We start from the raw sequence: 57,671 nt of genomic DNA, 5'->3' as shown, positions 1-57,671 counted from the left end.
TAACGCTCAGCGACACGTACCGCTGTACTGGTAGGCGCAGACATGCCAACCAGCCAAGGTATGCGACCACGGATAGATTTCTGTACCAGTTCAATTGATAGGCGTGAAGTCATTAGCACACAGTCGACATCGACCTTTTGACGCAGTTGCCAACCGATTAGTTTATCGAGGGCGTTATGACGTCCTACATCCTCAAATAGATATAACTGCTGCTGATGCATCGTTGCCGCAGCGTGTACGGCACCTGTCAGTTGGTGCGTGTGCTGTGTGGCATCGACTTGTTGTCGCATTTTTAATAAGTCGTCTAGACTCGGTGTTGCGGATTTTTTATTTGAGCCGTTTGATACATTATCTTGGGCGTAACTACTCAAATCAGGCAGAGCTTGTGCCAACCCAGTGATACCACACATACCGCAACCTGTGCGCCCTGCGAGCTGACGTTTTTGTGCTTGGATACGTTGATGGCAGCGTTGGTTTAAGACCAGTTCCACGATATAAATATCATAGTCCTGTAGCTGTTGTAAGGTTTGCTCAAGGCTTTCTGCTTCAACACCTTCTGATTCCAGATCAGCTGATTCTTGAGTAAGGGGTTGATAGCTTGCGGTATCGGTCAGCTGAGTAACCTCCCAATCAAGCAATTCATGGCTGTGTTGGATCAAGCCTTCGCTAAATAAAAACCCAACAGCTAAATACTCTAACTGATGCGGGCTTGCCATCAATACCGCATAGTGAATACCATTGATAATTATAGCAACAGCAGCCTCTACAGCGAGACTGGCGGGTTGGCGATCAATATGTACTTGAGCAGTGTTGTCATCGTTGTTGTTAGCGGATGAATAATAATACTTTTCTGATAAATGAGTACGTACCAGTGGCGTCATCGATGTATTTACGCTTTCAAACACATTGCTTTCATGCGGCTGTTCACTGGTGCGCTCATGCTCTTTAACATAGGTTTCAGTTGTCATCATTTTACGATCTACTTCCCACTTACTATACTGGCTCAGCGATGCTTGCATTGACCCGTTGTAAGACAACCGTCGTTGATTTATACGCTGGTATGTGTGAATCGGGCGCATGCGTGTCTAAGTCAAATAAGTCATTACATTCAGGGTAATAGGCAGCAACGGCATTAGACGCAATATCCATCTCAGTCAATACCAGTGGCCCTAGTGTACGCGGCTGGCTAGTACCATTTGGGTTACCTTGTCGAGATACCATGACACTATCACCTGCGTGCCAGCCCAAGCGGCTGATTTCATCAGGATGCATCAATAAAACATCACGGCGATTGGTTTGACGATAGCGATCTTTATAGCCAAAAATCATCGTATTAAATTGGTCATGACTACGAACACTGGTCAATTGCCAAATCTTTTGTCCATCGTTTTGATCGTCATCAACGCTGCCATTTTTTCTCGCATTGTCTTCAAAAGCTGATGTTGTTTCTGCCATTTGTGCGGCGACATAAGTAATTGGATATTTGGGTACTTCAAACTGTGCTTTACCGCTGTCAGTATTCCATACGCGATGGCGAGCAGCATGATACAAATGAAAGCCACGTTCAGTAGTGCGAATACGATGATTAAAATCTTCGAAGCCATTGATAGCTTGGGCAACATAGTCACGAATGATGTCAAAATCCTCGCTCATGGCTTGCCAAGGAATAGTAGAGTCAGGGCCAAGCACATGAGTGGCTATGTCTGCCACAATCTGTGATTCAGACTTTAAGGTATCACTGACAGGCTTGAGCGTGCCTTGAGTGGGTACTACTTGACACATCGAATCTTCGATGGTTGCAAATTGCTCGCCTTTAGCCGTAACGATGCGTTCAGTACGGCCTAAACATGGCAAGATTAGATTGTTTGTACCCGGGTACAGCATAGTCTCATTTAGCTTGGTACCTACGAATATATTAAGCTGAGTTGTCGTCAAAGCTTGTTCAATGGCACTGGTATCAGGTGCTGCCACAGCATAGTTGCCACCCATGCCCATAAATATTTTTAGTTTACCAGCGATAAGCGCTTTGGCCCCAGTAACCACGTCATAGCCATGCTCTTGTGGCATAGGATGCTCAAAAACACGCTCCAGACTGTCTAGTAAGCTTTTGCTAGGGCGTTCATGGATACCCATGGTGCGATCACCCTGTACATTAGAGTGCCCACGAACAGGAGACGCGCCTGCGCCATCAATACCAATCATTCCCATTAATAATAGTAGATTGGTAATCATCGCGACATTGTCATCACCTTGCACATGCTGAGTGATGCCCATACCCCATGTGCAAATCGTTGCAGGACTAGCAGCAACCAGTTCGGCGAGATTTATAATATCTGTTTCTAGAATACCGCAACCAAGCTCGATATCTGCCCATGACTGCTCTGCCAACCACTGTTTTATTGGCTCAAAACCTGATGTATGAGTGCTAATGAAATCGTGGTTGATTTTATCGTTTTCAATCAGCCATTTGGCGATACCTGTCAATAACGCCGCATCGCCACCGATCTGAAGTTGAACTACTTCATCGACCATGTCATTGCTTTGGCCTGCTGCCATATGTGTGGGTTTTTGCGGGTTTCTAAATTTACTTAGACCTTGTTCTCGCATGGGATTGATAGAAATAATTCGACACCCTTGCTCGTGAGCATGGGCGAGCATCTCAAGCATTCGTGGATGATTGGTTGCTGGATTTTGTCCAAACATCAAGATAAGTTTGGCTTGCTCAAAATCTTCTAACTTGACCGTTGCTTTACCAATACCTAACTGCCTTCCTAGCATGACCGAGGTTGGCTCGTGACACATGTTTGAGCAGTCAGGTAGGTTATTAGTACCGAAACAGCGTACGAACAACTGATACATAAAGGCTGGCTCGTTGGTGACACGGCCTGAGGTATAAAAGAGCGCCTCATCTGGCGAGCTCAGTTGTTTGAATTGTTCAGCGATACGTTGGTAAGCCGTCTCCCAAGATATCGCTACATAGCGGTCTTGTGTGGCATCATAATATAGTGGCTCCGATAAGCGGCCACTGTGCTCTAGCTCATAGCCAGACCATCCTTGTAGTTCAGTGACGGTGTGTCGTGCAAAGAACTGGGCATCTGCTTTTTTTGTCATGGTTTCACTAGCGATGACCTTGATACCATTTTCGCAGACGTCGATGGCTTTGTGGGACTTGTGGTCAGGCCAAGCACAACCTGGGCAATCAAATCCGCCTTGAGGTTGGTTGCTTTTGAATACGCTGACACTGCCACGCAAAAAAGTTTGATAGTCCATCAGTTTACGAGTAGAGGAAAACAGCGCAGGCCAACCAGCAGCAGGGTGGGAGTAGACAGGAATTTTGCGCATGACAAACCTCATAGATAAATGGTGATGGATAAGTTGTAGTTATAGACGACAACTATATAATGATGAGCGAGAAATTTGTAGAATCAGTAACTATAGATAACAAAAAACCTTTGAGAAGATTGAGTGTTCTCAAAGGTTGATAAGTGACCTATGCTGTCAAATCTGTAGACATTCACTTGGGAGATTTTAGTTACGTAGCCTGACAATAAAAGTCAAACCACATCTGTCTTGGCGTTCTATAGCCTAAATCCATAAAGTGAGTAATACCGAGCACCTTTTCGAAGAGGGTTGAATCTCATATAGTCAATTTTCTCGGAATATTAAGTCTCCGATAAAGTTGGGGCGGTTCATCTTACTCAATATATTTTTTTACTTATAACAAAATGCAAGTATTGTCGAAATGTCGGGATATAATTTCTATACGCATTGCAAAGTTTCCATAAACTGCATTTTGCTATTCAGCATCTCTTTTTTCAGCCAATTTTTAAACACCACCTTTCTCTCATCTTCGTAAAAAGGGTGATAAGACAATAAATGATAAGACGAGCTGTCTGCCATTGGAGGATGGATTAATTCTAAAAAGTGATGCGAAAGTTCTTTTTCCACCATAAATATTGAAACAATAGCGGTTCCCAAACCAGCTAAGCATCCCTCAATACATAAGTAAAAGTGCTCTAACACCATGGTCTCGTACGATAAAATCTCGCTACTCACTAACTTGGATTTATTTATGTGATGCCAAAAATTTGGTCGAGAAGAAGTCAGTAATAGGGTATTCGTTGGTTCAGTTCTAGGGTTGCGGACAGCGACTATGTATTCTTCAATAATTTTCTCATGAAATATATTTTGTTCCCATTCAAAATCATTTCTGCGCAAAGCAATATCAATAGATTTCCCTTGAAAGTCTACTGTTCCACCATCCGTTAGCAATACAATTTCAAACCCATAATTTAATGAATTAAATTCAGCCAAACGCGGTATCAACCATTTCATTGAAATAGTGGGTTCACAGGAGAGTACCAGTTGCTTTTTTCGATGATCTTGTCTCGTTAGATCTACAAGACAGTCATCTAATTTTGCAAAAACTTGCTGGCAACAAGAAAAAAGTAGATTGCCATTGGCTGTGAGCACCAGTTTCTTATTGACTCGGTTAAACAAAGATACACCTAAAGCATCTTCCAAATTCTTAATCTGTTTACTTACTGCACTTTGTGTCACAAACAGTTTCTGAGAAGCAAGCGTCACACTATTATGCTCTGCAACGTAGTAAAAGAACCTTAATGAATTCAACGATATTTTTTCTATCATGCCAAAATCTCATAGATGATGATGTAATAAACTCAATTTTAGTTTATCTGTAAATGTAGGAGAATGCACTTAAATTAATAATATGAAAAGACTAATATAAAGATAAAACTCTTTATATATTGGTATTTTCTTTATAGAGTTCATTACATGACAGAATTTTTTACCGTTATCATGATTACCATTCTTGCTGTGATTAGTCCTGGGGCTGATTTCGCTATTGTTACTAAGAATAGCTACCTATACGGGCGTTCAGTCGGTGTGCTAACGTCTATTGGTATAGCGCTAGGTGTCTTAGTACACGTGACTTATACGTTAGTAGCTGTTGCGATTGTCATGAAGCTTGCGCCAAATTTTTTGACAATCATAAAATATCTTGGTGCACTTTATCTTATTTATATTGGTTATAAGACATTCACACAAAAGCCTGTACATGACGTCGGCGCTTCTGCGCGCATCAGTTCCGGACAAGCATTGCGCTATGGTTTTTTTACCAATGCTTTGAATCCCAAAACTACATTGTTTGTCATTAGTACGTATACACAGATTGTTAGTGCTAGTACCTCAAAATCTATTTTAATCGGTTATGGATTGTTTATGTCTGTGGCTCACTTCATATGGTTCGCCTTGGTGGCTTTATTGTTCTCTCAACGGATGCTACGAGAAAAAATGCTACAGCAGCAAGTCGCAATCAATCGTGTCATTGGTTTTATACTAGGGCTATTAGGTGTGTTCTTACTCTTTGCAAACTTAAACTAGAGGAATTAAACATGTATAAAGTTGCTTTTATCGATATGGAAGGAGTTTTAGTTCCGGAGATATGGAAATTAATGTAAGCATTGCGGCTGATAGGTATTAAAAGCTTTTGCGCAAAGTAGAGAAGTGTCTCTATTATGCTTATTTATTCTTAAATCACCTAGGGTGTGTCATCGATTAGATTATGAGGCTTAAAATAAGAAAAATTGTAGATAAATAATGTATTAATGTGCTAATTGATAACACACCCTAACACTCTAATAACTTTAAGGTTGAACTTTCATTACGCTACAAATTGATCATATCTCACTATCGGTTGCCAACTTAAATAATGCTGAAAAATTTTACGATGCTATTATGCCTCTGTTAGGTGCTAAGAAAGTAGAGGGTTCAGCCGAGGCTTTAAAATACGGCGTTCGGAACACGCCAGCTGCTCATCATAATAGCTATCTGACTATCTTTGAGGCACAAGACTTCACTCGTAACCATGCTAACCATTGGTGTTTTCAAGTCGATAAGAGAGATAGAGTTGATTCCTTTCATGTTCAAGGCATTGCTAATGGTGGATATGACGCTGGGCAGCCAGGACTTCGAGCTGAGTATCATGAGGGTTATTATGCCGCTTTTCTAATCGATCCTTCAGGGAACAAGATTGAAGTCGTTTGTCATTCTTTATAAAATTTATATAATGACTATGATGATTAAAAATGAGGAGGGTAGATCACGCCAAGGATAGCCGACACGCATACGATACAGTACGCCTTCGACCGTTTGTCTAAGATTCCCTGTGACATAGATATTAAGCTCTAGTAATATAGACCTTAGTCTTGTCCAGTGTTGCTCTTTGAGCAAGGCATAGCAAACGACGTCCTTTTTGTGTAAGAACTTAAAGGTTACTCGTTTGCTATTTTTTTGTTCCTAATGTTCAACACGCCCATTTAACAGGCGTTTTTTATTTAGCATTCAAATGCAGCTGTTTTGCGGATTAGCTTAAAATCAAGCTGTCATCTTCGACTTTTTCGCCACGAGTTTGCTCAAACATATCGAGCAAGTCATGTACAGTCATGCCTTGGCGTTTGTCGCCTGACACGTCTAGTACGACTTGGCCTTGATGCAACATAACAGTACGTGTGCCATGCGCCAATGCTTGTTGCATCGAGTGCGTGACCATCATAGTTGTCAGCTTATTGTCCGTTACAATCTTATCGGTCAACTCTAAGACAAAAGCCGCTGTCTTTGGATCAAGTGCCGCTGTATGCTCATCTAGTAATAGAATTTTAGACGGTTGCAATGATGCCATAAGCAGACTGACAGCTTGTCGTTGACCACCAGACAACAGTCCCATACGGTCAGTTAGGCGATTCTCTAGTCCAAGCTTTAGGACTGAGAGTTTCTCTCTAAACAAGTCTCGGTTATTTGGGTTTAGCGCAAAGCTTAAACCACGTTTGCCGCCGCGCTTATAGGCAAGCGCCATATTTTCTTCAATAGTGAGCGCTTCACAAGTCCCCGCCATTGGGTCTTGAAACACACGAGCAACCCAATGAGCACGTTGGTGCGCAGTCTTTTTGGTGACATCAATACCGTTTAACAGGATTGAGCCACTATCGACGCGCGTGGTGCCACTGACGGCATTTAGAAAGGTCGACTTACCAGCACCATTGGTACCGATGACCGTTACAAACTCACCATCTGCAATGTTTAAATTGATACCGCGTAGTGCAGGGTTTTCAATGGGCGTTCCAGGATTAAAGGTCAACCGCAAATCTGTAGCTTGCATCATAATAATTATTCCTTATGGTTGCACATTGACATTAAGCTCGAACTTTACGACTTAAAAATTTATTTTTAGCTTTTGGCAATACCAAGGCAAATACGACGAGTAACGCTGTAATCAAGTTCAAATCCTGTGGGCCAAAGCCAATACTACGCAGTGTATCACTCGATAGCGCAACCTGAATAAATAGCTTGTACAGCACAGCACCGACGACCACAGCAAAAGTAATCAGCCAAATACGCTTGGCCGGAATGATGGTTTCACCGATGATGACTGCTGCTAGACCAATGACAATCGTACCGATACCGATCGAGATATCTGCACCGCCTTGAGTCTGAACGAACAATGCACCCGCTAAAGCGATTAAGCCGTTAGACACTGCCATACCAACGATGGTCATCCAAGAGGTGTTAATGCCTTGCGCCTGTGCCATTCTTAGGTTTGAGCCAGTCGCACGCATCGAAAGACCAGTCTCGGTACTATAGAACCAGTTTAAAAACAGCATGGCAAGTAGTACGACCATACCAATAATCAAACAGCGCATCCAATAGCCATTACCATCGGTCACCAAGGTGCTAAACACCGTAGTTTCGCCCAATAGCGGTAAGTTTGGCGCTCCCATAATACGTAAATTGATAGAATATAGGGCAACCATCACTAAGATACTGGCAAGTAATTGCAGTATGCCAAGTTTGACATGCAACCATGCAGTAACGATACCAGCGACGGAGCCTGCTAACATACCAAAGGCACAGGCCAACCATGGGTTGATACCAGCGATGATGGATATACCAGCGACTGCGCCACCTAGCGGAAAGCTGCCGTCAGCGGTCAAGTCGGGAAAGTCGAGCGTACGAAATGAAATCAGCACGCCAAGTGCAACAAGGCCATAAATTAGACCGCTTTCAAGCGCACCAAAAAAAGCAATTAAGGACATAAGATATTAGTCGGTTATCATCAAGCGTTTAGCGATTATTATCACAAGCAAAAAGTAGCAAAGGTATGAAGCATGCTGCCTATAAGCCCATATAACCCAAACGGCTAAGCGGTGAATTTAACAGATTAAGCAATCTGCGGTTAGGGTAAACCAAAACATCTTCCTATGAGGAATGAGCATAAAATACCTTGGTTCGAAATTCGGTTTTAATGCTTATATCACATTAAAAATAACCCAGCTCATATACCAGTAGCTGGGTCATTTTTATACTGAAATAATAGCAGTAAATATAAGCAACAATCTATGATTAAACCATCAATATAATCGTTTAACGTGATGCTTACATTCAGAGGGCGCTATTCTACCACTTCTTTTGCTTTATCGATAACTGCTTGTGGCAATGTGATGCCTTCAGCTGTGGCATTTTTTGGACTGACATACAAATCAAGTGCTTGTGGTGTATAAACAGGGATATCGCCTGCTTTTTCACCGTTCAAAATACGCACTACAATTTTACCTGTTTCGCGGCCAAGTGCATAATAGTCAACACCCAATGCAGCAATGGCACCGCGTGCAACAGAACTGGTGTCTGAAGCAATCAGCGGGATTTTACTTTCTTTAGCGACTTGGAACAGTGACTCGTAAGCAGATACCACATTGTTATCGGTTGATGTGTAAATCATATCGACTTTACCTTCGAGGCTACGTGCCGCCATCGCGATGTCGGTACTGCGCTGGGCAGGGGCTTCATGTACAGTGATACCCATTGGTGTCAGCTTTTCTTTTAGATTTTTTAGGATGATGGTAGAGTTCACCTCACCTGGGCTATAAACATAACCTACGTTTTTTAAGCTTGGAATAATTTGGCGCATTAAGGCAATTTGTGGCTCATAAGGAAGCGCATCAGAACCGCCAGTTACATTGGTGCCAGAGCCATCAAGCTTTGATACCAATTTGGCTTCTACTGGGTCGGTCACCGCAGAGAATACCAAAGGAATAGTGCTGGTAGCAGCCGCAACCGATTGTGCTGATGGCGTACCAATGGCAACGATAACATCTGAGTTGTCTGCAACAAATTGCTTGGCAATCTGTCCTGCAGTAGCAGTGTTACCCTGTGCGCTTTGGAAATTAACGGTTAAGTTTTCACCGTCTTTAAAGCCGGCCTCATTTAGCTCATCGATGACACCTTTGCGTACGTCATCAAGCGCTGGATGCTCGACAATAGCCGTAATAGCGACGTTTTTCATCTCTGTTGCGGCATCGCCAGTGGCGCTGTCAGTACTACCAGTATCTTGTGCTGATTGATTACAACCAGTCAATAGAGCGGTACAAACACCGCATAATAATAGCGCCTTACTAAAATTGAAATGACCAAAACGATTTTGATACAACATGGGTCTCACTCCTGAAAATAATAATGTGTCCGTACATTATTTAATAAATAAAAATGATTGCTAGCGATTCTTATATTGATAAAACGCCTTAGATAGGTAACGATTACTTATTTAGCACTCTTTGCTTCTTTGTCGACATTGATGGCATTTTTTAGCAGCTCATCGGTCAAGCTCACGCCTTGTTCAGCCGCATGTTTTGGGCTGGCATATAAAGTTAACGTATTCATGACTTCAGGCTTGATCGTATTGACGGCTTCGCCACTTAATACTCGATATACCATTTTTCCTGTGGTACGACCAAAGTCATAGTCATTGACCCCAAGCGCCGCAGTAGCACCGCGTCTCACACTAAACTCGTCTGAGGCAATGACGGGAATATCAAGCTCATTGGCGGCACCTGCCATCGCTTCAAAGGCAGAAACGACATTGTTGTCTAAAGAGGTATAAATAATATCAGCACGACCAGATAAGCTACGCGTTGCCATAGCAACGTCCGTTGGGCGATTGGCAGTGACTTCTAATATTTTAAGGCCACGCGCGGGTGCGGCTTTTTTCAGTTGGTTGAGTACTGATACAGAGTTGACCTCACCTGGGCTATAGACGTAACCAATGGTCTTAGCATTAGGCGCAATTTTCTGAATGTTGTCTAATTGCGGCTCGATAGGCAACTCGCTAGATAAGCCTGTCACATTAGATTGGATAGGCACCGCATTTGCATCGATAAGCTTTGCCGCGACAGGATCTGAGATAGCGGTATAGATAACAGGAACCGTTTTGGTTGAAGCCACGATTGATTGGGCAGAGGGCGTTGAGATGGCCACGATGGCATCTGGGTTGTCTCCTGCGAACTGCTTGGCAATCTGACCCGCTGTCGCTGTGTTTCCTTGAGCGCTCTGGAAGTTAATGGTTAGGTTTTGGCCTTCGACATAACCGTTGTCAGCCAGCTCATCTATGATACCGCGGCGCATCTCATCTAACGAAGGGTGTTCGACAATTTGCGTGATGGCCAAAGTTTTGGCGGGCTTGCTAGCATCAGCAGTGGCGCTGTCATCAGTTGTAGCAGTGTCTGTAGCGTTTGAGCAGCCGATCAGTCCGAGAGTGGCGCTGATAGCAGCGCCGTATAGGCTTAAGCGTAAGGTAGAAGCAATAGTCATTATTAGGTTAACTCATAGGTTATATCAATCGTAAAAACCAAGTACATATCGTTAGATGTGTTCAGTCTATTTATAAGAGACCTTACTCATCTTTGTTATGCTTGGGTTTTGAAAATGATATTGGAAAATGCAGGTTAGCCGAGTCAATGCTATGTTGATGCCAAAATAGCAGGCTAACAATAAAGTAATCGTTCCATCGATCATTATATTTATATTATGACAGTAATGTAAGTTATCGCAATAAAAAATTCAGTCGCATTCGTCATAGATGCTAATAAAGAGTAGGTTGGCTATCTTATTGAGTAAAATCACCATCAAAAAGCTTACAAGCTAGCAACGCATCTATTACGGACTGCCTTCATAATTAACGTAAGCTGATTTTTATAAGAGAATTTTCTAATACGAGAATGATAGTAAGTCCAAAATTCACATTACTATTGCGCTGATGTGGCGAATATAGAACTCACGCTAGTCTCTACTTGATATTGTTCAAACGAATATTCTGCAAGCAACATTATGAAAGCACTATTATGAAGGCAACATTATGAACACTGCTAATCTCAAACTATTCACCATCGCTGGCATCACTGCTACCTCATTGATTTGCTTACCTGCTATGGCAAAAAATGGACATGGAAACGGGCACGGAAATGGACACGGAAATGGACACGGAAATGGCAAATCTGCTTATGTCCATAAAGATAATAACCATCACAATAAAGCCCGACCTAATATTAACGCTTATCGCAATGCTAGCCCTAATGCCTCATTCAAGCGTGATCTCGATAGATACGGTTACAGAGTAGTCGGCAAGATTGATAGAAGAGATTACGATCGTTCGGTCGTCTTAGACCGTTATGATAACCGCTACACTCGTATTCGCACGCCAGAAAATAATATTGTGACGGTGATTAGTGACACGTTGCAGATCATTAATATTTTAAATAGGTAAAGCTTGGTTTTTATTCATTTAATAAATCAACCATAAAAAAAGATGCCATTAGGGCATCTTTTTTATTTTTTACTACTAAGCCGTGTCTTCAATTCACTCGATAGTTATCTAAATGGGCTAAAAACAGCTAAATTTTGCCAAACATCGTCAAATAGCTGGTTAATATCCCGATATTATCTGCACTATTTTCCTCTTTTGACGGCAATTTATCTCATTTTTATCACCATTTTTGAAATGAAGACACGCCCTAAAAATAACCGTTAAGCTAAAACATCACCAACGACACAAGCATCCGGTAAGGTAACGACTGTTAAGCCCGTCTTTGGCTCACCAGTTGATAGTACCATGCCTTCTGAGATACCAAATTTCATCTTACGCGGTGCAAGGTTGGTCACACAAACGACCTTTTTATCAACCAATTGCTCTGGCTCATAAAACTTACGGATACCGCTGAACACGTTGCGTGGCTTGTCTTCGCCAACATCTAGCGTAAACTGTAAAAGCTTGTCAGCGCCTTCGACGTGGTTACAGGCTAAAACGTGTGCCACTTTCATCTCAACTTTGGCAAAGTCGTCAATACCAATGTAGTCAGTTTGCTCAGCGTCTGCATTGGCTTCTGGTGCTGCATTTTTTGCTGCTGGCTTGCTGTTTGTGATAGAAGCTGGCGCATCTACTTGTGAGAGAGAAGCTTTTGAGTCTTCAACCATGGCTTCAATATCTTTTTCTTCGATACGCTGCATCAGTGGTTTGAACCTATTGATTTTATGTCCAAGTAACCACTGGTTACGGCTAGCGAAATCTAAGCTGTCAATGTTTAAGAATTCTTTGGCATTATTGGTCAGCTCAGGTAGTACAGGCGCAAGGTATACCATCAATTGACGGAAGATATTAATCGCGACCGAGCAGACGTCTTGAACTTCTTGTTCAGTGCCTTCTTGCTTAGCAAGCGACCATGGTTTTTTCTCGTCAATATACTCATTGGCTTTATCTGCACACTGCATGATTAAGCGCATGGCACGTGAGAATTCGCGGTTTTCATAGGCAGCAGCAATCTCATCACCCGTTTTGGTGATGTCTTCTAACAGTTCTGGCTCTGCACAAACTTCTGACAGCATGCCGTCGTATTTCTTAATCAAGAACCCAGCACTACGACTGGCGATATTGACCACTTTACCAACCAGATCAGAGTTGACCTTTTGCATAAAGTCTTCTAAATCTAGATTGATATCTTCGACTTTGTCAGACAGTTTACTGGCGAAGTAATAGCGCAGGTACTCAGGGTGCAAATGCTCAGCGTACGTTTCGGCCTTGATAAAGGTACCGCGTGACTTACTCATCTTCTCGCCATTGACCATCAAGAAGCCGTGGGCAAAGACGCCTGTTGGTGTACGATACTCACTACCTGCAAGCATCGCCGGCCAAAATAAAGCATGGAAGTAAACGATATCTTTACCGATGAAGTGATAGACCTCGGTTTTGTGCTCGTTTTCTTGTGCCCAGTAATGGTCAAAATCAAGCGCTTGGTCTGTACCTGCACGCTTATCGCATAGGTTTTTAAAGCTTGCCATATAGCCGACAGGCGCATCTAGCCATACATAAAAATACTTGTCTGGCTCATCGCTTGGGGTATCTGGAATTTGAAAGCCAAAATAAGGCGCATCACGTGAGATGTCCCAAGTCGCTAGGCCTGCCTCAAACCACTCTTGCAATTTATTAGCCACTGACGTTTGCAAACGGTTGTCACTGCGTGTCCAGTCTTTTAAGAATTGCTCAAACTCTGGCAAATTGAAGAAATAATGCTTAGAGGTTTTGAGTACAGGCGTTGAACCAGACAGCGTAGACTGTGGATTTTTAAGTTCGGTGGCATTGTATGTGGTGCCGCATACTTCACAGTTATCACCATATTGGTCTGGACTATCACATTCAGGACAGGTGCCTTTGACAAAGCGATCGGCTAAAAATAACTGCTTTTCAGGATCGAATAACTGCTCAACGTCTTTAGTGCTGATGTGTCCAGCGCTACTAAGACGACGATAAATAAGCTCAGAAAACTCTTTATTCTCTTCTGAATGAGTAGAGTGGTAATTATCAAAATTAATCAAAAACTTAGAAAAATCAGCTTCATGTGATGCTTTCACTGACGCAATCTGTTCTTCTGGTGTAACGCCATTGGCTTCTGCTTTTAGCATGATGGCGGTACCGTGTGCATCATCTGCACAGACATAAGTGACCTGATGGCCTTGCGCTTTCATCGCACGTACCCAAATGTCTGTCTGAATATATTCTACAAGATGCCCCAAATGGATATAGCCATTGGCGTAGGGCAGCGCACTGGTTACTAGAATCTCACGCACTTTCATCACCTATATTTTTATATAAACGGGTTAGTTATCAAACGTCTTAAGCAGCTAATGGCTATTGGACGCGATGTTATCAATGCTAAAAACTTCCAAAAATAATGAAAATTTAAAAAGTGTGCCTATGATACCGTAATTCGGCTAAATTTGTGATATTCCTTGGTAATTACTTCTCATTCGTTAGGTATCCACTAACCATAAACAATAGGCTTGCATTGAATTTAGACGTTATCAGCTGGCCATAAAAAACCCACTGAGCAATCGCTAAGTGGGTTTTTGGTTAGGTACTGTTGTTTAGACTTTATTATTAAAAATTAAAATGAACCAAACATAGTACCTAAAGTGATAACAGTGACGACCGCTACCAGTGGAATAGCCATTGTGACCATGGCAACGTTTAGATATGACTGCTTATGGGTCAGACCACAAATCGCTAGCAAGGTGATAACCGCACCACTGTGTGGCAAGGTATCTAAACCACCAGCTGCCATGACAGCGACTCGATGCATCAGCTCTGGATCGATGCCAGCATTTACAGCCATTCTGAGATAGTCTTCACCCAAAGTGGATAGAGCAATACTCAAACCACCAGACGATGAACCGGTAATACCCGCCAGCGTGGTCATTGCGACCGCTTCTGAGATGAGTGGGTTTTCAGGGCTTAGGTTCAAGATGCTATCACGAATGATAAGGAAGCCTGCCAACGAGGCGATGACAGCACCATAACCGACTTCCGATGCCGTGTTGAAAATCGGCAACATAGAGTCGTAAGTACCACGGTTAATGGTTTTTTGTAGATTGTTCCAATGTCCGATACGTAGCAAGATTAATACCACACAAGCCACAACCAATGAGAGAATAATTGACCATAATCCGAGTGAGCCTGCGATATTCAAGTCAGGAAACTGTGTCTGTAGAGCGCTAAAGTCTATCGATGGAAAGATAGCGTACGTTAATACAGCGTTTAAACCGATGACCAATATTAGCGGAATCATCGCAACGGTAAATGAGGTGTGATGCGTGTTTAATGCTTCAGTTTCTTTTGCAGTTGAACTGATACCGCCCACATCCTCTTCATCATGCTGACCATAGCCTTCACCTGCTGCATTGGCTTTTCTGGCTCGTGACTGCAACCACAACCAACCACCAATAAACATCACTAGACCGCCGATAATACCCAAAATAGGCGCGGCAAATACGTTGGTATTGTAATAAGGAATTGGAATGGCATTCTGAATGGCAGGCGTACCTGGCAATGCTGTCATGGTAAAGGTAAATGAGCCCAAAGCAATCGCTGCTGGTATCAAGCGCTTAGGAATATCGGCAGCTTTGAACAAGTCTTTGGCGATTGGATAAATAGCAAATGCCACGACGAATAATGACACACCGCCATAGGTCAAAATAGCACAGACTAAGATAACGGCTAAAATGGCTTTGCTAGCACCAAGCTTTTCGACCACAGTATTGGCAATCGCTGTCGCTGCACCAGAATCTGCCATCAAACGCCCAAAGAGCGCGCCCAATAAGAAAATAGGGAAGAATTTCAGTAGAAATCCACTCAAAGCACCCATGAAGACATCGGTATAGGCGGGAATACTGCTTAAAAAGTCACCTGAAAGAAATACGGCTAATGTCGCCATAATCGGTGCTAAGATCAGCACAGAATAACCGCGATAAGCAAAAAACATGAGTAACAATAAGGTAATGACAATAGCAAGCGTACTAAACATGATGGCCCTCCTTGGCAAAAAAATAAGGCAGCGAGTATGCCGTGCTTATCCATATAGGTCAATAAAATTAATCAAAACAGGTCTATTTCGTCTGTTTTATCAAACATAAATCTAGACTCATGTGCTATCCATCATTAATATCTTACCGATCTATATACTGCACAGCGTTGACTCACATGCGCTGACTGTTATTTTATAGTCGCTACGAAAATAATATGTTAAGTTAGCACAAGTGTTTCACGCATGATATAGCGATATAAAATGTATTGTTATGGATGACAATATAAAATACAATGTTTTCCATTTATTAGGTGCAGTAAACAGTAATTGCTCTCAAATATGATAATCGTTCAACATAGCTCTAACTATAATTTTTACAACCAAACATTAAATTTACAAGGAATGTGAATATGTTTAGTGCCATCACCAATATGAGCGTGCAGCTAGTCAATCGCTATCTACCATCCCCATTCGTATTTTCGATCGTTTTGACCCTCATCGCGTTTGCGGTGGGACTGGCTATTACTGGCCAAGATATGATTGCTATGGCAGGGCACTGGGGCAATGGATTATGGTCATTACATAGCTTTGCCATGCAAATGGCATTGGTCCTAGTGACAGGCTACGCATTTGCCAGCGCACCATTCATTCAGCGTTTGTTAGACAACCTTGCCAGTAGAGTGCATTCTCCTACGACCGCTATTATCGTATCGACCTTGGTTGGTCTGGTCGGTTCATGGATAAACTGGGGGTTTGGTCTTATCATCGGGGCTATCTTTGCGAAAGCCTTGGCAAAGAAAGTCGCTAATGTCGATTATCCGCTATTGGTCGCTGCTGCTTACTCAGGTTTCGTGATTTGGCATGGCGGTTTTTCAGGTTCGATACCGCTGACACTTAGCTCTGGCGGTGATACGCTGCTGACGCTATCAGGCAATACCATGACCGAAGCGGTACCTCTGTCACAGACGGTATTTGCAGGCTATAACTTGTTGCTAGTAGGTTTGCTCATCATTATTTTGCCACTCGTCAATCGCTTTATGCATCCCAAAAACCCTACGGTTATCGATCCTAAGTTGATAAAACAAGAAGTATATGTCGCGCCTCAGAGAGACACGCCGGCACAAAAACTAGATGACAGCCGTATTATTGCTGTTATCCTATTGGCCTTGGCGCTGATGTACTATATCAGCGAGTTTGGTAGTAACGGTTTTAACCTCGGGCTCAACATCGTCATTGGGCTGTTTTTGTTTATAGGGTTGCTATCGCATGGCACGTTAGAGCGTTATTATCGTGCCGTACACTCAGGGATAGGTGGCATCACAGGTATTGTGCTACTGTTCCCGTTCTATGGCGGTATCATGGGCATCATGACTGGTGCGAATGCTGATGGGATTTCTATCAGTACGCAAGTGACCGAATTTTTCGTCAATTCAGCTTCTGCAGATAGCTTCCCAATCTTTGCCTTTTTAAGTGCAGGTCTGGTCAATGTCTTTGTGCCGTCAGGTGGTGGACAGTTTGCCGTACAGGGTCCTGTTATGATTCCTGCTGGCATTGAGCTAGGTGTGAATCCAGCAATCACTGCGATGGCGATAGCATGGGGTGATGCATGGACCAACATGATTCAGCCGTTTTGGGCCTTGCCATTGCTAGGTATCGCAGGTTTAGATGCTCGTGCCATTATGGGCTACTGCCTGATCGTACTGGCGGTATCTGGTGCCATTATCATGAGCGTGTTTTGGCTACTGGTATAGTTATTCCACTATAAAAATATTAGATATAAATCTACACGCGGCAGCCTTGTAATATTTTTAAATTGAATCGAATCGACTATACAAGGCTATAACGCGCAAAAAAATAAGCATGATGAGTTTTCGCTGTTAGGTCTTATTAAAAGCAACAATCAAACGGATAATTGAAATACTTAATTCAGCATTAGTTTATGCACGGATTAAAAATATAAATGACAATCATAGGAGACAAGCATGAGTCAATCAAAAATATATAGCAGTGCCGAAGAAGCGCTAAAAGGCGTCGTAACTGACGGGCAAACACTTGCTATCGGCGGTTTTGGTCTATGCGGTATTCCAGAATCGTTAATCGAAGCATTGCGTGATAGCAAGGTTAAAGGCTTGACCTGTATCAGTAATAACGCAGGCGTGGATGACTTCGGTCTTGGGCTGTTACTACAGACTCGCCAAATCAAAAAAATGATTTCATCATACGTTGGTGAAAACAAAGAATTTGAGCGTCAATATTTGGCTGGCGAGCTAGAAGTTGAGCTGACCCCACAAGGCACATTGGCTGAAAAATTGCGTTCAGGCGGCGCTGGTATCCCTGCATTTTATACCGCAACAGGCGTAGGTACACTGGTCGCCGAAGGTAAAGAGACGCGTGATTTTGATGGTCGAACTTATGTATTAGAGCGCTCATTACGTGCGGATGTGGCATTGATCAAAGCGCAAAAGGCTGATAAAGCAGGTAATCTAATCTTTAACAAAACTGCTCGTAACTTTAACCCAGACTGTGCAATGGCGGGTAAAATTACGATTGTCGAAGTCGAAGAGATTGTAGAGACAGGCACCTTTGATCCAGATGAAGTGCATCTACCGGGTATTTTTGTTCAACGTATTGTATTGAATAATAGCCCTGAAAAACGCATCGAAAAAACGACAATTAAAGCAGTGTAAGGTGCTTAAATAAAGATGTGGTCGAAGCTTGATCGTATGTGAAATTAATAGTCAGTTCTTATGTTTATGACAGTTTAGATAGCTCATCGTCTAGATGAAGAACCGTTTAAGTAAAGAGCTGCTTAGATAAATAAAAATAGAATATCGTAAAAAAATAAGGAATTTACCATGGCATGGACAAGAGAACAAATGGCGCAGCGTGCTGCACAGGAACTACAAGACGGCTATTACGTAAATTTAGGCATTGGTCTACCAACGTTGGTCGCTAACTATATTCCTGAAGGCGTGGACGTGTGGTTACAATCAGAGAACGGCTTACTAGGTATTGGCGAGTTCCCAACAGCAGATAACGTTGATGCTGACTTGATTAATGCTGGCAAGCAAACGGTCACAGCAGCGCCAGGCTCCAGCTATTTTAGCAGCTCAGAGTCTTTTGCGATGATTCGCGGTGGCCATGTCAATTTGGCGATATTGGGTGCGATGGAAGTATCAGAAAATGGCGATTTGGCCAACTGGATGATTCCAAAAAAGATGGTCAAAGGCATGGGCGGTGCGATGGATTTGGTCGCAGGTGTGCAGCGTGTGATTGTCCTAATGGAGCAAGTTAATAAACACGGCGACCCAAAAATTCTGGCCAATTGCGAGCTACCATTGACAGGCAAGGGCGTGGTTGATCGTATCATCACCGAGCTTGCAGTGTTGGATGTTACTGATAACGGGTTAAAATTGGTTGAGTTAGCAGACGGTGTTAGCTTTAAAGAGTTACAAGAAAAAACGCCAGTAAACATTATCCAGTAAACTTTGTACAGTAAGCTCTTTACTGTAATGTGATTGTCTTAACATTAATGAGCTCCATCCCTCAGATAAATACGCCACTATAATTATAGTGGCGTATTCATTCAGTTCTATTTTTATAAAAACTAACAATATTTTAGACCATTATAAGGAATATGTATGGCGACCCAATTACAACAAGATTTGACAGGCAAAGTAGCATTAGTCACTGGCTCTGCAAGTGGTATCGGACGTGACATCGCTGAGACTTATGCAAAAGCAGGTGCAGCGGTTGGTATTGCAGATATTAATCTGGAAGCGGCACAAAAAACCGTTGATGCTATTGAAGCGGCTGGCGGACGTGCTCTCGCGATTGCCATGGATGTTACGTCAGAAGATGCAGTCAACGAAGGTGTACAGCAGCTAGTAGATACCTTTGGTGGTATTGATATTCTAGTCTCTAATGCTGGTATTCAGATCATTGACCCTATTGATAAAATGGCTTTCAGCGATTGGAAAAAAATGCTCAATATCCATTTGGACGGTGCATTTTTAACGACCAAAGCAGCGATTAAGCATATGTATAAAGGCGATAAAGGCGGCACGGTCATTTATATGGGCTCTGCTCATTCGCATGAGGCCTCATTATATAAAGCCCCTTATGTGACTGCCAAGCATGGATTATTAGGTCTGTGTCGTGTATTGGCTAAAGAAGGTGCCGAGCATAAAGTACGTTCGCATGTGATTTGTCCAGGCTTTGTTAAAACACCTTTGGTAGAAAAACAAATCCCAGAGCAAGCAGCTGAAAAGGGCATCAGTGAAGAGTCGGTTATTAACGATATCATGCTGGTAAACACGGTAGACAAAGAATTTACGACGGTAGAAGACATTGCGCAATTGGCGCTATTTTTAGCAGCATTCCCAACCAATGTATTTACGGGCCAGTCTATCGTGGCCAGTCATGGCTGGTTTATGAACTAACGACTATTCTACTGACGGAATAGCCACTAGTATTCTTCTAGATTCTTATCAGATCAGCATCTTTTTTTATGTCCATTAGAGCTAATTAGATTGGCTCTTTTTTATTGCTTTTTCCTGTCTGTTTTTTGACTAATGGTTGAGATAGTTTAAGAAATAGCAGGCAGCAAACTTGGCTCACAGTAGAACATATGTAGCAAAGCTCAGTCCTACTGGCGTTGTGGTTTTTTTATGCTTGTAATTCAGCTACACTATCAAGATAAAAGGTCTGGCTAAACGCTCATATATTATATAGTCAATCCTCTATAAATTGGATACGGTGTCAGGCTCGCTTAGTCTACTACTTGTAGCACTTTCACTCGCCTTCCTTGTATTCAAATTATATTGAACCGACTATGTGGTTTATCATATCTACTATGGTGTTGAACGAGCTGTTTTAGCATACCAACCCACTTGTATAGGCAGTAATGGTCGCTATGTTTAACTTTATGAAGAAAACTCCCACTAATAAACCAGAAACGCCAGAGCAGCGCGCAGCTCGAGATAGTGCTGTGGACAAGGTATTACTTGGTTATGAAGTCGGTACGGTTAGTATCGCGACTATGGTAACGGGTCTTAATCGCGATGGTGACCAGCTCACTTTAGACTTGCGTCTACCGCAAGAGAGTAAGCCTGAAGCCATTCAGCAAGAGCTGGGTCAATTACTGCATCCGCATGGTATTACGACGATTCATATGAATGTACGTCTACCAGCGCCAGAAAAAGGCTCAGGTTCAAGTTTACCAAAGAAAATGCCAAAGACGACCAATGCTATGGACAGTCAGAGCAAGCCTGCAGCCAATCCTGATGACAATAGTAATAATGATAACAATGCTGAACCACCGATTACTAAAGCGGCACCGACACAAGCATCGTTAGCAGCACATCCGCGTATTCGCCATATTATCGTGGTGGCATCGGGTAAGGGCGGCGTCGGCAAATCGACAACGACAGTTAATATCGCGTTGGCATTACAAAAGCTTGGTAATCGTGTTGGTGTGCTGGATGCTGACATTTATGGTCCTAGTATGCCTACGATGTTGGGCGTTGCCGATGTGAAGCCACAACTAGAGAACGAGCAATTCGTGCCTGTTGATGCACATGGCATAGCGATGCTGTCAATTGGTAGCTTACTCGATGGCGATAATACGCCTGTCGCATGGCGTGGACCGAAAGCGACTGGTGCTTTGATGCAGCTTTATAATCAAACCAACTGGCCACAGCTAGATTATTTGGTGATTGATATGCCACCCGGTACTGGCGATATACAGCTAACATTGGCACAGCGCATTCCAGTCACCGGAGCCGTGATTGTGACGACACCGCAGCATGTTGCACTACTTGATGCGCAAAAAGGTATCGAGATGTTCAATAAAACTCATATTCCTGTGCTTGGTGTGGTTGAAAACATGGCGCTACACACTTGTAGTAATTGTAATCATACCGAAGCTATCTTTGGTACCGGTGGCGGCGAAAAAATCGCTGAACAATATCATGTACCATTATTAGGACAGTTACCTTTAGCCAGCGGTATTCGTGCTCAAGTGGATAAAGGCGAACCAAGTGTATTGGCCGATGATGAGTTTGCGCCATATTATTTGAGCATTGCTAAAAATATCGAAACCAATATTAATAAATTCGCAAAGCCTGTCGATGATAAGCGAATTTTCTGATAGTTATTCAGTGTAGATGTCTCAATCTCAACGCTTAACATTTGGTATATATGGAATGAGGGTATTGAGAGTTGTCTAATCATCGATTTGATTTATCCACCTAATAGTGTGGTGGATTTTAAAGTCGTCGCTACCCTATAAATTGAGTCATCAATTCCGTATAATCGTCGCTATTAAATATTTGCTAAGGAATAACAATGTCTATCAAATCTGATCGCTGGATTCGTAAAATGGCCGAAGAGCATGGCATGATTGAGCCATTTGAAGCGGGTCAAGTACGCTTTAACGATGCTGGCGAGCGTTTGGTGAGCTATGGTACGTCAAGCTATGGTTATGACGTGCGCTGTGCCCCTGAGTTTAAAGTATTCACCAACGTACATTCAGTCGTCGTTGATCCTAAGAACTTCGATGAAAAAAGTTTTATTGATATCGTTGGTGACGAATGTATCATTCCGCCAAATTCATTTGCATTGGCTCGTACCATGGAATATTTCCGTATTCCACGTGATGTATTGACTATTTGCCTAGGTAAATCAACGTATGCGCGTTGCGGTATTATCGTCAACGTGACGCCGCTTGAGCCAGAGTGGGAAGGGCACGTCACTTTAGAGTTTAGTAATACCACCAATCTACCAGCACGTATCTATGCCGGAGAAGGTGTGGCACAAATGCTTTTTTTCCAAAGTGATGCTGATGACGTTTGTGAGACCAGTTACAAAGATCGCGGCGGTAAATACCAAGGTCAGCGTGGTGTGACACTACCAAGAACCTAGATTAGGTCTTAGGCGATACGCAGCACAAAAAAAGCCAGTCATATTTTATATGACTGGCTTTTTTATATAGAAAAATCGACTACTTTAAGACTTTTAAACCTGCTTTATTATCACGTTTTGGCTTGGGCGCAGCAGTAGAGACTGTCTTAACCGTCACGTCTGAGTCGTCTTCAGGTACGTAATTATCATATTCGTTAGGATCAAAGAACATACCCTGTGAGTTCTCTTTTGCATAGATACCCAATACGGCAGTCAATGGCACCCAAATTTCTTGCGATACACCACCGAAGCGGGCACTGAAGTTAATATAGTCATTTCCCATACTCATATTACCAGTTGCACGGCTAGCAATATTGAGCACGATACGACCATCTTGCACATGCTCTCTTGGAATCTGTACTTCTTCAGCAGTGGCATCAACCATTAGATACGGGGTAAGTGCGTTGTCTTCTATCCACTGATATAGTGCGCGCACCATATAGGGACGTGTTGGAGTAATAGAGGTGGTTTCGCTCATTTGATGATTTCCTATACGAATTATTTTTAATAGTGAACAGATACTTCTTGGAGTAGCTTGTTCATTGAAAAAACCTAAATAAATATTACTTAACTTCTATTCTAATAATTTTCTATTCTAAGCCAGCTGTCTAATCAACGCACACTTTTTTGAAAGCTATCACGTTCAAAGACACGCTTTTGATAATCAAATAATGGACGACTAATGGCACGAGGCAGTTCGATATTCATCTCTTCAAGTCGCCACAATAACGGTGCTAATAGTATGTCACACCAGCCAAATTCATCTGCCATAAAATAGGGCTTATGGGCAAACAAAGGCGATAAGGTAATCAGCGAGTCACTCAGCTGTTTCTTGGCAACCACTGCTTGTGCTTTATTAAAGCTATCTGGATGTACGAGTAGGCGCTTACCAAGTGAGAGCCAATCACGCTGAATACGCCACGCTAACTGTCTGAACTGTGCACGCTCTTGCGGGGTATCAGGCAGGAGCTTGTTTGTATGATAGCGTTCTTCGAGATACTCAAAGATGACATTGATCTCATAGAGTGCAATTTCTCGCTGCTGTAATACAGGCAAGGTATGATAGGGGTTTAGCTCAGTCAAATCTTCAGGGCGCTCAGAATGTAAGCGAGACAAATAGTAAGCGAGCTTTTTTTCTTCAAGTAATAGGCGTACCACATGACTGTCGTAGCCATCATCAGCATACAAAATCAGCTGACTACTTGGAATGTCGTTCGCATCAATCATGAAAGCCTAATGTTAATAGTAAAGACTATCATCGTAAACAAAGTTGACCTGATTATCAAGGCAACGTACGTAAACATTGCTTGTGAGCGCTTTATTTGTCTACTTCTTTGGCGATAGCGCTACTATTTAATGGTTTATCAGAATAGAAAAAGGCATTACCGAAGTAGTGCCTAATGTCATGCTCGTTTTTTATGTTTCTACTACTATCTTATTTTACGTCTTTCCAGAATTCTTTGTTCAGTAAGTAAACTGGGATGAGGAGTACTAGTAAGAATAGAATCACAAAGAAACCAATCACTTGACGGTCATGGCGAGCAGGTTCACCCATCCATGCCATGAAGTTAACCAAGTCACCAACTTCGCTCTCAAACTCTTCTGCACTCAATTTTTCTTGCATATTATGCAAGACGTGAGGCATAGCAGCGTTTTTAAGCACTAGGTTATTAGCGCCCCAAGGACGGTTTGGATCTTCATAAAACGACAGTAGGTAAGTATATACCCAATCATCGCCGCGTAGTCTTGTCTCAAGCGACAAATCCGGAGGCGCAGCACCAAACCAAGATGCTTGAATATCAGGATCAATCTCAGCAGTGATATGGTCACCGATTTGATCGGTGGTGACCATCAGATACTTTTCAACCAACTCAGGCGGTATTTCTAAATCTTTGGCAATGCGCGAATGACGAACATACTTGGCTGAGTGACACCCAGCACAGTAGTTCATAAAGATTTTAGCACCGTTTTGTAGTGAACCCTTATTGGTAAAATCAATAGGAGCTGTACTACAAGCCAGATGTTCATCAACGCCATCGGCATTAGTGAACGTACCACAGCCACTACCTTCGGCCATTGCGGTACCAGCAGTCAAGGTTAATGCCGCGCCCAAGCCTAGAGCAGCTAGGGATTTAATTAGCGTGTTCATTAGTGACCTCCGGTAACGCGTTCTGGTGGCTGTTTACACTTCTCAATAGCAGTGTAGAACGGCATCAATAAGAAGAATAAGAAATACAAGACCGTAAATATACGAGCCATTAAAGTTGCTGTTGGGGTCGTTGGTGTTGCACCCAAGTAGCCTAGTACGACAAAGCTAATAGCGAATACTGTTAAAGCAATCTTAGACAATATGCCTTTATAGCGTATAGAACGTACTGGTGATCTATCCAACCATGGTATCAAGAATAGTACGGCAATTGCAGCACCCATCGCGACCACACCACCTAGCTTATCAGGAACTGCACGTAAAATAGCGTAGAACGGCGTGTAGTACCATACTGGTGCAATATGTGCTGGTGTTTTCAGTGAGTTCGCTGTCTCAAAGTTTGGTGGCTCAAGGAAGAAACCGCCGCCTTCTGGGAAGAAGAATACCACTGCAAAGAAGCAGATGAAGAACACAACAATACCAACCATGTCATGCACAGTGTAGTACGGATGGAATTCGATACCGTCTAATGGCACACCATTTTTATCTTTTAGCTTTTTAATGTCAATGCCATCAGGGTTGTTCGAACCCACGTGATGCAGTGCCACCAAATGCATAAATACTAAGCCTACCAGTACTAATGGAATAGCAACAACGTGTAGAGCAAAGAAACGGTTTAGCGTAATGCCAGAGATAATATAATCACCACGTACCCATTCAGCAAGACCATCGCCGATCACAGGTAGGGCAGCAGGAAGGTTCAAAATAACCTGTGCACCCCAGAATGACATGTTACCCCAAGGTAATAGATAACCAAAGAAGCCTTCTGCCATTAGCGCTAGGTAAATACCCATACCGATGAGCCAAATAAGCTCACGCGGTTTTTGGTATGAACCATATAGTAATGCGCGGAACATATGCAAATATACCACGACGAAGAACGCTGATGCGCCAGTCGAGTGCATATAACGAATGAGCCAACCGCCTTTTACATCACGCATGATGTATTCAACAGAGGCAAACGCCCCTTCGGCACTTGGGTTATACATCATCGTCAGCCAAATACCAGTCACCAATTGGTTAACCAGTACAATCATTGACAATACGCCAAAGAAGTACCAAAAGTTAAAGTTCTTTGGTGCATAGTACTTTGACATATGGTATTCATAGGTTTCGGTCGCTGGGAAGCGAGCGTCCACCCAATGCATTAACTTTTTACCCATACTCATATTAAGCCTCCCCAACCGTCAAGATGGTACCATCCATGTTGTACTCTGGAATAGGTAAATTAAGCGGTGCTGGAACGCCACTAAAGACGCGACCGGCTAAGTCATATTTAGACCCATGACACGGGCAGAAAAATCCACCAAACCAGTCATTACCACCCAAATCAGCTGCACCAACATCAGGACGATAGTTCGGTGCACAGCCTAGATGCGTACAAACGCCTTCGACGACCAACACAGTTGGTTCTAAAGAGCGAGTAGGATTGGTACAGTATTCAGGCTGTAACGATGCTGCAGACTCAGGATCAGACAATAATGGCTTGACTGATTCTAGTCCTGCAATCATCTCTTCGGTACGTTTAACCACATAGATAGGTTTACCACGGTATTTGACAACAATCATCTGTCCTGCTTCGATAGAACCAATGTCTTGGGTCACTGCAGCCCCTGCAGCCTCAGCTTTAGCGCTTGGATACCAAGAACGGACAAAAGGTGTTGCCACAGCAGCGACTCCAACTGCACCAATCGCGGCAGTTGAGGCAATAAGAACTCTACGGCGTTGTACATTAACGCCTTCGGCTTGGCTCATTAATACTTCCTCCAGGTGAATGAAATGGGATTATCCCACACTGGGTTTGTGACTTATAAAATATATAATATCAAGCCACTTTGGCTATGCCTAATTTTGCTAATTGTTGCTATTCTAAGCTATTTCGGTGATAAAATAAATTATTGCGTTAAAAATAAAGCAACCTTAATAGGATATATTATAAGGTTGAAAGTGATAACCTAAGTAAAGTAGATGGTTTATCACTATCTGGACTCTGTTTTCTAGCAAGGATTATAAATGCGGATGACCTTATAATTAATAAGGATATTTAGCAATAGCGAATGATACTTGAAATTAAGGTAACTTTCACTATCTAACTGCTTTGTAAGTCGCTATAAACGAATAATCACCACTTTGTACAATCAAGTGGTGATTATTTTTTAATATTTAACTGCTTACCACTATAAATGCTCATCAAATAAGCACTTATCAAAGAATCTAAAACGAATACTTAACCCTCTAGCGTACTCCAGCGTTCAAGCTTGTTCATCATCTCGTCTTCGATAGTCAATAGACGCTCACTAGCAGCAGTCGCCGCATCAAAGTCGGTATTGAACCAAGAGCCATCAGCTAACTTTTCTTGTAGATCATTTTGTTCAGTTTCTAATGCCGCGATTTCTTTTGGCAAATTGTCTAGTTCGCGCTGGTCATTAAAGTTAAGCTTCTTGGCTGCTTTATTGGGTTTTGCGGCTGTTGGTTTACTGGCTACTTTACTTGCTGCATTATTGGCCGGTGCTCTAGCAGCGTGTGCAGCTTCCGCACGGGTTTTTTGTACCAGATACTCTTGATAACCGCCAACGTATTCACTAACAGTGCCTTTGCCATCTTCATCTTCGCCGAAGACCCATGTTGAGGTAACGACGTTGTCCATAAATGAACGATCATGACTGATGAGCAAAATCGTACCACCAAAGCTGGCAACTGACTCTTCTAATAGCTCAAGTGTTGCCATATCCAAATCGTTGGTTGGCTCATCAAGTACCAGAATGTTTGCAGGCTTCAATAATTGCTTGGCAAGTAGGACGCGGTTACGCTCACCACCTGATAATGCTTTGACAGGTGTACGTGCACGCTCTGGGGCAAACAAGAAGTCTTGCAAATAGCTCATGATGTGTGTCTTACGACCACCCACTTCTACAAAATCCGAGCCTTCTGAGACGTTTTGCGCCACACTGGCTTCAAGGTCTAACTGATCACGCAACTGATCGAAGAATGCGATTTTTAGATTAGTTCCTAATTCAACGCTACCAGACTTGGTGACTTCGTCATCAGACATATCCAGTAGGGCTTTAATAAGGGTGGTTTTACCAGCACCGTTAGGTCCAACAATACCGATTTTATCGCCGCGCATGATAGTCGTCGTAAAGTTTTCAACCAATACATTACCGTCATACTCAAGATGTAAGTTTTTAACTTTACAGACGAGCTTACCGCTTTTCTCGCCTTGACCCATCGTGATGTTGACATTACCAACTTGCTCACGGCGATCGCTACGCTCTTCACGTAAAGCTTTTAGCTCACGGACACGGCCTTCATTACGGGTACGACGGGCTTTAATACCTTGACGAATCCAAACTTCTTCTTGTGCCAGTTTTTTATCAAAGTTAGCGTTATTTTTTTCTTCAGCCAGTAACTGTAGCTCTTTTAGCTCTTGATAGCGTGCATAACCACCTTCACCTTGAGTGACGTCATAGCTGGTCAATTGACCACGATCCAGCTCGATGATGCGCGTCGATAGTTTGTTAACGAATGCTCTATCATGGGTGACGAATAACAATGTCAGACCTTGCCAATCTAATAAAAAGCGCTCTAACCATTCAATACTATCAACATCTAAATGGTTGGTTGGTTCATCGAGAAGCAGTACATCAGGTTTGGTTACCAACGAGCGTGCCAGTAGTACACGGCGCTTACGGCCACCTGATAATGAAGACAAATCATCGTCTGGGTTAAGCCCCATGGTTTTGATAAGGCGGGTTGCTTCGCGCTCTAGATCCCAGCCATGTACGGCATCGATATCATGTTGCAAATCAGCCATACGCTCGCAAGCATCCATATCGCCATTCGCACATAAGTCAGTTTGGGCGTTATAGTTGATAAGCAGATCGGCCGTGCGGCGGCTGCCACCCATAACGATATCCAAAATACGTCCGCTGGTTTCAGGAACGTCTTGTTCTAGCATCGCAACACGTACGCTACTATTGATAATGACTTCGCCACTATCAGGTTGTAAGGTGCCGCTAATCAGCTTAAATAGAGTGGATTTGCCTTCGCCATTACGGCCAATTAGACAGACGCGCTCGCCTGCTTCGATAGCAAAATCAATGCCATCAAGTACAGGAGCGACGCCAAATGCAAGGTGAATATCTTTTAAATGTATCAGTGCCATAGAATATCTTAAGCTTATATAATAGTGAGGTAGGGGTTGTTGCAGAATTGCTAGCAGTATAACATGCCACTACGTGACTGTAGTGCGTGTAAATAGTTTTATACACACTATTTATAGCCACCATTTTAAAAGTCTTGTTTTTTAATAGCGGTAATATATCGGTTACCCATTTGCTTGTGTAACCAATCCTACTAGCTTTATATTTACGATAACTCAGAGAAAGACATGAATCAATCTAACACTCAAGACAACGCTAAAAAAGACGACGCAGCTATGCAGGTTGATTTACAAACGCAACAAATTATGGACCTGCAAATGAGCATGGCGCATCTTGAGATGACAGTAGAGAGACTCGATGCAGTGATTGCACGTCAAGATAAGGATCTTCAGACATTACAGCGACAGTTGCAGCTGATTTATAAGCAAGTGGATAGTCAAGATACAGAAACTGGCATTGCACCATTTGATGTGATGGCAGACAGACCGCCTCATTATTGATATATATATAAATGTTGAACCGTTAATAAAATTATATTCACGTATTTATATAAAGGTGATATATGATGACTATCTGGTCATAATGAAGAAATAATGTATTCTTATAGTTGTTTTAATGTTCGAAAATCATTACTATTCTCCATCTCGGATGCTGCTTACTCGTCAAAAATGGGTAAAGCAGTAAAACAATGTGGACGTTTGGAGACATATATGCGCAACACCTTTCATTTAAAAACTCTTACAGTAGCTGTTGCTGCACTTTCTATTACTAGCATTGCTAGTGCTGCCGGTCTTGATCGCTCAGGTCAGGATGTCACCGCATTTCTACAAGACGGCACCTATGCCGAAGCCGTCTATACTTATATCGATGCTGATGTGACAGGTAATGACGTCTCAGGTAATAAAATTGGTGATATCGCTGAGTCTTATGATTTCTTTCGTTATGGCGTAAAAGCAGACGTTAATGATACTTTTAGTGTTGGTATCTTATATGATGAGCCTTTTGGTGCTGCGGCTGACTATAGTGGTGACAATAACTTCGTCGACCAAAATACCGCTTCACCTAGAAATGGTGAAGGTACAAATGTAGAAGTACGTACTGAAAGCATTACGGGTATCATTGGTGCAAAGTTCGGCGAAAATAAGAACTACCAAGTATATGGTGGTCCAGTGGCGCAGCGCGTAGAAGCTGATGTAAAGCTGCGCGGTCCAGCTTATAGTGCTGCTAATGGCTATACGACTCATATTGGTACAGATCAAGAGTATGGCTATATTGCTGGTATTGCATACAGCAAACCTGAAATTGCATTGAAAGCTGCTTTAACCTATCGCTCAGAAATCGAGCATACAGCTGATGCTGCTGAAAGTTATCCTGCAGTAGCAAGCTTCCCTGGATATGGCCCAAGATCAGGTGATATTGATATTACTACCCCTGAGTCAGTAAACTTTGATTTCCAGACTGGTATTAATCCTACGACTTTAGTCACAGCAAAAGTACGTTGGGTACCATGGAGTGATTTTTCAATTGTACCGTCATTATATAATGACGTTAGCAAGTTGAACCCTGCCTATCAACCAGATGGCCTACCATTGGTAAGCTATGATGAAGATCAGTGGCAAGTAGAACTGGGTATGGCTAAACGTTTAGCACCAGCTTTAGCAGTAAGTGGTACCGTTGGGTGGGATAGTGGTGCTGGTAATCCTGTGACCTCTTTAGGCCCTACAGAAGGTTATTATAGTGCTGGTTTAGGTGCTAAGTATAATGTCACTGAAAACTGGGCAATCTCGGCTGGTGGTAAATATTTGTGGCTTGGTGATGCTGATGGTCAAGTGCCAACTGGTGATACTGTTGCTACCTTTGAAGACAATGATGGCTTTGTACTTGGTGTAAAGGTTTCTTACCAAGCGCTATAAATCATATGTCCATTATACTGTTAAAGGTATAATTTAGCGGCGAAAAAAAACGACTCATAATGGGTCGTTTTTTTGTGCGTGCATTACTATTTTTAAGGAAAGTAATTGCTATCTTTGTGTGCTTAACTACTGCTGATTCCGTATCTAGCTGCCGTATACAAGCAATTCTAATATTATTTAAATGACAATCATATCTTAAAAACATATACCAGTATTATATTTATATGCTATTTGTACTGTCCAGTCATAATGGGGAAATAAAGCACTTTAATTGTTGTTTTAGTGTCAAAAAGGCATTAGTATTCAACTTAGGACACGACTTTGATAACTTCAATGTTAAGCGCAATAATGCTATATGTTGATTGTTAAAGTAGTAATACAACAAGGACCGTTGGAGATACACAATGCGCAATCACTTTCATTTGAAAACCCTCGCAGTAGCAATTGCTACTCTTTCTATAGCCAGCGTCACAAATGCAGCTGGACTCGATCGTTCAGGTCAAGATGTCACCGCCTTTTTTCAAGATGGCACCTATGCTGAAGCCGTTTATACCTACATCGATGCTGATGTGAGTGGTTACGACAGTGCTAATACTAATCCTTCTCAAAATGCTTATGAACGTGGTGACAAGACTGGTGATATTGCTGAAGCCTATGACTTTTTCCGCTATGGTGTAAAAGCCGATATCAATGATACTTTTAGTGTTGGTGTCTTATATGACGAACCTTTTGGCGCGGCGGCTGAATACACTCAAAGCAACTTCGTATCGCAAGGGGATATAGACGCTTCTATTTCTTCTATTACTAATGGCGCAGCTCCGAGTCTAGCAGCAGCACAGGCTGGGATCGGTGCACTTGCTGCAGGAGAGGCAGCTGGTGCACTAACTCCAGCACAGCAAGCTCAATTAGATGGGTTGCGTGGAGCAGTGGCAGTAGCACAAGCTGAGGCTGGTAATGCTGGCGAAAATACCAATGTTGAAGTTCGTAGCCAAAGCCTAACAGGCATGCTTGGCATGAAGTTTGGTGCTAACAAAAACTTCCAAGTATATGGTGGTCCAGTTGCACAGCGTATTCAAGCAGAAACTAAATTGCGTGGATTGGCTTATGGTCCTGCTAGTGGCTACACCTCAACCAGTAATCCTGATATGGACTATGGTTACATAGCAGGTATTGCCTATAGTAAGCCCGAAATTGCACTAAAAGCAGCACTGACGTACCGTTCTGAGATTGAACACAATGTAGATATCGCTGAGAGTTACCCATTAGTAGCTATCAGAGCCGTAGCAGCAGGAGCGACTGCAGAACAGGCCACGGCATTATCAAATAGAGCAAGTAACTATGAGATTACCACACCTAAATCAGTCAACTTTGATTTTCAAACTGGTATCAATCCTACGACATTAGCGACGGCAAAAGTACGTTGGGTACCGTGGAGCGATTTCGTGATTACACCACCACTTTATAATGATACTAGTAAAATAAGTTATGGCCCTGATGGTCTAAACTTGGTTGAGTATACTGACGATCAGTGGCAAGTAGAGCTTGGTTTAGCTAAACGTGTAGCACCAGCACTAGCAATCAGTGGAACGGTTGGTTGGGACAGTGGCGCTGGTGATCCAACGACATCGTTAGGCCCTGTTGAAGGTTACTATAGCGTTGGTCTTGGTGCTAAGTACAATTTCACTGAGAACTGGGCCGTATCAGCTGGTGGTAAATATCTGTGGTTCGGTGATGCAAAAGGACAGTTACCTAGTGATAAATTGGTTGCTGACTTCCAAGACAATGATGGTTTCATCGCTGGTCTAAAAGTTTCCTATCAAGCAAAATAGTATTAACTGTTGTGTAGTAAAAAAAGCGACCATCTAAAGGTCGCTTTTTTATGGCGTGTTTTATATGGACTTTCTTATAAAGAGTTTAATAACGAATAATAGGACATGCTGTTCAGTGAAAAAATGCTGATTGCTGCAATCGTTATGAGTAAATATAGGGTAAGTGATAAATTACTGTGGTTAGGTAGACTGAAGCTATAGAGGGGGTTTAAGGTAAGCTATCGAGTTTCAGCTTGTATGCTATGCGGGGTTATCTGAGAACTATAGCGCTACGATTGGATACTATACGAGTTATTGATGGAATCTTTACATGACAGTCTGCAAGATCAGTTACCCATTGCTTTTATTCTCTCACAAAGAAAATAGAGGTATTGGCACTGTCGTTATAGTAATTTGGCATTGCCAACATACGGCAGGTTCCGAGGGATAAGCTCAAAAGGAGTTGATTTAGGTTCTAGTTACTTTTCACTTTTGCATTAATTGTAGTCAACAAAAAACCTCGCCATGATTGGCGAGGTTTTTTTATTGCAGTAAGCTAAAAGTGCTAAACAAGTTTACTTGTTTAGGTTCAGCTCCATCTCTTCGAACTTAGCAGATACTGAAGGTCTTGGACCACCAGTCATAATACTAACAGCAAAGATTGCGATGGTACTTAATACAAAGCCTGGAACGATAGCATATAACCAGCTATTCAATGCCATACCATTCATCTGGAATGGACCATATATCCATAGGATGACGGTCAAAGCACCAATGACCATACCGGCAACCGCACCATTGCGGTTCATACCACGCCAGATCAAGCTAAATATAACCAATGGTCCAAATGCGGCACCAAATCCAGCCCATGCATTAGATACAAGGCTTAGTACAGAGCTTTCAGGATTAGAGGCAAGTAAGATTGATACTAAAGCAACAGCGACTACAGAAATACGTCCAACCAATACTTGGCGAGCTTCTGGTGCATCTTGATCAAAGAACAATTTGTACACATCTTTGGTTAGTGAGCTTGATACCACCAATAGCTGTGAAGAAATCGTACTCATAATAGCGGCTAAAATAGCGGCTAATAGGAAACCTGATACCAGTGGATGGAATAAAAACTGAGTGAATACTAAAAAGATAGTTTCAGGATCGTCTAGTGTCATCGCAGTTTTTTGTACATAAGCGCGACCAGCAAAACCAGTCATCAATGAACCTACAAGACTAACTACCATCCAGCTCATACCGATATTACGCGCAGTAGGAACGTCTTTTACTGAGCGAATCGCCATAAAACGAACAATAATATGTGGCTGACCAAAATAACCTAAGCCCCATGCCATCAATGAAACGATACCAATAACCGTCATACCACTGGTAATGTCTAGCAAACTAGGGTCAATATTTCTAACAGCTGTTGTGGTGGCAGAAATACCACCTAAGTCTGTAAAAGCAACAACCGGTACGATAACCATGGCAAAAAGCATGATAACGCCCTGCACAAAGTCGGTCATTGATACAGCTAAGAAACCACCAAACAAGGTGTATGCGACAACCACGCCTGCAGTGACCCATAGGCCTGTGCTGTAAGAAAGGTTGAGTGAGCTTTCGAATAGTTTACCACCACCTACTAAGCTGGCTGCGGTGTAAACAGTGAAGAACAAGATGATAACCACGGCTGAAATAACCCGTAGCATATGTGATTTATCTTCGAAGCGGTTGGCGAAATAATCAGGTAGGGTAATAGCATTATCAGCTACTTCGGTATAAACACGAAGACGCGGTGCCACGATGAGATAGTTCAAGAATGCGCCTAATGTCAAACCAAGGGCAATCCAAATACTAACCACACCATCGGCGAACATATAACCAGGTAGGCCAAGTAATAACCAACCTGACATATCTGATGCACCTGCCGAAAGTGCTGTTACTGCTGGACCTAAGTTACGACCCCCTAACATATAGCCTTCAGTATCATTGGCTTGCTTAAAATAAGCGTAAATGCCAATCCCAATCATCACTAAGAAATAGGCGCCGAGTGATATCAGCACGCCACTAGAAACTCCGTTCATATAAATGATCCTTAACCAACCATGTTGGCTGTAATTATTTTTAACTATAAATATTAAGTGTTACAAGACGATGTCCAAAACAATATCTAAAGACAAAAAAAGCCATTAAGTAGGACATAATGGCTTTTATTTAATATCTGTTGTTAGTTTTATATGATTGATGCTGTTTTAGGGGGAATACTAATTAAGCAGTCATTTGAGAGCAATAGAAATATTACGCTCTTTCTATCTGTCTTAATTGCTTGCATCTGCTCGTTATATATCAATATAAGCCGCCTGTATAACCAATCATTTAAAACCATCAAACCTACTACTAACCATCATATCTTACTAGAAGTCTTCAATATATGACTATCAGTGTTCATATGGTAAGTTTTTGTTATGTAGACAATGCCGAGTGTATTATAACGTATGACTGACGCAAATGCGAATAGCGTGCTTTTTTGACCCAATAAATTGACCCAATTGTAACTATAGAAATTTATCTTTAGAGAGCAGTTTTTATTCGATAGGAGCAAGCAAGTCTAGCAAAGCAGTAACACTACTAGATTGTGTTAGTTTTGGATTGATTACAACACCTAAATGACGCTGTAGCTCAACGTTATCAGCCATATCGATACGTTCGAGATCCTGACTAATCATGGTCTGTGGCAACACTGACCAACCAAGCCCAACAGAAACCAACATGCGAATAGACTCAAGTGGATTAGTGCTCATCGTGGCATAAGGCTTGAGATTGTGCTTGGCGAATTCAGCCAAGGTAATCTGACTGGTAAAGGTATTGGCAGATGGCAAAATAGCAGGATAACGGGCCAATTGCTCTAAAGTGACATTAGACTTAGTCGCTAAAGGCGATAGAGTGCCTGTCATAAAGTAGAGAGGATCTGACCATAGCGTGTGATAGGTCAAGCGCTTATCATAAACAGGTGGCAGCGTGACGAAAGCCAACGATAAATCACCGTCTAACACGGCCTTGTGTGCTTTTTCTGAATCAACGAAATGTACTTCTAACTGTACGGCAGGATAAGCTTGAATAAAGTGTTTAAGCACAGGGGCTAGATGATGCAAGCCTATATGATGACTGGTGCCGATGACCAGTTTGCCAGATACGATATGTTGAGAGTGTTGTAGGTTGATTTTGAAATTTTCATAATCTTCTAACCAACGTTTGGCATGTGGTAGCATCTCATTGGCTGCTTGTGTCGGTACAATCCCGCGTCCTACTGTGTCAAACAACGTAATATTAAATTCATCTTCTAGATTTTTGATGCGTTTACTGACAGCAGGCTGAGTAATAAACAGCTTTTCTGCCGCGCCCGAAATACTGCCTGTGTGCATAACAGTGACGAAAGTCGTTAAGTTTGTGGTGTTCAAGCGGATGTCCTTAGCTACTTATCGAGCTATAAATAAAAGTTGGCTGGCCTAATCACAATGTATTAGAAATAAAAGTTTGCGTCTGGTCAAAAATCATCAATTATTATTATAGGATTAGCCTGCTATAATCACAAGACATCAGGACGTATTGTGACATATTTATTAGATTAACTTGATAAATGACGCTATAAAACTTGTTTTGAGCCTCAGTTGCAGCAATAAATATAAAGAAATAGATAGTTGTTATTTTGTATTTATAGAGTAGAGATGTCCTGATAGATCTATTTTGATGAAAGTATTGATTAAAAAATGTCAGTTTTAAGCCAATAGGCATTGATAAGAAAATATCATCAAGCTGTTATGCATAAGTTTTAAATAGAATCCTCGTTTATTATGGTGTAAGCCATCGAGTAATTAAGTAGCTAGCAACCAATAAAGGATAGCAATATGGCCAGTCAAACGTTATATGACAAGCTTTGGAACGCTCACGAAGTCACTAAACGTGATGATGGTTCGAGCCTCATTTATATCGATCGTCATCTACTGCATGAAGTGACAAGTCCACAAGCATTTGAAGGTTTGGAATTGGCCAATCGAGCGCCATGGCGTTTGTCTGCCAATATCGCAAGTCCCGATCACAACGTGCCAACAGTGTCTAAAGAGCGCTTAGAAGGTGTATCTGGTATCAAAGACAAAGTATCACGCTTGCAAGTGGTCACCTTGGATGACAACTGTACCAAGTTTGATATCGCTGAATTTACGATCAACGATGCTCGTCAAGGAATTTTGCATGTTGTTGGTCCTGAGCAAGGCCTCGTATTACCAGGCATGACAGTCGTTTGTGGTGATTCACATACAGCGACCCATGGTGCGCTTGGCTGCTTGGCACATGGTATCGGTACGTCTGAAGTTGAACATGTATTGGCAACTCAATGCCTGATTCAGAAAAAATCAAAAAATATGCAAATTCGTGTGACTGGTCAGCTAGGTGCTGGCGTGACCTCGAAAGATGTTGTACTGGCCATCATCGCAAAAATTGGTACAGCGGGTGGCACAGGCTACGCGATTGAGTTTGCTGGGCAAGTATTTGAAGAGATGAGTATGGAAGGTCGTATGACCGTCTGTAACATGGCAATTGAAGCCGGTGCTCGCGTGGGTATGGTTGCGGTCGATGACATCACTATCAATTATGTAAAAGGTCGTCCTTATGCGCCAACAGAATCACAATGGCAACAAGCTGAAGAATACTGGCGTACATTGTATTCAGATGATGATGCAGTATTTGACAGCGTGGTCGAGATTGATGGTAGCCAAATAGCGCCGCAAGTGTCTTGGGGTACGTCACCTGAAATGGTCGTCGATATCACTCAGTCAGTGCCAACACCTGACCAAGCTGTGGATGAAGCACAAGAAGAAGGTTGGCTACGTGCCTATACCTATATGGGTCTAGAAGCGGGTCAAAAAATTACCGATATCCAACTAGATCGTATCTTTATTGGGTCGTGCACCAACTCACGTATCGAAGATTTACGTGATGCAGCAGCGGTAATTAAAGGCCGTAAAGTAGCTAACAATATTAAAGAAGCTATTGTCGTTGCTGGTTCTGGTCAAGTGAAGTTACAAGCAGAAGCAGAAGGTTTGAATACCCTGTTTACGGACGCTGGTTTTGAATGGCGCGAGCCGGGCTGCTCTATGTGCTTAGCCATGAATGCCGATAAGCTTGAGCCACAAGAGCATTGTGCCTCTACGTCTAACCGTAATTTTGAGGGTCGTCAGGGTAATGGCGGTCGTACGCATTTGGTTAGTCCTGCGATGGCAGCAGCAGCAGCATTGGCCGGTCACTTTGTAGATGTACGCACATTCTAAGACGGATACACATCAATAAAAACATCATTGATAGGAAATTTTATGCAAGCTTATAACACCCAAACCGGTATCGTTTGCCCTTTAGATCGCGCAAACGTTGATACCGATCAAATTATCGCAAAACAGTTTTTGAAATCTATTAAACGCACAGGATTTGGTGTCAATTTGTTTGATGATTGGCGCTATCTCGACGAAGGCTATCCAGGTCAGGACAATAGTACACGCATTATTAACCCAGACTTTATTCTCAATCAACCACGTTATCAAGGTGCTAATATTTTGCTGGCACGCAGAAACTTTGGCTGTGGCTCTAGCCGTGAGCATGCACCGTGGGCGCTTTCAGAATATGGCTTTCGTACCGTTATTGCACCAAGCTTCGCTGATATTTTTTATAACAACTGCTTTAAAAATGGCATGCTCCCAATTGTATTGGCGGAAGACATCGTCGATACGTTGATGAAAGCGACCGTCGCCAATGAAGGCTATGAGTTGACTGCTGATCTTGAGCGTCAGGTCGTTATTACGCCAACAGGTGAAGAGTACGCCTTTGAAGTAGATGATTTCCGCAAACACTGCTTGCTAAATGGTCTTGATGATATCGGTCTCACTTTACAGCAAAGTGATGCTATCAAAGAGTATGAACAACAAATGAAGCAAAAAACGCCTTGGATATTTAACGAAGTGCGAGCCTAGACAATCAATTGATAGTTATTGCCCATAAAACTGCTGAACAACCGTAATGTAGCGTTGAGTTATGGCGGCGAACTGGCTAAAATGAAGTATGTTTTTGTAAAGTATTTTATTATTTCTCTTATGAATAGTAGCCGTCATTATGAATAAAAAACGTTATGTTTTATGGACAAGTACAATGGTTGCTGCCAGCTTATGGTTGTCAGGCTGTCAGCTCATGAATGGCTATCAGAAAATAGATGAGGCTGAAAACGCAACAGCGTGGGCAGGTAAAATTCAACCTGTTGCTGGTGAAGTAAATATTGCCTGTATAGGCACTTATCACTGTGAAATTGCACGAATAGACAAAGTGCCAGTGATAGGGACGGATACCCATGAGCCTATTAATGCTGCGATGGTCGTTGCGATGACAGCAGACAGTAGCAATAACCGTTCGAAAGTCACCATGAAAATGGACATGACACCGATTGCTCATACAAATGAGATAAAAATTGTACCTTTATCGGCTTCAGGCATCGCTGGTCTAACCAATTACTATGCACGGGTAAAGCCAGCTAAACGAGAAGTACAAGTGAATTTTTATCCAGAAAATAACTTGGGCTATGTTGAGCGTTTTGCGATGATTCATGATTTTGTCGAGGCGGATACTTATCAGCTTCGAGCTTATCAAAAGAAATCTAGTGATAACTCAGGCAGTTTGTTAGACACCGCCTCGCCAGAGCCTTTGTGTGTCGATCTATATAAAGGAAACAGTGTACAGCGCCGTTTCTGCAAAGAACTGGGTGCTGAGCATCAAGGCGAGTTTGTAGAAACGCGTCTCAGCAATACTATGCCTACACCATCAAAAACAAAAGCTTAATAGTCAGTGAAGTCAGTGAAGTCAGTGAAGTCAGTGAAGTCAGTGCATTAGTCTCTTAATATTAATGCGGATAATCATTCAAGCAGATATATCGCAATTTTTGCGTAGCTCATTGCATGAGTGGTTGATTTTAGAAAATATCATTAGCTTATAGCAATATAATAAATAAAACTTACTTACCCCCAAGGATCAGTATGGCAACGATTTTAACATTAGCAGGCGATGGTATTGGCCCTGAAATCATGACCCAAGCCATTGATGTGCTTAATGCTGTCAACGATAAGTTTGCATTAGGTTTGACACTTGAGTCTGGATTGATTGGTGGCGTAGCTATTGACGCAACTGGCGAGCCTTTACCTGATGAGACTTTAGCGCGCGCACGTGCAGCAGATGCCGTATTACTAGGCGCTGTTGGCGGCCCTAAGTGGGATGGTATTGAGCGTAGCAAACGTCCTGAACGTGGTCTATTGAAAATTCGTGGTGAGCTTGGTTTGTTTGCCAATCTACGTGTGGCAAAGCTTTATCCGCAGCTTGCTAATGCATCTAGTATCAAGCCTGAAATTATCTCAGGTTTAGACTTGCTTATCGTTCGTGAGCTGACAGGTGGTATTTATTTTGGTGAGCCGCGTGGTATTCGCACATTAGAGAATGGCGAGCAGCAAGGCTATAACACCATGGTGTATAGTACGAGCGAGATTCAGCGTATCGGTAAAGTTGCTTTTGAATTGGCGAAAACACGTGCGCAAGCAGCAGGTACAGCGCCGAAAGTTTGCTCAGTGGACAAAGCAAACGTACTAGAAGTCACAGAGCTGTGGAAGCAGACAATGACCCAGATGCAGCAAGCGGACTATAGCGATGTGGCGTTATCGCACATGTACGCTGACAATGCTTGTATGCAGCTGATCAAAGATCCTAAGCAGTTCGATGTGATGGTAACGGGCAATATGTTCGGTGATATCTTATCTGATGAAGCGGCGATGCTAACCGGCTCTATCGGTATGTTGCCATCAGCCAGTCTAGATGTGGCAGGTAAAGGGATGTATGAGCCGTGCCATGGTTCAGCACCTGATATCGCAGGGCAAGATAAAGCCAATCCATTGGCAACCATCTTATCTGTTGCGATGATGCTGCGTTATACCTTTAAGCAAGAAGAGGCCGCTAAAGCCATTGAGCAAGCGGTCAGTGATGTGCTTGATGATGGTCTACGTACGCTTGATATTTTAGACAGCAGTGAAGCTGGACTTAAACAAGTAGGCTGTATAGAAATGGGTCAAGCAGTATTGGCTAAACTGGTTTAATCAGCATTTTTTGATATAGCTTGAAATTTTCTCCGTCTTATTTTTAGACTGATTTATTTAATCTTCATAAATTCTTGTAGTTGCAAACCCATAATTTGCTAAGCAGATTATGGGTTTTTTCGTGCTTATTTGAGTGTTTTATCATCCGTAACATACTCACTCACCTCGTTGTAAAAAAGCACTTGTTTTAACACAGCTACTGTCGGGTAAGGCGCTGATTAACACAAAGCTGTTATATGCTCACAGAGGAATATGGCAATATTGATTAATAATAAATGGATAGATGTATTTATCATTTTATAAGGAAATTAATAGAAAAAGCTTTATAACCATTAAAAGTTTGAACGTCTAAAAATAAGAATTTATGCATAATAAAAACTGAAAAAAAACAAAAAATTTTATCAAAAACTAGGAGTATTACATGTATCAATTAAAAAAATTAAGCACAGCGATAGCAATGATTGGATTCTCTACAGTATTCTTTATAGGGCAAAGTATTGCAGCAGAACCAACTAATAGTATGATTATAGATAATAGCGCCACGGTTCCAACAGAAGTGAGTCCAGTGACAAATGGAATAAGCCAAAAATTAACAGGGAATAGTAAAGCTGCGACATCATTAAATAAGCTATTGCCTACCATAAAATACACAATTGAAAACCTATCAGACACGGCAAAAGAAGTGAACAATATCAATTGGACTACGGATGCTGATATAGATCGTAATATGGGAACGAAACTGCAAGCCTTATTGAACTGGCATCATAACGGGGTAGGGCCTGTCGATGGATATTGGGGGAAAAATACCCGCAAAGCCATGCAAGCATTTCAAAATGCGAATGGTCTGACTGTAACTGACACGTTGAACAATGAAACGTGGCAAGCACTGATTAAAAATGAAAAGCTTATCGCTCAACCAGTGTTAGTTAGTTATCAGCTAACTGATGCAGATGTAAACGTCAAAACCACGAGTATACCTGCTGATTCTGTGGCCAAATCTAAGCTCGAAGGAATGTATTATGAAAGTCTCACTGAAGCACTCGCAGAAAAATTTCATATTAGTGAGAAATATCTAAAATCTCTTAATCCTAAGGCCAGCTTTACTGCTGGTGAAATTATTACGGTATATAACCCTGGCAACCCTAACACCAAGCCTGTCAGCCGAGTAGTCGCTGATAAAGACACTGAGACACTTTATGCTTATGACGAAAACAATAAGTTAGTTGCTAGTTATCCAACGACAGTGGGTAGTACAGCGACACCGTCGCCGACAGGCACGCATACCGTAAAGGTGAAAGTAAACGAGCCTAATTATACCTATACAGGCAATGACGGTCGCAAGTCCATTATTCCGCCAGGCCCTAACAATCCAGTTGGTTCGGTATGGATTGGACTGAGTAAACCAACTTATGGCATTCATGGTTCACCAGATCCTGCTCGTATCAGTCGTCAGGCATCAGCTGGTTGTGTGCGTCTGACCAACTGGGATGCACTTAGTCTTTTAGGTGTGATTAAAAACGGTGCAACCGTAGAATTTAGCTAAACATAAATAAGCTAAATCATAAAAAATAGACAAAAAAATACCGCTGATATTGAGCGGTATTTTTTATGGTAAAAACGGAATTCAAACAACTAAAATATTGATAGGAAATAATGAGTAGCTTAGCATTTTCATTATTATTATCAGTCAAACCACTCAAACATTTATACCAGTGATAAAAGTGTCATTCGACAACTGGCTGTGTTTATATAAATGCTTTTATAACCATTTTAGTCAATAAAAAATTAGTTCTTACCACGATAAGTAATGCGACCTTTAGACAGGTCATAAGGCGTCATTTCGACCTTAACTTTATCACCAGTCAAGATACGGATATAATGCTTACGCATTTTACCAGAGATGTGCGCAATGATTTCATGTCCGTTTTCTAAACGAACTTTAAATAAAGTATTAGGAAGGGTATCAATGACTTCGCCTTCAAATTCGATAATATCGTCTTTTGCCATAATTTGTATCAATCAATTAAAAATAAGCCCATATTATACGTAAGTTAGCAGGTTAAAGCAATAAGGAACCGGGTTTTGGCTTGACAGTCTGTCAGTGATATGTATGCCAGCCCAAATTAATTTAGTCAGGTAGATTTAGCCAAATAGGGGTTAAAGGTGCCTGTGGTAATATCTGCTGAAAACGTTCAGGGTAATAAGCATTAATGAAGTACAAACCATCACCAGATGCGGTCGGCGGTGCAATCGTACGGTCTTTTTTATGCAAAATATTCAAAAAATCGTCTGGTACTAATTCATGTCGACCAATGGCATATAAGGTGCCCATTAAGTTGCGAACCATATGATGTAAGAATCCATCCGCTTGAATATCAAACACAATAAACTGACCATGTTCAAAAAGCCTAGCGTGGCTGATGGTACGCACTGGCTGATTGGATTGGCAGGCCGCCGCACGGTAGCTGCTAAAATCATGAGTGCCAACGATATCAGCTGCTGCCAATTGCATTGCTGCTAAGTCGAGTGGTTCGTAGATATGGGTGACTTGATGATTAAGTATCGCGGGGCGCTGTGGTTGGTTGAGGGTAATATATCGGTAACGACGGGCAATGGCGCCAAAGCGCGCATGGAAGTCAGCAGGCATCGGTTGAATCCAGCGTAGAGCAATGTCATCAGGTAGCAAGCTGTTTACGCCGCGCAACCAATTATGGGTAGGGCGATAAGCGTGAGTCGTAAAGTGAGCAATCATATTACTGGCATGAACGCTTGCATCAGTACGCCCAGCTGCGATGACTTCTACGAATTCGTTGGCAACTTTGCTAATAGCCGTTTCGAGTGCTTCTTGTACACCCATCACTTCTCGTTGTCGCTGCCAACCATGATAATGTGTGCCCAAAAATTCAATAGCAATCGCTAAGGTATAAATTGGCGAACGTTCAGACTCGATGATTTCAGTTTCAGACATGGTGATTTTTAAACTTATAAAGTTAAGAGGATTAAGAGTAGTTTATCGTTTTTTGATGCTTGTGCCAGTCTGACTGACATTATTCAACCAACGCTGTTTGCGTCTTGCCGGAGTGTCGTAACGTAATAGCAGCCATAATAATCGCGCATAAATTGCCGGAATCGTTAGACGTCCACCTGCAATGACATGATGGTCATATTGCCAACTACCCGCCGCGTAGCTATCACTAACACCGCCAAATGGGCACTGACTAGCACATATTACCATGTGTCCTTTTTTATGAATCAGCTCTAATGTTTCTGCCAATGCTGCGGAATAAGGAACATTACCAGCCCCAAATCCCAGTAGAATAATGCCAGAGGGTGGGTGTGATAAGAGCGCTTGCAGCTGAGTATTGATGACGTCGGTATCATTAGGCAAGCAATATAGTGCATGAATACGGCTGGATTCAGCACGCGCTTGAATGCTGGCAAGTAAGGATTGTTGATCATCAATCCAATGCTGGCGTCGGGTATCTGGTAAGTTTTTAATGTAGCTATTTGCTGGATAGGCTGCTCGAGAATGCCCAGTAAATGCCATCAAATCATGACTATGAATCTTTTGTACCGTTTGTGCAGGCCAAGATTCACCACCAAAACTGATTTTGACACCTGACTCACCTGCCGCTGCCAGTTTCAACGAATGATTGAGGTTGTCCCAAGCATCACTGTGAGTGTCGATAGTGTAGGACTGTAGTACTTCACTGTCTAACAATGGGCGCATACTGCCAGTGACGATGATACAAATATCGCTACCTGCAAAGGCTTCTGCCAAAAAGGCTCCTAAGTAGCTCAAGGTGTCTGTACCAGTAATTAACACAAATCGCCTATCACCTTGAGCATAAGCAGTCAGTAACAGCTGATAAAAATGGACAAAGTCACTTGGGGTAAGTTGGCTGCTGTCTTTAATCAATGCATTATCTAGCCAAGAGATATTTGGGTGCTTGGTTGCACTATCCTGATTAAGCATCAGTGCCTGCAATGTTGGCAAAAACACATCTGCGGCTAAGGGTGCTAATGGTCTTCCGTAGCTCCCAAAAGTACCGCCAGCGTAAATCAGTTGAATAGGGTTAGATATGGTCGTTGTCATAGCAGAAGATGGCATAGTATTGGCGTAATAATTAAGTATGAAAGAAAAGGACGTCTAGAATGTACTCAATAAGCTCTATTAATAATAGATAGTATCAAGGTTAAATGCAAAAAAAATCAGCAAGTATTCTATGATTATAGAGTACTTGCTGATAAGAAAACGGGTTGTTTACTATGCAGTGCGCTCAAGTAGTGTTTGCGCTTGGCTTTGCTGTTCACTATCGCCATGGGCAATAACTTCATTGAGTAAGCGTTTGGCGCTGTCGTATTCACCCAGTTGCAGATATTGGCCAGCCAAGTCTAGAGTCACTTGATTGCTGTCTAATGATTTTACAAAATCAAAATCTGCTGCAAAACGCGATGAGAAGTCCTCTGCAGTTTCAGGAGTTTCGACCACTTCGTCAGTTGCAATTTCAGTCTCGATATCGACCGGACTGGCTGCAGTTAAAGAATCTACAGCAAATTCATTATCTATTATGTTGTTGTCATTGAACAGTGGCTTATCAGTTGGTGTGGCATCAAACCCGTTGATAAACATTTCTTGTAAGTTGGTGTCATTCAACAGCTGATCTTCAGCATTATCTTTTTCAAGATGGCCCATTTCAGAGTCACTGCTTTCAGACTTAAGCTCTTCAGAGACAGCTTCTTCAAGGACAGTCTCTTCAAAACTGCTGTCTTGAAGAACAAAATTATCGCTATTACCTTCAAAGACAGCTTCTTCGATTTCTAATGATGCTTCTATATTTTTTGGCGTATCGATACTGTCTAAAGATAAGGCGAAATCTTCTTCTGTATCCTGTTCGAGCGCATCGACGACCATTTCTTCAACAAGGGTTTCTTCAGTGTTTTGATCAACATCAGACGCTAAATCATCGAAATCCAGGACAAACGCTTCATTGTCTAAAGACATCTCTTCAGTGCTATTATCAGATGTAGCGGAAACGATAGAGGGTTCTGTTGAGGCGTTTGATTCTTCGGGTGAATCAAAGTTAAAGTCGAAATCAATTAACTCACTATCTTCGGTAGCAGTATGAGTAGTAGGTGCTGTACTGGTTACCGCAGTTTCGTTGAAGCCACTTTCTAAGTCATTTAATGTAAGATCAAAGCTATCTTCTACACTGCTGTTAGTAGCAGTTGCCTCTTTGAAATCATCTGAAAGTGTTGGACTAACAATAGACTCATTACTTAGCGTATCGTTGTTGCTATCGCTCTGACTGGTCGGTAAGTCAAAATCTATGCTTCCAAAACTGCTATTGTCTTTTACTGGTGTCTCTTGTGCTAGAACTTGATTCTGCTCTTCAAAAAATAAGTTTTTTAACTCATCCGCTAGCACGATACTTTTTGAGTCGCCTTGTGTTTTAATATCGTCATAAACTTTATTAAAGTTCTCTGGCTGATTGATGGTCGCGTATATGCTAAGTAGCTTGAGCGATAGCTCACCATCACTCGGATTTTCTCGTAGACCACGGTTAAGTGTTTCAATCGCTTTGTCATAGCGTTGTTGATCCATAAAACGTTGGGCAATCATAATAGGATTGAATTTATCTTCAGCTTTATTACTCTGGGTAGGAGAACCATAGTTCGGTTTTGTCATTGGCGTGGACGTAATGGTATTTCTATCCGACTTTGCAAATGGTTGTGATGGTTTTTGCGCTTTGTTTTTGCGCAGTACTAAAATAACTACTAGAATAAGTAGCAATCCGGCGATGATATATAGCATGTTGTCCATAGTTACTCCCACGCCTATGATCACGGCGCATTGCATTGGTTAGTCAGGCAATTATTGATTGCGTAGTTTTTTGAGACGAGCTTGTAGCTCAGCCAGCTTTTGGTTCTGTAGTTGAATTTTTTTAGTATAGCTATCAAGGGCGCTACTGGTTTTTGACAAGCGCTCAGCTTGTAATGCTGCGTTTTTCCTTGATTCCTTGAGTGTTGCCAAGACATCTGTACTGAGACCATTACCTGTTGCCGAAGCAGACTTTTCTTGAGTGCCGTCTGCACTGCCATTATTACCAGGAGCTAACACAGAAAACTGTGCTTTTGGTAATGTCTGTGTCTTCGTAATCATGGGTTTTTTACGTTGTTTCGCTGCTTGAGATTTCTCAGCGGTTTTTTTTGCCAAGGTCTTAGCTGTCTTTTTTACTATAGGCGTGTTTGCCCTGCGGTTGTATTGTCTTTGTGCGCTAATGGCCGCTTCTAATTTCTGCTGGGAAGGCACGACATCATAGCTAGGTAAGCTAAGCTTGGCATCTGCTTTTAATTGATCGGCATCTTGGTTAATAAAAGCATCAGGGTTTTGTGATTGAATCTGTTTCATCACGGTTTGCACATCGAGATCATTTTCTTGTGCTATCTGCTGAGCAATGACCCATAGGCTATCGTTGCGCTGTACCTGATACTGGGCAGCTGCAGTATTGCTTGCCGTATTATCAGAGGCAATATTGGTGTTAGGCGATGCAGGTGCAGCAATGTTAGCAGGTATATTATTCGTCGGAGTAGCGGTAGCGATGTCATTGCTAGTGTCGAGATCGGGCGTTGATATGTTTGCTTTATTATCGGTTGATGCGGGCATCATAGGCACAGCAGTCATTATGCTATTGCTTGGCTGTATTTGGCGAGTTATTTGTATATTTAAAATATCGAATTTTTTGTCAGCTAATGCTGTCATCGAGATGTTTTTATTCTCATTAATGTCGGTATTACTAATACCAATTGTTGTAACGTTATTATCTGCACTCAAACGACCATTGTCTAATCGGCTTGCTGAATTCGGCTTATTGTCGCTCGTATTAGTATTATCTGTCTCGACGCTGTTGCTCAGTCGGCCATTATCCAAACGACTAGGCGCATAGGCAAGACTAGTCCCTTGCGACGCAGTATCCACGGTAGGTAACTGCATGCTTGGCGCAGGCAATTTAGAAGCAATTAACTCGCTCGTTGATACAATAGGCGCTGATATTAATGGTGGTGGCGCGCCTTTTCTAACGGTCAAGGGTTTAGCCGTATTAGGGGATACACTTGGTAAATTTAGTTTTTGTGCACCAGTAGCAGTATTTTGAGAAGTTACAATAGGCAGATTATCATTAAGTGGCATCAATAATGTTTTGGGTACGACATTGTTCTTGCCTTTATCATTTATCGATAAAACCACATCAGCAAAAGGTTTTGAGACGGGCGCTGACGTCGTGATAACTACTTGGCCACTGGTTGCTGAAGTAGGCTGGAAGCGTACACTCATCGAGTCAGTCTGGGTTAGCCCCATTTGCTGATAGATAGTAGAGTTTGCCAAGCTTGCTGAAAAGTCAGCTGCTCTAATATCTGAAACAGCAATGCTTGCTACCAGAGGCTCATGCTGAGTAGAAGTAACGACAGTCTTTCCTATCATTGCAGCTTGTGCACTCGATACTAAAGCTGCATAGCCTACAGAATAAAGTAATGCCACCGATACCGCGCGATGTATATTAGTCAAGCGATGAGATAAATGACCAGACATGTGCCGCCCTTTAGAATATAAGTTATCTTTGCTGTTATAACAAAATACTGTTTAGTTTACCAGTTTATTTCACAACTGTTGTGAACAATGCAAAAAATGTTTAAGTAGTGTTTAAGCTGATTTTTTCTCAAGCAGCATCGCATCGCCATAACTAAAGAAGCGATATTGCTCTTTAATAGCATGTTGATAAGCATATTCTATTGTACCTTTACCCGAAAATGCCGACACTAGCATCAATAATGTGGATTTAGGTAAATGAAAGTTGGTTAATAGTTTGTCTATCACACCAAACTTAAATCCTGGGTAAATAAATATATCAGTGTCACCTGACCAACTAGACAGAGCCTGTCCATCAATGGTTGTTTTTTGATAAGCCGTTTCGAGCACACGGGTAACTGTCGTACCAATAGCGATAACTTGCTTACCATTAGCATGCGTCTGATTGATTAGGTCGGCAGTGGCTTGTGGTAGATGTGCGTACTCACTATGCATGGTGTGATTGAGTAAGTTGTCTGTTTTTACAGGCGCAAATGTACCAGCGCCGACATGCAAAGTGACAAAGGCAGTATTGATGCCTTTTTCAGTCAGTTTACTGAGTACCAAGTCATCAAAATGTAAGCTTGCGGTAGGGGCTGCCACGCTTGCAAGCTTGGTTGGGTCATGAAAGACCGTCTGATAGCGAGCATTGTCTGTATCGTCAGCATGGCGTTCAAAGTAGGGCGGAATAGGCAACTCACCATAAAGCTCTAAGTGAGGCAAGATAGGCGCATCAAAAGCTAAAATAAATAAATTGTCTTGACGACCAATCATGGTGGCACTCATATGACCATCGGCGAGTTGCAAGCGTTGTCCAAGTTTAAGTGCTTTACTGGCCTTTACATGGCAAAGCGCAATATGCTCTTGATTGATGGGCTTATCAGTCATGTCCTCTAAATGCAGCGTTGTTATATCCAAGTCCAAAATACCAACCAACCGCTCAATGAGCACCTCAAGTTTACCGCCAGTGTCTTTTTGACCGAATAACCGTGCTTTCATTACTTTAGTGTCATTGAACACGATGAGGTCTCCAGCATTTAGCAAGTCAGGCAACTCAGCAAATAAACGATCCTCTACAGTAGTAGTTTCCTGTTGGTCAGCAGGCAAGTATAGTAGTTTGGAGGCAGAGCGTTGTGACAACGGATAGCGTGCAATCAGGCTATCCGGCAACTCATAATCGTAATCGTCAACGCTTAAGTAGTCTAAGGTATCGTTATCTTTATTCGTATCAATTAAGGCGTTGGTTTCAGCGTCTACAGCATGTATGTCGGTCATAATCAGTCTTTAAATGAATATAAATTTTGATGTAATTGTAGCAGAAATGAGATTGTGAAAGGATAGTTTAATAAAGACTCGTGCACATACAAGTAAGGCAGCTACTTAAAATAATAGCCTAAGTAAAATATCAATAGCTGCTATTAACCATTATCGAAAAAACTGTTTAATGCCAGTCGCCCATGAAGTTATTCAAACAAGTTTAATTGAGGCAATAATTGTGCAGCGGGTGCAAGGGAGGAGAAGGTGACACCCACTAAACGAACGGGCAACTCACGAGGAATATCTAAAAACAGCTTGTCCAACCAATAATGCGCAGATTTGGCACTATCAAAAGCAGTCGATAATGTGTGAGAGCGTGTTATTTGAGTAAAATCTGCATATTTAACTTTGAGCGTAATGGTGTAAGCGATTAGCTGTTTTTTCTGTACTTGACTAAAAGCATCTTCATTCTGCTCATAAATCTGTACGCGTAACGCATCGTCATGGGTTAGATTGTCTCTAAAGGTAGTCTCTGAGCCAATGGATTTATGGGTACGCTCAGGTTTGACAACACGATCATCACGGCCATGTGCGATGTCATGATAAAACTGGCCACGTTTGCCAAATTCCTGTACCAATACTGCTGCTGGCGTCTGCCGTAGATCGGCACCAACGTTCACGCCCATCGCATGTAGGCGTTTAGCAGTTGCTTTACCGATACCGTGAAAGCGCTCAATAGGTAAAGTGCTAATAAAGGCATCGGCATCTGCTGGCGTGATAATCGCAATGCCATTGGGTTTATTGATATCTGAAGCAATTTTGGCCAGCATTTTGTTAAATGAGACGCCGGCAGACGCTTTCAGTCCTGTGTGCTCTAGTATTTGAGCTCTCAGCCAATTGGCCATCAACGTCGCTGAGCCCTTATGGACTTCCAGTCCTGTGACATCTAGATAGGCTTCATCTAGCGATAATGGCTCAACGTTTGGGGTTAAGAGGTACATAATACGGCGAATCTCATCGCTAACTGCTCGATAAACTTCAAAACGAGGCCTCACAAAAACTACTTCTGGACAGCGTTTGCGTGCCTCATAGCAAGACATGGCAGAACGTACGCCAAATTTACGTACTTCATAACTGGCTGCTGCGACGACACCACGACCATTCGGATCGCCACCAACGACTAGTGGCTTACCCCGTAATTCAGGAAAATCACGCTGTTCCACACTGGCATAAAAAGCATCCATATCTATGTGAATAATTTTTCGAGAGTTGGGAATTATAGGGGTTGTCATAATCATTATTGTACCTGATTTGACTGCTTCGATTTATGATCAAAGACTATATTTTAAGATAAAGTTTTACGATAAATTGTCGGGTAAGACGGTAGAGGTATGTAGATGATCTAATCTGCTACAAATCTTATATATCATAGGGTTGGAGAATCATGACAGTTTTATCTAGCATTTTTTAGTGAACATATGTCTTCTATTTATCAGTCTTATCTAGTTTATATAAAACTTATTTGTTTGGTTGTACCATCTGTCGTAACAACTTCACCGTTTGTCATAAATTTCATGTTTGTATGTTACAGTTTTGATTCTGGTGTTTTACAATATATTAACCGCGCTAATGTATGACTGTTAAACAATAAGTAACGCTTTGCGTACCTCAATTATTACTTAGAAAAAGACGTTGCTTATTGTTGATACCGAAATAGAAGGTTCGATAATATTAGAATCAATGTTTTAAGAACAAGTTGTTTTTAGAATGACTAAGGAGCTGATGATGTACAACGAATTAAAAGGGAGTAATTTAGCACGGGCAATGCTGGCACGAGGTGATCAAGATATATGGTGTGCAGTTTGCGATGAAAATGATGAACGAGCCATGATGGATCATTGTGGTAATGATTTTACGGCATATATTGTGTCATATAGTGACGGGTATTTTTATTGTAGCGCTGGCATGCCATGGAGGTTTGCCGTACCGATTAAGATATGTGCTGTCATGCAATACGAAACAGCGATGTAAGTATCGTAATGAATATCAGCACAAAAGACACATCTACACCATTATTGCGATTTCTGTTTGCTAAGCTGAGCTAGCTTCCAAAGAAGCGTATGATTAATTCTCGTAAGACACAGACTAATAGTCAATAAAAAATCATTCCATTCCATTCCATTGCATTGACTTACTACTTATTGCAACCAGATAAAAATAGGTATACGATTCATATACGTTTCGTATATTAAGAGATTTATATGGGTATTGTTAAAATTGGTGATGAGCTGCACGAAGAAATTCGCAAAGCAAGCTCAGTCATGGTGCGCTCTATCAACGCACAAGCTGAATATTGGATCAAGATAGGAATGCTTGCTGAATCTAATCCCAATATGTCTTATAACCAAATTATCAATGAGCAAATGAGACAAGCTGATATTAATGTAAGGAACCTTATAGATGGATAAGGTCATACTTAAAAATGCAGCGGAATTGGAAATCATGCGCGAGTCGGGAAGGCTTCTAGCCTCTGTCTTTGATTATCTAGACGAAAAAATCACAGTTGGTATCTCTACGATGGATATTAATGATCTTGCCGAACGCTATATTGTTGATCAGCTAGGTGCACGCCCAGCCAGTAAAGGTCAGTATGGCTATCAGTATGCATTAAATACCTCGGTGAATAACGTGGTTTGTCATGGTATTCCTTCAGACAATCAAATACTTAAATCAGGTGATATTGTGAATGTGGATATTACCCTAGAGCAAGGTGGTTTTATTGCTGATTCTAGCAAAATGTATTTGATAGGTGAGGTGTTACCCCTCGCAAAACGTTTGGTTGATAAGACCTATGAAGCTATGTGGGAAGGAATACGAGTAGTGAAACCTGGAGCGACGCTAGGTGATGTTGGTCATGCTCTTCAAAGTTATGTTGAGAAACAGGGTTATTCTGTAGTGCGGGAGTATTGTGGTCACGGTATTGGCCGTGAAATGCATGAAGAACCGCAAGTGCTTCATTACGGACATTTGGGAAAAGGTCTAGTTCTAGAAGAAGGTATGACATTTACTATTGAACCCATGATTAATCAAGGTAAGGCTAAAGTTAAGGTCAAAAAAGATGGCTGGACGGTAATTACCAACGATAAGAAGTTATCTGCTCAATGGGAGCATACAATTGCTGTCACGTCTGATGGCTATGAGGTTCTTACTCTGCGAAAAGATGAAGCTGTTTAATATTTGGAAGAGTATTTGGTAAGGCGCTTCCTTAAATGAGTAGCGCCTTTTTTAATATCTTATATGGTTATTGTCCAAAGTTGAGCATACCTCTGTAATTATCTTAAAAATACTAACCTGTGTACACCATGAAGTACGCTGTCACTACTCTAATCGCTCTGTCTACTAGTGTGTATAACTCACACCTAAATATCCTTCAGCGTATTATGATCGCTCTTGAAACGCTATGTACAACCTTTGAAGAGGCATTTCTATACCTAGCGAACTATTCATGTTGACATGAAATATCCCAATGCTTACGACAGCCGAGCCATTGTAACATCAGACTATGTTATTCGCATTTTCGGTTAAATTGCATAATATTTTCCGTCATCATAGTAGCTTAATCACTGTTTGACCTTGATCTAATACCGGTAGTTCCTGCTCATCTTTTAGATCAACACCAGATAGCTTAAGCTCATAAGATTTTTCCATTAATGCTAAGAGACGGCTTGCTGCCACTCTGGTTGGCAGGCCAGCACTGCGCACATTAGAGATGCAGTTCCTCATAGCATCATGACTCGAAGATTGAGCATCCCAAGTATAGTAAATACCTAAGCTATCAGGAGAGCTCAAACCTGGACGCTCTCCGATCAGCATGACCAGCATTTTGGCATGAAGACGCTCTGCGACCTCATCCCCTAAAGCGACACGGCTACCAGTAGCAATGACTAAGGGTGCGATAGTCCAACCTTTCTCCTTAAAAAGGGAGATGAGTTCTGCAACAAGTTTGGGAGCATTCTCAGCTATTGCTCTCGCTGATAAGCCATCTCCCATAACAATAGCAACATCGTAAGACTTGTCCTTACCGAATATTTCCAATTGCTTAGCGGATTCCATACTAAGCAGTCTGCCCCAATCTGGACGTTTAAGATATTCAGATTTATCTTGCGCTTGGCTGGTGACTCTCAGTATTTCTAAGCTATTATTCATCTGATCATCTTGACTATTTATCTCATTTAGATCATCTGCAACCAGTTTTAAATCTAGCTCTACCATAGATGCATGACAATGTTCGGACAGCTTAATGACTAAGGAATCAACATCTAAGTCCTGCAATACAGCATCTTTTGCCTCAGCGTGATCAAGCTGAAACTTGAGCAAGGGCTTAGTAGGGACACTACAGCCTACACGTCCCAAAGCAATTCTAGAGTCTGTATATTGTTTTAACTTTTCCCAAGGGTCTAAATGCACTAAATCACTAGCACTGTTTGCATTCGATTTGACATGCTCTTTGACAGTCAGTGATGTCTTATTTTGTGAGTAATCAATGGACATAGCATTTCTCTTTATAGTGTATCGACGTTTTCTATACTCTCGCTTAAGTAAGCTTACTACCCATTATTCCTGACAGTAAGGCAGACGGCTTATCTGACCAATTAATGCTATTGCCAGATTGGGTATAGATGTCGTTATTACTCAGCCAAAGCGCAAATTCAGGGGCAGGGGAAAGACCAAGAAGTTGTCTAATGTATAGAGCGTCATGAAATGAAGTCGTTTGATAATTCAGCATGACATCGTCTGAGCCTGGAATACCCATGATGAAGTTAATACCAGCATTGGCAAGCAACGTCAGTAACGTATCCATATCGTCCTGATCGGCATCAGCGTGATTGGTATAACAAATATCACAACCCATAGGTACGCCAAGCAGCTTGCCACAAAAATGATCTTCTAATCCTGATCGAATGATCTGTTTACCATCGAAGAGATATTCAGGCCCGATGAAACCAACCACGGTATTGACCAATAAGGGGTTAAATTCTCTAGCCACCGCATAAGCTCTGGCTTCAAGCGTCTGCTGATCAGCGCCAAAGTTGGCATTACTGGATAACGCACTACCTTGACCGGTTTCAAAATACATGACGTTTTGACCGACCGTGCCGCGATTAAGACTCGTGGCAGCGTCATAGCCTTCTCTTAACATCGCTAAGTTTATGCCATAGCTGGTATTCGCTTTTTCACTACCTGTGATGGACTGGAAAACCAAATCGACAGGTACGTTTTTATTGATTAACTGTATAGCGGAAGTGATATGGGTTAAAACGCAAGACTGAGTAGGGATTTGATATTCAGAGATCACATGGTCTAGCAGTTTCAATAATTCAGATAAGTTCTGGATGTTATCGGTAGCAGGGTTAATTCCAATGACCGCGTCACCATTGCCATACATCAATCCATCAATGATGCTTGCAGAAATGCCCAACAGGTCGTCGGTTGGATGATTAGGCTGTAGTCGTGTAGATAGAGATCCTTCTAGACCGATGGTATTACGAAATTTAGTGACCACGCGACATTTTTTGGCTACCAAGATAAGATCTTGTACACGCATTATTTTACTGACGGCTGCTACCATCTCAGGTGTAAAGGCATATTTTAATTCTGATATGGTCTCTGTGGTCGCTGACTCTCCTAAAAGCCAATCTCTTAAATCTCCAACAGTAAAGCTGGCTATTTTAGAGAACGCTTGAGGGTCATGCTGTGCCATGATGAGGCGAGTGACTTCATCCGTCTCATAAGGTATTAAAAAGTCTTCTAAAAAGTCAGTTAATAAACAGTCTGCTAACGCCATTTGCGCTGCTACGCGCTCAGTTGCATCGCTGGCTGCTACTCCAGCTAGCTCATCACCCGAGCGTCTAGGTGATGCTTTTGCCAGCAAGGTTTTTAAGTCTTTAAATTGGTAGCTTCGCTGTCCTACGGTATGTTTATATGCCATGTTAACCACCTTGATTTCATCATCATATCAATTAGTTCTAATATGTGAGTTGCTAACGAAACTATTTATTATGTATTTCAAATTATCATGACCTTAAGTTTCAACCAAGTTGAAACTTAAGGTCATGTGAGAAGTGTCTAATTACTTTATACAACATCATAATCAGTGACTTTATAATTAGTCTATTTAACTCAATTCATCCGCTGCGGCTTCTATTTGCGCGAACTCCTCTTCTGGTGTACCACTGACTAAATGATGCCGACTAAATATCACAAAATAAAGAATAAATATGACATAAATACCAGCGGCCATAAACCATACTTTAGGATCTACCATCAATCCTGCTATTACGGCAAGCAATGCCAAACCTAAAGCGATGCCTGAAGTGAAAATGCCACCGGGTGTTTTATAAGGACGAGCAAGGTCAGGCCGAGATAAACGTAATTTGATATGAGAGGCCATCATTAGGACATACGAAACGGTCGCACCAAACACAGCCATCAGGATAAGCAAGTCACCTTCACCGGTAAGTGATAACAGGAAACCTATAACTCCAGGAACGATAAGCGCTAAATAGGGGGCTTTATTATTGTTTGTTAATGATAGTTTCTTAGGTAGGTATCCTGCACGAGACAAGGCAAATATCTGTCTAGAGTAGGCATAAATAATCGAGAAGAAACTCGCAATTAAACCAGCCAAACCAACGAAATTTACAAAACTTGCTAACCAAGAATTGCTTCCATATACAGACACTAAAGCATCTACTAAGGGTGCGCCTGAGTCTTTTAACGCATCAGCGCCAGCCGCTCCTGGTCCCAAAAATAGGATAAGAATGGCAAATGTTGCGAGTATCAACATCGAGCCAATCAATCCACGTGGCAATGATTTAGCAGGGTCTTTGGCCTCTTCAGCGGCTAAGGGCACACCTTCAACCGCTAAAAAGAACCAAATAGCGTATGGCACAGCGGCCCAAATCCCGATATAGCCGTATGGTAAGAATGAGCTTGCGCCTGCTTGATTGCCAACTGCAATGTCAAAAAGGTTTTTACTGTCGAAATGAGGAATCATTGCTACTATAAATACACCCAGTGCGATACAAGCAATAGCGGTGATACCAAACATGATTTTTAAAGCTTCACCAGCACCTTTCAAATGAATGGCTATGAAGACAATATAGCAAGCCAGATATACCATCCACCCACCAATGCCAAATAAAGACTCACAGTAGGCACCGATGAATACGGCAATAGCAGCTGGTGCAATAGCGTATTCGATTAAAATTGCTGTACCCGTTAAATAACCGCCCAAAGGACCAAAGGCAGTTCGGGCAAAGCTATAACCACCACCTGCGGTAGGCAACATTGTCGCCATTTCTGACATAGATAAGCACATACAAAGATACATTATAGCGACCACAATGGTGGCAACAAACATCCCACCCCAACCACCTTGAGCAAGCCCAAAGTTCCAACCTGCAAAATCCCCAGAAATGACATAGGCAACACCAAGGCCTATTAATAGTACCCAGCCGACTGCACCTTGTTTGAGTTGTCTTTTAGCAAAATAGTCTTTTTCAGCCTGAGTGCTTCCTGCTGCGCCATTCATCTGGCCATTAGCATTTTTAGGCATGGTATTCTCCAAAGCTCAGCCAATGAATAATGAACTGGCAAGCTCTCATCAAAGTAACCTTAAGATTGATAAAACATCAATGCGTCAAGCCTGCTTTTAGATTTACAGACCTGACTCACTAATATGTTAATCACCACCCTTTAAAAACTTTACTTCAATGAGCTTAAAAGAACCCCATTTTTTTAGGATCGTAAGACACCAGCATGTTTTTAGTTTGCTGATAATGATCCAGCATCATCAAATGGTTCTCACGGCC

At 42.0% G+C, this 57,671-nt stretch carries 48 protein-coding genes and 1 pseudogene (1 of these 49 running past the window's edge); 20 read left to right on the top strand and 29 right to left on the bottom strand.

The window, feature by feature from the left end; all coding sequences use genetic code 11:
* The 3 genes from fdhD to ACZW67_RS01920 form a co-directional block, all read right to left on the bottom strand.
* On the bottom strand, positions 1 to 881 hold the 5' portion of the coding sequence (gene fdhD, locus ACZW67_RS01930) for a formate dehydrogenase accessory sulfurtransferase FdhD (RefSeq protein ID WP_465182017.1). Its footprint begins 61 nt before the window's first position; 881 of the gene's 942 nt are visible here — the first part of the coding sequence; it begins with the start codon at positions 879 to 881; the stop codon falls past the left edge of the window.
* Positions 882 to 993: 112 nt separating this feature from the next.
* Positions 994 to 3,342: an FdhF/YdeP family oxidoreductase gene (locus ACZW67_RS01925; protein ID WP_465181950.1), complete on the bottom strand. Its 2,349-nt coding sequence runs from the start codon at positions 3,340 to 3,342 to the stop codon at positions 994 to 996.
* A gap of 417 nt (positions 3,343 to 3,759) precedes the next feature.
* The gene (locus ACZW67_RS01920) at positions 3,760 to 4,650 is read right to left on the bottom strand and encodes a LysR family transcriptional regulator (protein ID WP_352258557.1); all 891 of its coding nucleotides are present in this window, start codon (positions 4,648 to 4,650) and stop codon (positions 3,760 to 3,762) included.
* A gap of 147 nt (positions 4,651 to 4,797) precedes the next feature.
* On the opposite strand from ACZW67_RS01920, the gene ACZW67_RS01915 reads away from it, so the two are divergent.
* Together ACZW67_RS01915 and ACZW67_RS01910 are read left to right on the top strand one after the other, a co-directional pair.
* Positions 4,798 to 5,406, top strand: coding sequence for a LysE family translocator (locus ACZW67_RS01915; RefSeq protein WP_465181949.1), 609 nt, complete (start codon positions 4,798 to 4,800; stop codon positions 5,404 to 5,406).
* 279 nt (positions 5,407 to 5,685) lie between these two features.
* Positions 5,686 to 6,081 carry a VOC family protein gene (locus ACZW67_RS01910; RefSeq protein ID WP_465182016.1) on the top strand — a complete coding sequence of 132 codons (396 nt, stop codon included), beginning with the start codon at positions 5,686 to 5,688 and terminating at the stop codon, positions 6,079 to 6,081.
* A gap of 27 nt (positions 6,082 to 6,108) precedes the next feature.
* Here ACZW67_RS01910 and ACZW67_RS01905 read toward each other — a convergent pair.
* The 5 genes and pseudogenes from ACZW67_RS01905 to ACZW67_RS01885 all read right to left on the bottom strand — a co-directional run.
* Positions 6,109 to 6,255: pseudogene (locus tag ACZW67_RS01905) on the bottom strand (IS5/IS1182 family transposase); the annotation flags it as partial.
* A 133-nt stretch (positions 6,256 to 6,388) separates the two neighbouring features.
* Positions 6,389 to 7,183 (bottom strand): ABC transporter ATP-binding protein, encoded by a 795-nt coding sequence (locus ACZW67_RS01900; protein ID WP_352258563.1) that lies wholly within the window; start codon positions 7,181 to 7,183, stop codon positions 6,389 to 6,391.
* Between the two features lie 31 nt (positions 7,184 to 7,214).
* The gene (locus tag ACZW67_RS01895; RefSeq protein ID WP_465181948.1) at positions 7,215 to 8,114 is read right to left on the bottom strand and encodes an ABC transporter permease; all 900 of its coding nucleotides are present in this window, start codon (positions 8,112 to 8,114) and stop codon (positions 7,215 to 7,217) included.
* 356 nt (positions 8,115 to 8,470) lie between these two features.
* Positions 8,471 to 9,508 (bottom strand): ABC transporter substrate-binding protein, encoded by a 1,038-nt coding sequence (locus tag ACZW67_RS01890; protein WP_465181947.1) that lies wholly within the window; start codon positions 9,506 to 9,508, stop codon positions 8,471 to 8,473.
* Positions 9,509 to 9,615: 107 nt separating this feature from the next.
* Entirely contained in the window at positions 9,616 to 10,662 is a 1,047-nt protein-coding gene (locus ACZW67_RS01885; RefSeq protein ID WP_201590409.1) for an ABC transporter substrate-binding protein, read from the bottom strand.
* Positions 10,663 to 11,206: 544 nt separating this feature from the next.
* On the opposite strand from ACZW67_RS01885, the gene ACZW67_RS01880 reads away from it, so the two are divergent.
* A complete protein-coding gene (locus ACZW67_RS01880) occupies positions 11,207 to 11,614 on the top strand; it encodes a hypothetical protein (RefSeq protein WP_465181946.1) in 408 nt (135 codons plus the stop codon).
* 260 nt (positions 11,615 to 11,874) lie between these two features.
* On the opposite strand, the gene metG is transcribed toward ACZW67_RS01880, so the two are convergent.
* Positions 11,875 to 13,974, bottom strand: a complete 2,100-nt coding sequence (gene metG, locus ACZW67_RS01875) for a methionine--tRNA ligase (protein WP_465181945.1) — start codon at positions 13,972 to 13,974, stop codon at positions 11,875 to 11,877.
* A 311-nt stretch (positions 13,975 to 14,285) separates the two neighbouring features.
* Positions 14,286 to 15,701, bottom strand: coding sequence for a GntP family permease (locus ACZW67_RS01870; RefSeq protein WP_465181944.1), 1,416 nt, complete (start codon positions 15,699 to 15,701; stop codon positions 14,286 to 14,288).
* Between the two features lie 410 nt (positions 15,702 to 16,111).
* Between ACZW67_RS01870 and ACZW67_RS01865 the strand changes: the two genes are divergently transcribed.
* From ACZW67_RS01865 to dcd, 6 genes are all read left to right on the top strand, one after another.
* Positions 16,112 to 17,452, top strand: a complete 1,341-nt coding sequence (locus ACZW67_RS01865; RefSeq protein ID WP_465181943.1) for a short-chain fatty acid transporter — start codon at positions 16,112 to 16,114, stop codon at positions 17,450 to 17,452.
* Positions 17,453 to 17,683: 231 nt separating this feature from the next.
* Positions 17,684 to 18,388 (top strand): CoA transferase subunit A, encoded by a 705-nt coding sequence (locus ACZW67_RS01860; protein WP_465181942.1) that lies wholly within the window; start codon positions 17,684 to 17,686, stop codon positions 18,386 to 18,388.
* A 168-nt stretch (positions 18,389 to 18,556) separates the two neighbouring features.
* A complete protein-coding gene (locus ACZW67_RS01855) occupies positions 18,557 to 19,186 on the top strand; it encodes a 3-oxoacid CoA-transferase subunit B (protein ID WP_201590417.1) in 630 nt (209 codons plus the stop codon).
* A gap of 156 nt (positions 19,187 to 19,342) precedes the next feature.
* Positions 19,343 to 20,143, top strand: a complete 801-nt coding sequence (locus ACZW67_RS01850) for a 3-hydroxybutyrate dehydrogenase (RefSeq protein ID WP_197102776.1) — start codon at positions 19,343 to 19,345, stop codon at positions 20,141 to 20,143.
* Between the two features lie 473 nt (positions 20,144 to 20,616).
* A complete protein-coding gene (gene apbC, locus ACZW67_RS01845; protein WP_201590422.1) occupies positions 20,617 to 21,852 on the top strand; it encodes an iron-sulfur cluster carrier protein ApbC in 1,236 nt (411 codons plus the stop codon).
* A gap of 197 nt (positions 21,853 to 22,049) precedes the next feature.
* Positions 22,050 to 22,625 carry a dCTP deaminase gene (gene dcd / locus ACZW67_RS01840; protein WP_010199897.1) on the top strand — a complete coding sequence of 192 codons (576 nt, stop codon included), beginning with the start codon at positions 22,050 to 22,052 and terminating at the stop codon, positions 22,623 to 22,625.
* A 79-nt stretch (positions 22,626 to 22,704) separates the two neighbouring features.
* Here the strand turns inward: dcd and ACZW67_RS01835 are convergent, their stop codons facing one another.
* The 6 genes from ACZW67_RS01835 to ACZW67_RS01810 form a co-directional block, all read right to left on the bottom strand.
* Positions 22,705 to 23,142, bottom strand: a complete 438-nt coding sequence (locus ACZW67_RS01835) for a ClpXP protease specificity-enhancing factor (protein ID WP_465181941.1) — start codon at positions 23,140 to 23,142, stop codon at positions 22,705 to 22,707.
* A 134-nt stretch (positions 23,143 to 23,276) separates the two neighbouring features.
* Positions 23,277 to 23,891 (bottom strand): glutathione S-transferase N-terminal domain-containing protein, encoded by a 615-nt coding sequence (locus ACZW67_RS01830; RefSeq protein ID WP_465181940.1) that lies wholly within the window; start codon positions 23,889 to 23,891, stop codon positions 23,277 to 23,279.
* Positions 23,892 to 24,099: 208 nt separating this feature from the next.
* Positions 24,100 to 24,813 (bottom strand): cytochrome c1, encoded by a 714-nt coding sequence (locus ACZW67_RS01825; RefSeq protein WP_465181939.1) that lies wholly within the window; start codon positions 24,811 to 24,813, stop codon positions 24,100 to 24,102.
* Positions 24,813 to 26,018 (bottom strand): cytochrome b, encoded by a 1,206-nt coding sequence (locus tag ACZW67_RS01820; RefSeq protein ID WP_181416241.1) that lies wholly within the window; start codon positions 26,016 to 26,018, stop codon positions 24,813 to 24,815. The genes ACZW67_RS01825 and ACZW67_RS01820 overlap by 1 nt, the downstream gene beginning before the upstream one ends.
* Positions 26,019 to 26,040: 22 nt before the next feature.
* Positions 26,041 to 26,625 carry a ubiquinol-cytochrome c reductase iron-sulfur subunit gene (petA, locus tag ACZW67_RS01815; RefSeq protein ID WP_110922523.1) on the bottom strand — a complete coding sequence of 195 codons (585 nt, stop codon included), beginning with the start codon at positions 26,623 to 26,625 and terminating at the stop codon, positions 26,041 to 26,043.
* Between the two features lie 472 nt (positions 26,626 to 27,097).
* Entirely contained in the window at positions 27,098 to 29,035 is a 1,938-nt protein-coding gene (locus ACZW67_RS01810) for an ATP-binding cassette domain-containing protein (RefSeq protein ID WP_465181938.1), read from the bottom strand.
* Between the two features lie 225 nt (positions 29,036 to 29,260).
* On the opposite strand from ACZW67_RS01810, the gene ACZW67_RS01805 reads away from it, so the two are divergent.
* The 3 genes from ACZW67_RS01805 to ACZW67_RS01795 all read left to right on the top strand — a co-directional run bounded on the left by ACZW67_RS01805 (position 29,261) and on the right by ACZW67_RS01795 (position 32,775).
* Complete coding sequence (locus tag ACZW67_RS01805) at positions 29,261 to 29,533, top strand: SlyX family protein (protein ID WP_465181937.1); 273 nt, start codon at positions 29,261 to 29,263, stop codon at positions 29,531 to 29,533.
* A gap of 210 nt (positions 29,534 to 29,743) precedes the next feature.
* Positions 29,744 to 30,946, top strand: coding sequence for an OmpP1/FadL family transporter (locus tag ACZW67_RS01800; RefSeq protein WP_465181936.1), 1,203 nt, complete (start codon positions 29,744 to 29,746; stop codon positions 30,944 to 30,946).
* A gap of 404 nt (positions 30,947 to 31,350) precedes the next feature.
* Positions 31,351 to 32,775, top strand: a complete 1,425-nt coding sequence (locus ACZW67_RS01795; RefSeq protein ID WP_465181935.1) for an outer membrane protein transport protein — start codon at positions 31,351 to 31,353, stop codon at positions 32,773 to 32,775.
* A 554-nt stretch (positions 32,776 to 33,329) separates the two neighbouring features.
* Here the strand turns inward: ACZW67_RS01795 and putP are convergent.
* Both putP and ACZW67_RS01785 read right to left on the bottom strand, forming a co-directional pair.
* Positions 33,330 to 34,829 carry a sodium/proline symporter PutP gene (putP, locus tag ACZW67_RS01790; RefSeq protein WP_465181934.1) on the bottom strand — a complete coding sequence of 500 codons (1,500 nt, stop codon included), beginning with the start codon at positions 34,827 to 34,829 and terminating at the stop codon, positions 33,330 to 33,332.
* Between the two features lie 501 nt (positions 34,830 to 35,330).
* Positions 35,331 to 36,203 carry a LysR family transcriptional regulator gene (locus tag ACZW67_RS01785; protein WP_110922529.1) on the bottom strand — a complete coding sequence of 291 codons (873 nt, stop codon included), beginning with the start codon at positions 36,201 to 36,203 and terminating at the stop codon, positions 35,331 to 35,333.
* A 447-nt stretch (positions 36,204 to 36,650) separates the two neighbouring features.
* Between ACZW67_RS01785 and leuC the strand changes: the two genes are divergently transcribed.
* The 5 genes from leuC to ACZW67_RS01760 all read left to right on the top strand — a co-directional run bounded on the left by leuC (position 36,651) and on the right by ACZW67_RS01760 (position 42,459).
* Positions 36,651 to 38,069, top strand: a complete 1,419-nt coding sequence (leuC, locus tag ACZW67_RS01780; RefSeq protein ID WP_465181933.1) for a 3-isopropylmalate dehydratase large subunit — start codon at positions 36,651 to 36,653, stop codon at positions 38,067 to 38,069.
* Between the two features lie 42 nt (positions 38,070 to 38,111).
* Positions 38,112 to 38,762, top strand: a complete 651-nt coding sequence (gene leuD / locus ACZW67_RS01775) for a 3-isopropylmalate dehydratase small subunit (RefSeq protein WP_194197110.1) — start codon at positions 38,112 to 38,114, stop codon at positions 38,760 to 38,762.
* 139 nt (positions 38,763 to 38,901) lie between these two features.
* Complete coding sequence (locus ACZW67_RS01770; RefSeq protein WP_465181932.1) at positions 38,902 to 39,618, top strand: hypothetical protein; 717 nt, start codon at positions 38,902 to 38,904, stop codon at positions 39,616 to 39,618.
* Positions 39,619 to 39,812: 194 nt separating this feature from the next.
* On the top strand, positions 39,813 to 40,916 hold the full coding sequence (gene leuB, locus ACZW67_RS01765; RefSeq protein ID WP_201590441.1) for a 3-isopropylmalate dehydrogenase: 1,104 nt from the start codon (positions 39,813 to 39,815) through the stop codon (positions 40,914 to 40,916).
* 421 nt (positions 40,917 to 41,337) lie between these two features.
* The gene (locus ACZW67_RS01760; RefSeq protein ID WP_465181931.1) at positions 41,338 to 42,459 is read left to right on the top strand and encodes a L,D-transpeptidase family protein; all 1,122 of its coding nucleotides are present in this window, start codon (positions 41,338 to 41,340) and stop codon (positions 42,457 to 42,459) included.
* A 242-nt stretch (positions 42,460 to 42,701) separates the two neighbouring features.
* Here the strand turns inward: ACZW67_RS01760 and infA are convergent, their stop codons facing one another.
* The 7 genes from infA to dinB all read right to left on the bottom strand — a co-directional run bounded on the left by infA (position 42,702) and on the right by dinB (position 51,089).
* The gene (infA, locus tag ACZW67_RS01755) at positions 42,702 to 42,923 is read right to left on the bottom strand and encodes a translation initiation factor IF-1 (RefSeq protein ID WP_021814850.1); all 222 of its coding nucleotides are present in this window, start codon (positions 42,921 to 42,923) and stop codon (positions 42,702 to 42,704) included.
* A gap of 121 nt (positions 42,924 to 43,044) precedes the next feature.
* Positions 43,045 to 43,884 (bottom strand): tRNA pseudouridine(38-40) synthase TruA, encoded by an 840-nt coding sequence (gene truA, locus ACZW67_RS01750; RefSeq protein ID WP_465181930.1) that lies wholly within the window; start codon positions 43,882 to 43,884, stop codon positions 43,045 to 43,047.
* Between the two features lie 42 nt (positions 43,885 to 43,926).
* Positions 43,927 to 45,027 carry an asparaginase gene (locus tag ACZW67_RS01745; protein ID WP_465181929.1) on the bottom strand — a complete coding sequence of 367 codons (1,101 nt, stop codon included), beginning with the start codon at positions 45,025 to 45,027 and terminating at the stop codon, positions 43,927 to 43,929.
* A gap of 156 nt (positions 45,028 to 45,183) precedes the next feature.
* Positions 45,184 to 46,740 carry a FimV/HubP family polar landmark protein gene (locus tag ACZW67_RS01740; RefSeq protein WP_465181928.1) on the bottom strand — a complete coding sequence of 519 codons (1,557 nt, stop codon included), beginning with the start codon at positions 46,738 to 46,740 and terminating at the stop codon, positions 45,184 to 45,186.
* 51 nt (positions 46,741 to 46,791) lie between these two features.
* Positions 46,792 to 48,504: a type IV pilus assembly protein FimV gene (locus ACZW67_RS01735; protein WP_465181927.1), complete on the bottom strand. Its 1,713-nt coding sequence runs from the start codon at positions 48,502 to 48,504 to the stop codon at positions 46,792 to 46,794.
* A 111-nt stretch (positions 48,505 to 48,615) separates the two neighbouring features.
* A complete protein-coding gene (gene queA, locus ACZW67_RS01730; protein ID WP_465181926.1) occupies positions 48,616 to 49,815 on the bottom strand; it encodes a tRNA preQ1(34) S-adenosylmethionine ribosyltransferase-isomerase QueA in 1,200 nt (399 codons plus the stop codon).
* 188 nt (positions 49,816 to 50,003) lie between these two features.
* On the bottom strand, positions 50,004 to 51,089 hold the full coding sequence (dinB, locus tag ACZW67_RS01725; RefSeq protein WP_465181925.1) for a DNA polymerase IV: 1,086 nt from the start codon (positions 51,087 to 51,089) through the stop codon (positions 50,004 to 50,006).
* Positions 51,090 to 51,582: 493 nt separating this feature from the next.
* Between dinB and ACZW67_RS01720 the strand changes: the two genes are divergently transcribed.
* The 3 genes from ACZW67_RS01720 (at position 51,583) to map (ending at position 53,031) form a co-directional block, all read left to right on the top strand.
* Positions 51,583 to 51,828, top strand: coding sequence for a hypothetical protein (locus tag ACZW67_RS01720; protein WP_465181924.1), 246 nt, complete (start codon positions 51,583 to 51,585; stop codon positions 51,826 to 51,828).
* 230 nt (positions 51,829 to 52,058) lie between these two features.
* Positions 52,059 to 52,265, top strand: coding sequence for a ParD-like family protein (locus tag ACZW67_RS01715; RefSeq protein ID WP_201551869.1), 207 nt, complete (start codon positions 52,059 to 52,061; stop codon positions 52,263 to 52,265).
* Positions 52,258 to 53,031, top strand: a complete 774-nt coding sequence (gene map, locus ACZW67_RS01710; RefSeq protein ID WP_465181923.1) for a type I methionyl aminopeptidase — start codon at positions 52,258 to 52,260, stop codon at positions 53,029 to 53,031. The genes ACZW67_RS01715 and map overlap by 8 nt, the downstream gene beginning before the upstream one ends.
* Positions 53,032 to 53,403: 372 nt before the next feature.
* On the opposite strand, the gene eutC is transcribed toward map, so the two are convergent.
* The 4 genes from eutC to ACZW67_RS01690 form a co-directional block, all read right to left on the bottom strand.
* Positions 53,404 to 54,348: an ethanolamine ammonia-lyase subunit EutC gene (eutC, locus tag ACZW67_RS01705; RefSeq protein ID WP_465181922.1), complete on the bottom strand. Its 945-nt coding sequence runs from the start codon at positions 54,346 to 54,348 to the stop codon at positions 53,404 to 53,406.
* A 43-nt stretch (positions 54,349 to 54,391) separates the two neighbouring features.
* Positions 54,392 to 55,786, bottom strand: coding sequence for an ethanolamine ammonia-lyase subunit EutB (locus ACZW67_RS01700; protein ID WP_465181921.1), 1,395 nt, complete (start codon positions 55,784 to 55,786; stop codon positions 54,392 to 54,394).
* A gap of 186 nt (positions 55,787 to 55,972) precedes the next feature.
* A complete protein-coding gene (eat, locus tag ACZW67_RS01695) occupies positions 55,973 to 57,391 on the bottom strand; it encodes an ethanolamine permease (RefSeq protein WP_465182015.1) in 1,419 nt (472 codons plus the stop codon).
* Between the two features lie 187 nt (positions 57,392 to 57,578).
* The coding region (locus ACZW67_RS01690; RefSeq protein WP_465182014.1) for a hypothetical protein at positions 57,579 to 57,671 on the bottom strand (93 nt) is incomplete at its 5' end.

The sequence above is a fragment of the Psychrobacter sp. TPE 89C genome (genome assembly GCF_055522395.1).
The sequence above is the reverse complement of the archived record's forward strand: the minus strand, read 5'-3'. Positions and strand labels throughout refer to the sequence as shown.

Bases quoted from the DNA above. Each gene is read 5' to 3' on its own strand.
- ACZW67_RS01825 (WP_465181939.1), bottom strand. From the start codon at position 24,813: ATGAACACGCTAATTAAATCCCTAGCTGCTCTAGGCTTGGGCGCGGCA.
- ACZW67_RS01885 (WP_201590409.1), bottom strand. From the start codon at position 10,662: ATGACTATTGCTTCTACCTTACGCTTAAGCCTATACGGCGCTGCTATC.
- putP (WP_465181934.1), bottom strand. From the start codon at position 34,829: ATGAACGGAGTTTCTAGTGGCGTGCTGATATCACTCGGCGCCTATTTC.
- truA (WP_465181930.1), bottom strand. From the start codon at position 43,884: ATGTCTGAAACTGAAATCATCGAGTCTGAACGTTCGCCAATTTATACC.
- ACZW67_RS01820 (WP_181416241.1), bottom strand. From the start codon at position 26,018: ATGCATTGGGTGGACGCTCGCTTCCCAGCGACCGAAACCTATGAATAC.
- ACZW67_RS01770 (WP_465181932.1), top strand. From the start codon at position 38,902: ATGAATAAAAAACGTTATGTTTTATGGACAAGTACAATGGTTGCTGCC.
- ACZW67_RS01740 (WP_465181928.1), bottom strand. From the start codon at position 46,740: ATGGACAACATGCTATATATCATCGCCGGATTGCTACTTATTCTAGTA.
- ACZW67_RS01795 (WP_465181935.1), top strand. From the start codon at position 31,351: ATGCGCAATCACTTTCATTTGAAAACCCTCGCAGTAGCAATTGCTACT.
- ACZW67_RS01895 (WP_465181948.1), bottom strand. From the start codon at position 8,114: ATGTCCTTAATTGCTTTTTTTGGTGCGCTTGAAAGCGGTCTAATTTAT.
- ACZW67_RS01900 (WP_352258563.1), bottom strand. From the start codon at position 7,183: ATGATGCAAGCTACAGATTTGCGGTTGACCTTTAATCCTGGAACGCCC.
- map (WP_465181923.1), top strand. From the start codon at position 52,258: ATGGATAAGGTCATACTTAAAAATGCAGCGGAATTGGAAATCATGCGC.
- apbC (WP_201590422.1), top strand. From the start codon at position 20,617: ATGTTTAACTTTATGAAGAAAACTCCCACTAATAAACCAGAAACGCCA.
- ACZW67_RS01925 (WP_465181950.1), bottom strand. From the start codon at position 3,342: ATGCGCAAAATTCCTGTCTACTCCCACCCTGCTGCTGGTTGGCCTGCG.
- ACZW67_RS01850 (WP_197102776.1), top strand. From the start codon at position 19,343: ATGGCGACCCAATTACAACAAGATTTGACAGGCAAAGTAGCATTAGTC.
- queA (WP_465181926.1), bottom strand. From the start codon at position 49,815: ATGACCGACATACATGCTGTAGACGCTGAAACCAACGCCTTAATTGAT.
- ACZW67_RS01860 (WP_465181942.1), top strand. From the start codon at position 17,684: ATGAGTCAATCAAAAATATATAGCAGTGCCGAAGAAGCGCTAAAAGGC.
- ACZW67_RS01830 (WP_465181940.1), bottom strand. From the start codon at position 23,891: ATGATTGATGCGAACGACATTCCAAGTAGTCAGCTGATTTTGTATGCT.
- metG (WP_465181945.1), bottom strand. From the start codon at position 13,974: ATGAAAGTGCGTGAGATTCTAGTAACCAGTGCGCTGCCCTACGCCAAT.
- ACZW67_RS01870 (WP_465181944.1), bottom strand. From the start codon at position 15,701: ATGTTTAGTACGCTTGCTATTGTCATTACCTTATTGTTACTCATGTTT.
- eutC (WP_465181922.1), bottom strand. From the start codon at position 54,348: ATGTCCATTGATTACTCACAAAATAAGACATCACTGACTGTCAAAGAG.
- ACZW67_RS01810 (WP_465181938.1), bottom strand. From the start codon at position 29,035: ATGGCACTGATACATTTAAAAGATATTCACCTTGCATTTGGCGTCGCT.
- dcd (WP_010199897.1), top strand. From the start codon at position 22,050: ATGTCTATCAAATCTGATCGCTGGATTCGTAAAATGGCCGAAGAGCAT.
- leuC (WP_465181933.1), top strand. From the start codon at position 36,651: ATGGCCAGTCAAACGTTATATGACAAGCTTTGGAACGCTCACGAAGTC.
- eat (WP_465182015.1), bottom strand. From the start codon at position 57,391: ATGAATGGCGCAGCAGGAAGCACTCAGGCTGAAAAAGACTATTTTGCT.
- ACZW67_RS01835 (WP_465181941.1), bottom strand. From the start codon at position 23,142: ATGAGCGAAACCACCTCTATTACTCCAACACGTCCCTATATGGTGCGC.
- ACZW67_RS01890 (WP_465181947.1), bottom strand. From the start codon at position 9,508: ATGTTGTATCAAAATCGTTTTGGTCATTTCAATTTTAGTAAGGCGCTA.
- ACZW67_RS01700 (WP_465181921.1), bottom strand. From the start codon at position 55,786: ATGGCATATAAACATACCGTAGGACAGCGAAGCTACCAATTTAAAGAC.
- ACZW67_RS01865 (WP_465181943.1), top strand. From the start codon at position 16,112: ATGTTTAGTGCCATCACCAATATGAGCGTGCAGCTAGTCAATCGCTAT.
- ACZW67_RS01855 (WP_201590417.1), top strand. From the start codon at position 18,557: ATGGCATGGACAAGAGAACAAATGGCGCAGCGTGCTGCACAGGAACTA.
- petA (WP_110922523.1), bottom strand. From the start codon at position 26,625: ATGAGCCAAGCCGAAGGCGTTAATGTACAACGCCGTAGAGTTCTTATT.
- ACZW67_RS01715 (WP_201551869.1), top strand. From the start codon at position 52,059: ATGGGTATTGTTAAAATTGGTGATGAGCTGCACGAAGAAATTCGCAAA.
- ACZW67_RS01745 (WP_465181929.1), bottom strand. From the start codon at position 45,027: ATGCCATCTTCTGCTATGACAACGACCATATCTAACCCTATTCAACTG.
- ACZW67_RS01915 (WP_465181949.1), top strand. From the start codon at position 4,798: ATGACAGAATTTTTTACCGTTATCATGATTACCATTCTTGCTGTGATT.
- leuD (WP_194197110.1), top strand. From the start codon at position 38,112: ATGCAAGCTTATAACACCCAAACCGGTATCGTTTGCCCTTTAGATCGC.
- ACZW67_RS01880 (WP_465181946.1), top strand. From the start codon at position 11,207: ATGAACACTGCTAATCTCAAACTATTCACCATCGCTGGCATCACTGCT.
- leuB (WP_201590441.1), top strand. From the start codon at position 39,813: ATGGCAACGATTTTAACATTAGCAGGCGATGGTATTGGCCCTGAAATC.
- ACZW67_RS01920 (WP_352258557.1), bottom strand. From the start codon at position 4,650: ATGATAGAAAAAATATCGTTGAATTCATTAAGGTTCTTTTACTACGTT.
- ACZW67_RS01760 (WP_465181931.1), top strand. From the start codon at position 41,338: ATGTATCAATTAAAAAAATTAAGCACAGCGATAGCAATGATTGGATTC.
- ACZW67_RS01720 (WP_465181924.1), top strand. From the start codon at position 51,583: ATGTACAACGAATTAAAAGGGAGTAATTTAGCACGGGCAATGCTGGCA.
- dinB (WP_465181925.1), bottom strand. From the start codon at position 51,089: ATGACAACCCCTATAATTCCCAACTCTCGAAAAATTATTCACATAGAT.
- ACZW67_RS01735 (WP_465181927.1), bottom strand. From the start codon at position 48,504: ATGTCTGGTCATTTATCTCATCGCTTGACTAATATACATCGCGCGGTA.
- ACZW67_RS01805 (WP_465181937.1), top strand. From the start codon at position 29,261: ATGAATCAATCTAACACTCAAGACAACGCTAAAAAAGACGACGCAGCT.
- ACZW67_RS01800 (WP_465181936.1), top strand. From the start codon at position 29,744: ATGCGCAACACCTTTCATTTAAAAACTCTTACAGTAGCTGTTGCTGCA.
- infA (WP_021814850.1), bottom strand. From the start codon at position 42,923: ATGGCAAAAGACGATATTATCGAATTTGAAGGCGAAGTCATTGATACC.